Below are 56,084 nucleotides of genomic sequence, written 5' to 3' on the forward strand. Positions count from 1 at the left end.
GTACTGGGGCGTGCGTCGGCCCGAGGATTTTTACCAGGTCAGCCACTGGGATGAGTGGACGGCACTGCCGAACCTGTTCCTGCACAAGGTCGTCAGTGACCTGTGTGGCTGGGAAGGGCGCTGTGGTCTGCTGCACGAGGCAGTTTGCGAAGACATCAAGGACCTGTCGGCGGTTTACGTCTACGCCAGCGGCTCGCCTGCCATGGTTTACGGAACGCTGGACGCTCTTGTCAGTGCCGGAATGGACGCTCACCAGATGCGCGCAGACGTATTCGCCTACGCACCGCGTCCGTAACGCCGGACTGACGGCTGCATAACTGGAGTGTAAATTGCTTCAGCTGCTTATAGCTTACGGCGATGTCAATTCGCCGCCAGACAACTTTTTGTAGAGGCAGGCCTTTGGTCTGTGGCAACAACCGAACCACGACACCCTGATGCCGCTCACCCACGAGCGAGTCAGCGGGGCTCGGTAAAAACTGACAGCCAGACTGTCAGGGGGGCAAATGGAGAATCCAATCAACGAGTTGGCCGCTGCAGTGCATGACGGCCTTGGGCTGACGTACCCGCCCGTTATCGATCTGGGTCCGCAGCTTACCCGCGAGCAACTGCTCGCATCCATGGACGCCACCATGCGTCTTCACAAAGGCGGCCCGGTCTGGCTGTTCGCCTACGGCTCGCTAATCTGGCGTCCCGAGTGCACTGCGGTAGAGAGCCAGCGCGGTCGAGTGCACGGTTATCACCGTGGGCTTTACCTGTGGTCGCACGAACATCGCGGTACGCCTGAGGTGCCAGGCCTGGTATTCGGGCTGGATCGCGGCGGTTCATGCACCGGCTTTGCCTATCGCCTGCCGGATGAATGCCTGGAGAAATCGCTGCTGGCCTTGTGGGAGCGTGAGATGCCGTATCCGTCGTATCGCCCGCACTGGCTCAATTGCCGCCTTGAAGACGGCAGGAAAGTACAGGCGCTGGGCTTCGTGCTGGAACGGCATTTGCCCAGCTACGCTGGCAACCTGCCCGACAGCGTGCTGAGCCAGGTGCTGGCCAGCGCCAGCGGGCGCTATGGAACCACTCGCGAGTACGTGGAACAGACGGCCAAGGCCCTGCGTAGCCACGCCATGCCAGACCTGAATCTGGAGGCGCGGCTCAAGCGCTGCAAGTCAGAGACCGCCTGACCGGCCTTTGGGTCAGTCCTTGGTATCGCGCGAGGTGCTGGCGACCTGTTTGTGCCGCAGCGTCGGCGCAAGGAATGCCATCGCCAGAATGCACGCGCCGATCAGCAGCACAAAGCCGCCGTCCCAGCCGAAGTGGTCGACCGTGTAGCCCATCGCAGCACTCGCCGCGACCGACCCGCCCAGGTAGCCGAACAGCCCGGTAAAGCCGGCTGCCGTACCCGCTGCCTTCTTCGGTGCCAGTTCCAGCGCCTGCAGGCCGATCAGCATGACCGGGCCGTAGATCAGGAAACCGATAGACACCAGCGCGATCATGTCGACGGTCGGGTTGCCTTCAGGGTTCAGCCAATACACCAGCGTGGCAATGGTCACCAGAAACATGAACACCATGCCGGTCAGGCCGCGATTACCCTTGAAGATCCTGTCCGACATCCAGCCGCACAGCAGCGTGCCCGGAATACCTGCCCACTCGTAAAGAAAATAGGCCCATGAGGTCTTGTCGACCGTGAAGTGCTTGGCTTCTTTCAGGTAGGTCGGGGCCCAGTCCAGCACGCCGTAGCGCAGCAGATAAACGAACACGTTGGCCATCGCGATGTACCACAGGAACTTGTTGCGCAGCACGTATTTGACGAAGATTTCCCGGGCGCTGAATTCCTCTTCGTGGCTGGCATCGTAGCCTTCCGGGTAATCGTTCTTGTAGTGCTCGATAGGCGGCAGGCCCACCGATTGCGGGGTGTCGCGCATGGTGGCGAAAGCAAATACCGCCACCAGCAGCGCAACGGCTGCCGGCACATAGAATGCTGCGTGCCAGTCGTTGGTCCAGCCCATGCCAAGCAGGAACAGCGGGCCAATCAGGCCGCCGCCAACGTTGTGCGCCACGTTCCACACCGACACCACGCCGCCGCGCTCTTTCTGCGACCACCAGTGGACCATCGTCCGCCCGCTTGGCGGCCAGCCCATGCCCTGTGCCCAGCCATTGATGAACAGCAGCACGAACATGATCGTGACACTGGACGTCGCCCACGGCGCGAAGCCGAAGATGAACATGATCCCGGCAGATACCAGCAGGCCGAAGGGCAGGAAGTACCGCGGGTTGGAGCGGTCCGAAACGATCCCCATGAGGAATTTCGACAAGCCGTAGGCAATCGCGATGGCCGACATCGCCACGCCCAGCTGGCCACGCGTATAGCCTTCGTCGATCAGATACGGCATCGCCAGCGAGAAATTCTTGCGCAGCAGGTAGTAACCGGCATAACCGATAAAGATGCCTGCGAAGATCTGCCAGCGCAGACGCCGATAAGTGCTATCGACCTTTTCTTCGGGAAGGGGTGCCTGATGCCTGGCGGGGCGGAAAAACCCAAACATGGAGAAGCTCCTGATTATTGTTTTTTTGCGAATGCGAATATTACATTTTCATTACAGAAAAAAGCAGTGCCTTCGGACTGATTTTTGTAGGAGATACAGACGTTTTTCTGTTCTTTTATGAACATTTGGCGAGCGTTTGTATGTGTTTCAAAAGTTTGGGATGGGTCCTACAGGCGTATCGGAAGACGCGTGCTTACTGGCCTTTCGGCAGGCTTTTACCATCGTCGTCATTGCGCCGCAGCGGCGCACCACGACGATGAGCCCTTACAACAATGAGAATTTCCGCCTTCATGATTGCCGTCGCACTGGCCCCGCACGTTGGCGCGACGGAGTCATTTCTGGTGCCGGTGTACACGCCAGCACCGGTGTTTCCTCCTGAACTGGTCAAGACCCGCTACGCAGGCAAGGTCCGGGCACAGCTGTGGATAAAGTCCGACGGTCAGGTCCGCGAAGTCAGGGCCGTAGAGAGCGGCCACCCGCAACTCGCCGAAGCGGTGGAGCAGGCGCTCCGCCAGTGGCGTTACAAACCCTGGGTCGGAACAGTCGGCGCGCCGCCCATGACCACGATCACCGTGCCGGTGATTTTCGGCTCCCATGGCTATAGGCGTTTCAATACCGAAGTCACCGTCGGCTTGGGCAATATCCGTTGCGGTTACCTCAACCACGAAGTGAAATCCGCCCGCCAGGACTATCCCAAAGAGCCGCTGAGTAAAGTCGACGTGTTCTGGTACACCGGGCAGGCGCTGTTCGGCAGTCATGTTGCCCACCAGCGCAGCGAGCCCCAGCGCAAGGCGTTGCTTGAATTGCTCGGAGCGTCGATACCTGCGGTAGTGAGCAACTGCAGAAGCAATCCGGATCATCTATATGGGGATTACCTGCCTGGGCCGGTCAAGGTATTGATGGTCGGGTTGGCCGAGCAAGCGGAGGGCAGCGAATGAGCCGCGTGCTGAGTGTGATCGTGTTGGCGGGGTTACTCTCGGCGGGGACAGCACAGGCGTTGCCGTCGTATCCGGTACCGTTGTATATGCCGGAGCCGGACTATCCGGCGTCGATGCGTTATGCCTTGGTAAAAAACAGTGTCACCGTCAGGATTTTCATTCAGGCCGATGGCGGCGTGCGCTTTCTTGAAGTGCGGGGGGCAACTGATCCGAGGTTCATCAGCCTGACCCGAAGTGCTGTTGAACTATGGACCTTTGAACCCTGGGACCCACCGGCCTCTCATCCCGAGGGCGAAGCAGTCACAGTCACGTTTACCTTCACAGGGCGACCACACAGCAACCCGCCGCTGACAGCCAATGCCGAGCTGAAGCAGGAGTTGTGCTGGCAGTTGAACAGGGAAATGTTCGAGGGTCGCAAATGGCGCAAGGACGTCAAGCCGGATGCGCTAATGCGGACAGAGCTGTACCTGTCGAGCGGTCCGGTCATAGAGCAATTTCTCACCCTGGACGAGCGTCAGGCATTGGTTGTTGAGCTGCTGGAGGCGGCGCCGGGCATTATCGCCCAATGTCAAAAGAATCCGATGCGTAAGTATGTGGATTATTTGCCGGAGAATGTGAGGAAGGTGTTGTAGGAAGGGCGGGGCATCAGCGAAGTGCCAGTATCAAAGCAGTTTCAGAATGCAGCCCTGTGGTTGACGACGACCCTGTGTTTCATCAGAATGCTCGCGAGGGCTCAATAAGAGCAGGGCCTGCTCGATTCAATGACGATACCGGCGAGCAGGTGTGGATTGTGCGAGGCGTCACTCGTGCGGTAGCGGCAACTGGCGACAACGGTTGGCTTTCGACCCCTTTCAGGCCTCGTGTCTGGACGTGCTAAGCAAGCGCTGCGACTACCAGCCCTCTCGTACTCTGAAAAAGGCGCCTATGGCGCTTTTTTTGGTTTCAGAGTCCCTACTTTGATCGCCGGTCGCCTCCTAAGTATTTTGTAGGCGGTGACCACCGAGTAGAAAAATCCTCGTTCAGCTTCTTCTTGTGGCGACAAAATTGCGCACCCTCTGGCATTGCGTATGACCGTAAGTCGATGCCCATCACGCGTCTGATAACCCTCGCAATAAATCTGTGCACCTGCACTTAAAATTCCGGCAACAAATGCAGATACATCCTGAATGGTTTTGCAGCCAGACTTGGCCAGTTCATGACCGTGCCCCTGCCAAATGTGGTTGACTCCAAAACCGCTACTGAAGCCGAAATGCTTACCTACACGCAAATAAATTTCTCCGCCTGGCAAGGTCAGGTTGCGGCTTTCGTACATAGAAATGTAACCGAAGCTCAACTCTCCTGAGGTCGGGTGAGGGATGCAATAATCTTTGTCTAGAGTGGAAAAGTCATAAGCTGTCGGCATATCCGCCGTGGCCAAAACAGTCTGCGTTACCTGGTAAGCCAAGTCAGGCTCGGTCGGCGGCGTTAATGCTGACAAAATCAAGTCGTCCGTAACAAGCAAGGCCCGAGTCGGGAAAGCGGCTATTTTCTCACAGCTTTAATCGTGTTAACGGCGAAGTTGCTATCAGTTATTTCAAGGAGGCGGAGGTCAGGGTCGAGCATGATTTGAGTAGCGATCAGGTCTGTTTTGATGCCTTGTGTCAGTTCCACTTGATGCACAGTGCCGGGACCAAAGCGTCATCGCCTTGGTCCCGGCCTTGTCGCGAAAGATTAGTGAGTGGCGTTCATATGTTGAATTGTTTCAAGCTGGCTCAGTCCGAGCGCGCCGTGAGCGTTGATCGCGTTCGAGAAGTCTGTGATCGCGATTTCGATAGTGCCTCTCAGTACCTTGATTGCATTATCGATTTCTCGCGATGCTTCAGGTCCAAATGTCACCTCGACCGCATGGCGGGATTCGGCCTCTTTAGCGCGAGCTTCCTCGGCGTTGCGTAAGGCCAAAGCGTGCTTGGCTTCTTCGACCTGACGCTGTGCAAGTTGTAACGCGGCCTCTATGGCCCGCTGCTGCGCTGCTTGTTCCTCCGCGAGTCGTCGAGCTGCCGCTTCAGCCTCGGCTCTTGCGCGCGCTGCTTCTTCGGCTTGGCGGTGTGCGGCTTCTTGGGCCATGCGCTCGTTATACTCGCGTTCCTGTTCTATTAGCCGAGCATGCAGCGACTCGAGATTGCCTTTGAGTTCGTTTAGAAAGCGGATGCTCTCCATATGAAAGCGGGCGTCTCCCGTCATATAGTAAAAATCAGTGGGCACTCCGCTTGGCATACCCCGCATCTGTGCGTTTAACTCAAGAGACGATTTATCCCAGGGGGCAGTGCCCCACAAAAAATACGAATTGTCGATGTGGTCCTGTCGCAAGGGCGCACGTTTGCTGGCAACCAGATGATTGATAGCGTGTATGTGTTTATCGGTTATATCGATGTAACGTGTTCCGTTCCAGTCGCCGACGTGAGCCGCAAGCTCGGCTTGCAGAAAGCCAGGTAATTGCTGAAGGTGATGATGTAATTCTTCCATGGATGATTTCCTTTTTATAGTGTTTGAGCTGTTAGTTTATGGAGGGCTTAACTTTTGAATCCAGGCTTGCCATTTTTAGCTCGCCATTCTTTGATTACTTTCAGAACTCCTTCGGGGCTGTCCTCTTGGCCTTCCTCAGGATAAAATATTACGTCCGACTGTGCGGGGTGTTCGGTCACTTTAATGAAATGCTGCAACAATACGTCGACATATGCCCCATATTCTTTCCCTTCAAGCTTGTTGCGCTCGGGAGAGAACTCCCTCAAAAAATCAAGAAACTCTTCTTCAGTGTAATCTTCAATTTTTTCTTTCATAATCATTGTGAACGGTTCCTATGATGCTCTATATGTTGTTTTGGTGTCATGATGACTAGATTGTCTACGTCATACACCGCCCCGCCGTTTGCAATTTCTTCCTTGTGGTGAATCTCGAATTTTGTACGCCGTCCTACCTGATCTTCTAATTTTGGATGCGGTGCGTTACCGGCCTTCATTAATTGCAGGTTCCGCTGACTAAACTGTTGACTGATTTCTGAGTCATTTGCCACAGCTTTCCAGATGGATTCTCTCTGACGGCCGAAATTGCTGAAGCGTACCCCACGCAATTGATCTGCAACTTGAGAAGGAATTGGAGCCCCCTCAGCCCGAGTCCTAGCGTCTAACCAAGTGTTTGTTATGCGCTCACCAAACCCACTCGCAACCCCCGGGATCGACCTCGGGTCCTTGAACAGCAGGTAGCTATTCGGCAGCCCTGAATCAATCGGCGATATGAGAATGTAATCATCAGGATCATCTCGATCAATCGCCGGGTAAGCTTCAAGCTCGGGTACAAAAGGTGTCACCACGTTGCCTGGATCTTTCGGCAACGCGGGTGGCCCTGCGGGTGAGCTTGTCGAACTGTCCGCCGGTTGTGCTATTGGCGTCCATATAAGGGCCGGTGTCGATTCCCCGTCTCGGATAAACTCGTAGGAATTGTTCAGTGCGTTATAGGTGAAAGTTCTTACGCGAACCTTGGTACCTACTTTCACACCATCCGCAGCTACCCAGCGTGCAGCGCCGCTTGCGCCAGCTCCATCGGACGTCAGTCGATGAGGCACATCCAGCGTGCCTTTGACGCTGGCAAGGTACTGCAGATCAATATGCGGTGGCAGGTTGAGCTGCGACAGAGGTGTGGCGATCACAGCAGGCGGCAGCTCTGAGTCGCCCAACGGTTGTGGATACATCGCCAGCAAGGTGACCAGATTGCTGCCAAGCGTTCTGGTCGCGATCCTGATGAGCTGGTCTTTCGCGATGTTGGTCGCAACGGTCCTGATGCCCGGTGCTGCGGTGGTGGTTGACGCGGGGGCAATAACTGACCACAGCTTGTTGATGCCAGCGGCCTGTCGGGATGATGTCCGATCTGCATCCTGACTCGCCGTTTTATCGGCTAGCGACAGTTCAGCATGGCGCATGGAAAGTGCTGCTGATTGTTCATTGAGCAGCGTGACCGACTCGGCAAGAAGCTTTGCTTGGTAGGTTTGAGATAACGCGTTTACCCACGCTTCATGGGCCTGCTGCACACGTAGAGGATCACCCTGGCTGAAGTACACCAAATAGTTGAGGTGGTCCTTTTGTGTGGCATGGTCAAGTTCTTGACCGGTCAGACTAATAGCCTGAGTGCGACGCTCTTCCAGTAAAGGCTGTTTGGTTGCGAGTAAGTAGTTAACGCTGGTTTTTTCTGAAGTATCAGCTCAAGAGCCTGCTTGTCGCCTGGGTAATCAACATTCAGGTCATGACCCGGCGCTATTTCTTTTTGAAGAGTATTCGGCAGCGACGCAGAAGCCAGTAAATAGTTTTGTGCAAATCCAGATTGTAACGACGGGTAGGCATTCGTCAGCGCTTCAAGAGCCAGTCGATGAGCCTGATCCTTTTCGGCCTGTGCACGTACTTGCGCTTCAATACGTTCTCGCTCGGCGGCTTCTGCCATTGCCTGGGCATGTGCCTCAGCGTCTACTCTTGCGAGGTGGGCCGCGTGTTCTTCCGCTTGCCGCTGGGCCGAAGCCTGAGCTTCTGATCTGGCTTGAGCGCGAGCGCGGGCGCGTTTTTTGGCTCTTTTACTACTTGAGCCACCAAAGCCGCCGCTGAGTCCTCCATTGAAGCCACCACCAGTTCCACTGTTGAAGCCGAACGACCAATCGCCACCCTGGCGTGTTCTGGATCCGTGAGTAGCATCAGGGGCGCCGGTATGCTGAGGGCTGACCTTTACTTCAATTCCGCCGCCCGTGTTACTTCCAGGTCCAGTAATACTGGTATTTACGCTTTTGTTACCTCCCATGTTAGGTACTACGTATAGATGCTTTTGTTCTTGTTCATTAGGGTTTTGGTCTGCCATACATTAAGTCCTTGTTTGTGTATGGCGATACAGTATTTCCTCAAGAGTGGTTAGGTGGTGTAGATATATATTTTTCTTAACAGTTTCGACTTGATACTAACGATTTACTTAATAGTACAGGCTCAAGGTATCAATTCACCAAAACCACCACCTTCCCCACAGCCCTGCGCTCACCCAACAAATCAATCGCCTCCCCGGCCTTTTCCAGCGGATAAACCGTTGACACCAGCGGCTTCAATTTCTCTTCTTCAAACCACGCAAACAGCTGCTTGAAGTTCGCCGCATTGTCCTGCGGTTGTCTCTGCGCAAACGAGCCCCAGAACACGCCGACCACCGATGCGCCCTTAAGCAGGGTCAGGTTGACGGGCAGGTCCGGGATGCGGCCGCTGGCGAAGCCGACGACCAGCAGGCGGCCGTTCCAGGCGATGGCGCGGATGGCCTGGTCGAAGAGGTCGCCGCCGACCGGGTCGTAGATGACGTCGGCGCCGTTGCCGTTGGTGAGACGTTTTACTTCGTCCTTGAGGCTGGTTTCGCTGTAATTGATCAGTTCGTCTGCGCCTGCGTTTTTGGCGACTTCAAGTTTTTCCGCGCTACTGGCGGCGGCGATGACGCGGGCGCCGAGGGCTTTACCAATTTCCACGGCGGCCAGGCCCACGCCGCCGGATGCGCCGAGCACCAGCAGGGTTTCGCCGGCTTGCAGGTTGGCGCGTTGTTTGAGCGCGTGCATGGAGGTGCCGTAGGTCATGCTGAACGCCGCAGCGCTGGTGAAGTCCATGCTCGTCGGTATCGGCAGTACGTTGTAACCGGGTACAGCGACCTGCTCGGCAAAACTGCCCCAGCCGGTGAGGGCCATCACGCGGTCGCCGGGTTTGAGATGGGACACCTTTTCACCGACGGCCGCTATCACGCCGGCGGCCTCGCCACCCGGCGAGAAAGGGAAGGGTGGCTTGAACTGGTATTTGCCCTCGATGATCAACGTGTCGGGAAAGTTGACCCCGGCGGCGTGTACGTCGAGGAGGATTTCGTTCTTTTTGATCTCGGGGCCAGGCACGTCTTCAAGCACCAGCGTGCTGGCCGGACCGAAGGCTTTGCATAACAGGGCTTTCATTAGGCTATTCCTTTTTCGGTAATGGCCGATAAAGTGAGTTAAGTGGGTTCTCGGGTCAACAAGCATGGCCCGGCCTGATAAGCACACATAAGCTGTAAGCTACGTGGCAAACCGTATTAAGGAGTGGACTGTGAAAGCGTGGATTCTGGTATTGCTGGCCTTGTCATTGCCTGTCATGGCGCAAGAGGAAGCCAAGGAAGAAGGCGGCCCGCCCAAAGCGGCCTATGTCTCGCTGACGCCACCGTTCGTGGGCAACTACGCGCTGGATGGCGGCCCCAAGCTGCGCGTCTACAAGGCTGACATCGCGTTGCGTGTAACGGGTGCCGATGCCGAGGCGGCGGTGAAGCGCAATGACGCCTTGATCCGTAATCAACTGGTGTCGCTGTTCACTCAGCAGACGGTTGATTCCATGAGCAGTGCTGAAGCGAAGGAAAACATTCGTCAGGAAGCGCTCAAGCAGGTGCAACGCGTCATGAACGATGAAGAAGGCAAGCCGATTGTCGAAGACTTGCTGTTCAATAACTTCATCGTTCAATAACGCGTGTCAGCGCAGTGCCAGGATCGCCGCCCACTGTTCGGCGGTGACGGGCATCACTGAAAGCCGACTGCCTTTTTGCACCAGAGGCAGTTGCTCCAGCTGGCTTTGTTGTTTCAGATAACCGAGCCCCAGCACGCTCTTGAAGACATCCACAAACTCGACGTCTATGGCACTCCACGGGTTTTTATCCGCGGTGGCCTTGGCGTCGTGATAGTGGCTGTCGGGGTCCAGCGCAGTGGGGTCTGGATAAGCGGCTTTGGCGATTTTGCCGATGCCGGCGATTCCCGGCTCCGGGCAACTGGAGTGGTAGAAAAAGAATTCGTCACCCTCTGCCATGGTTCTCAAAAAATTACGCGCCTGATAGTTGCGCACCCCGTCCCAGCGAGCGTTACCCCGGTTTTGCAGGTCGCTGATCGAGAATTCGTCAGGCTCGGACTTCATCAGCCAATAGGCCATTGCTCTCTCTCCAGAGACAAAAGTTCACGGTATTACCGACAGTTTGATCACAAACCGACAGTCGGCTTGCGCCACTATTTGCGTACTGGTTCACGTTACCGCAAAATGCCGCCCTTTAAAGCTCCACGCTGTTGCACGGCCTATACAAAAACCGATGCTGACATCGTATTGATTTGCCTAAGGAGGGCAGTCAATGAAACGCAAGCCTGATTTACTCTGGATTCTGGTTATTCTGTTTGGCTTGGGTGTCGTGACAACCGGTTATGCGCAAAGCTTGTGGACCAGCAAGGATGACGCTCCAGTCGAGATCACTCAACAACAGCAAAAAGTCCCCGGCAGGCATTAAGCCCTGCTTCTGCTCTGATCGTTGATTGCCCTGTTGGCTGAACGATCAGAGTATCTGTGTCAGATACCAGCCTTTATCAGATACCGTGCCTTGTAGCGGTACATCCCAACTGGCCTGCGCCAGTCGATCCACTTTCTGACATTCGTGAGCCAGCCCGAGCAGAACCGGTTTGCGCCAGGCCTTCCTGCGCGCCAGATACGCCAGGCTTCGGTCATAAAACCCTCCGCCCATGCCCAGGCGACCGCCTTCGTTATCGAACCCTACCAATGGCATAAGCACCAGATCGAGTGCCCACACATGGCGTTGTTTCGCGCGGTTGATGAGAGGCTCGGGAATGCGGAAGCGATTGGGGATGAATTTCTCGCCTGGACGCACGCGCTGAAAAACCATGCGCGTGCGCGGCCATGCATTGAGCACTGGCAGGTAAGTGGCCTTGCCGCGTCGTTGTGCTTCACGCAGCAGCAGCCGCGGGTCGATCTCGCCATCCATCGGCAGGTATAGCGAAACATGCCGGGCACGTCGAAACAGCGGGTGCTGCGCCAATTGTCGGTAAACATCGCGGGCGGCTTCGCGTTGCTGGCTGCGAGTCAGCGCCCTGCGTGCCTTGCGTAGCTGGCGGCGCAGTTGCGGACGGGTGAGCGATTGGGCGCTGGTCATGAGCAGAAGGTCATGCAGGCTGATCCGGGAAGGGGGTTGAAACCAGAGCAGAATCGTCGTTGCCAGACAGCAGGGCTGGCAACGAACTGAATGTGGACTCCCCGACGAACCGCTGTCGGTTTAGCCCTTGAACCCGAAAGTTCAAGGTGGAGATTGCAGGAGGTTTTAAGGCTTTCCGTCGAGCGGACATGCACACCAACCCCAACGTGCAACCCCCGTGGTTGTGCGTATCGGCTCAGGGACATGACCGACTGGCAAGCACTCCAGGGAGCAGCGCGAGTATACAGAAATGCCTCGCAATAATCAGCCCCGAGTTGAATCCGGTGTGCCGGGCGTGTCTGTGGCCAGCACCAGATCGACCTTGTCGAGCAGATCGCGGACCTGTTCGCGAGTCGAACCGCTAGTCTGTACGTCAGGCAAATGTTCCTTGTGCAGCAGGTCGTGAGTGATGTTGAGCGCGGCCATCACGGCGATGCGATCGGCGCCGATGACTTTGCCGCTGCTGCGGATTTCACGCATCTTGCCGTCCAGATAACGGGCGGCACTGACCAGGTTGGTGCGCTCTTCCTGAGGGCAGATGATCGAGTATTCCTTGTCGAGGATCTGAACGGTAACGCTGTTGCCATTGCTCATGAGTCTTGCTCCAGGGCTTTGAGGCGCGAAATCATTGACTCGACCTTCTGCCGGGCGATTTCGTTTTTTTCAATGAGTTGGGCGCGTTCCTCGCGCCAGGTCTTTTCCTGAGCTAATAGGATTGCATTTTGGCCTTTAAGTTGCTCGGCATACTTCAGGAGCAGCTCCACACGTTTCATCAGCGCTTGCAGGTCGGTGTCTTCCATTGTTTTCCACTGAATACTTTCTGATGAATGGCAGGGGAGGCGATGCTTGTGCTCAAGCTCGAACCGCCGTCCGGGTGATCTTGTCGCGCGGATAGTCTAGGATACAAGGCCTTCATTCTAGACATTGCGCCGTTTGGCGACTAGCTACCCATGCCCATTCAGAATTCTCCGTACAAAGCGTTCGCCACTCTGCTTAACAGTGGCGGTCACCAGGTATCCCCTGCCGAGCTGCATGGCCTGCTGCTGGGGCGCAGTTGCGCAGGTGCCGGTTTCGATAACGAAGGCTGGTTTGCCGATGCTTCGGTGCTGCTGGAAACCGAGCCGCAAGACAATATCCGCCAGGCGCTTATCGGCTTGCAAGAGATGGTCAAGGGCGAACTCACCGGTGACGACATGACCGTCGTGCTGTTGCTGCCGGGCGACGATGAGCCGCTGACCGAGCGTGCTGCCGCGCTGGGCCAATGGTGTCAGGGGTTTCTGGCAGGCTTCGGTCTGGCCATTGGCGACAAGACGCTCGGCACTGAAGCCAAGGATGTTCTTGAGGATCTGGCGGCCATTGCCCAGGTTCAGGACGCACTGGACGAGTCCGAAGACGGCGAGACCGACTATATGGAAGTCATGGAATACATGCGCGTAGCGCCATTGTTGCTGTTCACCGAATTCAATGAGCCTGCTGCGCCGCAACCCAAGCCTTCTCTGCACTGATTGCCCATCACTGCGACACCGGCCCGCGCTGACGACAGTGCGGCCCGGTAGACTCCATCAGGACTCCTGCTGCCCATGATTCAGATCCCGAAGTCCGAATACGCCCGCCGCCGCAAGGCTCTGATGGCTCAGATGGAGCCTGACAGCATTGCCATCCTGCCTGCTGCGGCGGTTGCCATTCGCAATCGTGATGTCGAGCATGTCTACCGGCAGGACAGTGACTTTCAGTACCTGAGCGGCTTTCCCGAGCCGGAAGCGGTGGTGGTGCTGATTCCCGGACGCGAATATGGCGAGTACGTTTTGTTCTGCCGTGAACGCAACCCCGAGCGCGAATTGTGGGAAGGTCTGCGCGCCGGACAGGAAGGCGCGATCCGCGATTTCGGTGCGGACGATGCATTCCCGATCAACGACATCGACGAAATTCTGCCGGGCCTCATCGAGGGCCGTGACCGGGTCTATTCGGCGATGGGCAGCAACCCTGAATTCGACCGGCATCTGATGGACTGGATCAACGTGATCCGCTCCAAGGCGCACCTCGGTGCTCAGCCGCCCAAGGAATTTGTCGCGCTGGATCATCTGTTGCACGACATGCGCCTGTACAAATCGGCGGCGGAAATCAAAGTCATGCGCAGCGCGGCGGACATCTCTGCGCGTGCCCATGTGCGAGCAATGCAGGCCTGTCGCGCAGGACTGCACGAGTTCAGCCTGGAAGCCGAGCTGGATTACGAATTTCGCAAGGGCGGTTCGAAGATGCCGGCCTACGGCTCAATCGTCGCCTCGGGGCGCAACGGTTGCATCCTGCATTACCAGCAGAACGATGCGGTTCTCAAGGATGGCGATCTGGTGCTGATCGATGCGGGCTGCGAAATCGACTGCTATGCCAGTGACATCACCCGGACGTTTCCGGTGAGCGGCAAGTTTTCTCCCGAGCAAAAAGCGATCTACGAGCTGGTGCTCAAGTCTCAGTATGCGGCTTTCGAGGCCATCAGCCCCGACAAGCACTGGAACCAGGCGCACGAAGCGACGGTCCAGGTTATTACCGCAGGTCTGGTCGAGCTGGGTTTGCTGCGAGGCGACGTCGATCAGTTGATCGAGAGCGAGGCCTACAAGATGTTTTACATGCACCGTGCCGGGCATTGGCTGGGCATGGATGTGCACGACGTCGGCGAATACAAGGTCGGCGGCGAGTGGCGTGTACTGGAGGTCGGCATGACGCTGACTGTTGAACCCGGGATCTACATATCCCCCGACAATCTGGACGTCGCGAAGAAATGGCGAGGTATTGGTGTGCGAATCGAAGACGACGTGGTTGTAACCAGGCAGGGCTGTGAAATTCTGTCCGGTGGCGTGCCCAAGACCGTCGCCGAGATCGAGGCGCTGATGGCGGCTGCAAAGGCACAGGTCGCATGAGCCGCTTTAATATCGCCATCGTCGGCGGCGGATTGGTGGGTGCAAGTCTCGCGCTTTCACTTCAGGCCGGTGCCAGGGCACGTGGCTGGAAGATCGTGCTCATCGAACCCTTTGCGCCGGGTGAAGCCTGGCAGCCCAGCTACGATGCGCGTTCTTCGGCACTGTCGTTCGGCTCGCGACGCATCTATGAGCGGCTTGGCCTCTGGCAGCAGATATCCCGCCGCGCCGAGCCGATTCTGCAAATTCAGGTCTCGGACCGTGGCCGCTTCGGCGCGACCCGTTTGTCTGCGATCGAAGAGGGTGTTCCGGCGCTCGGCTACGTGGTCGAGAACGCCTGGCTCGGTCAAGCACTGTGGGCGGGGCTGGATCGGGATGTCGTCAGTTGGCGTGTGCCGGCCGAGGTCAGGCACATGCAGCCGCTGGCCGATGGTTATCGCCTGAGCCTGAGTGACGAAACCGAGCTGGATTGTGATCTGGCCGTGCTGGCCGATGGCGGTCGCTCCAGCCTGCGCGAGCAGCTGGGTATTGGAGTGCGGCAACGGCCCTACGACCAGCATGCGCTGATTGCCAATATCACGCCGAGCGAAGCTCACTGCGGGCAGGCGTTCGAACGTTTTACCGAGGACGGGCCGATGGCGCTGCTGCCATTGCCGGAAAACCGCTGTGCGCTGGTCTGGACGCGTCCGGGCAACGATACCCAGCGCCTGGCCGAGCTGGACGACCGCAGTTTTCTGGAAGAGCTGCAGGGCGTGTTTGGCTATCGCCTGGGCACGCTGCGTCAGGTCGGTGCGCGGCATGTCTACCCCCTGGCGCTGATCGAGGCCGAAGAGCAGGTGCGTTCGCATCTGGTGATTCTGGGTAATGCGGCGCACAGCCTGCATCCGGTTGCCGGGCAGGGGTTCAATCTGTCCTTGCGTGACGCCGATGCACTGGCCGAGACGCTGCTGGACAGCGCCGCGCCGCCCGGTGAGTTGTCTACTCTGCAGCTCTACCGTGAGCGTCAGCGTCATGATCAGCAATTGACCGTGGGTTTCTCCGACAAGGTGACACGCCTGTTCGGCAGCTCCCGGTCGGCGGTTGCCACCGGGCGTAACGTCGGGTTGCTGGGCCTGGACCTGTTGCCAGCCGCCAAGCGCTGGTTTGCCCGCCAGGCCATGGGCCTGGGGACTCGATCCGATGTGTGAATCACACACTTTAAACACACGGCTGCGGCCGCAAGCGAGAACGGTTTGACCATGGAAACGCGCGCAGATGTGCTGATTGTCGGAGCCGGAATGGTCGGCAGCGCCCTTGCTCTGGCGTTGCAGGGCAGCGGTCTTGATGTTCTGGTGGTCGACGGTGGGCCGCTGAGCGTCAAACCCTTTGACCAACACTCGGCTTTCGAGCCACGGGTCAGTGCCTTGTCGACAGCCAGTCAGCGAATTCTTCAGCGGCTGGGCGTATGGGAAGGCATCGCGGCCCGTCGCATCAGCCCGTACGCGCACATGCAGGTCTGGGATGGCAGCGGCACCGGGCAGATTCACTTCTCTGCCTCCAGCGTGCATGCTGATGTGCTGGGCCATATCGTCGAGAACCGCGTGGTGCAGGATGCGTTGCTCGATCGCCTGCATGACAGTGACATCGGCTTGCTGGCCAATGCGCGGCTGGAGCAGATGCGCCACTCCGGAGATGACTGGCTGCTGACCCTGGCCGACGGTCGCCAGTTGCGCGCACCGCTGGTGGTTGCCGCCGATGGTGCCAATTCTGCGGTGCGCCGCCTGACCGAAACGCCGACCCGTGAGTGGGATTACCTGCATCACGCTATCGTCACCAGTGTGCGCACCGCTGATTCCCACAGGAAAACTGCCTGGCAGCGTTTTACCGACGACGGCCCCTTGGCTTTTCTGCCACTGGAGCGCGAGGGCGAGTACTGGTGCTCTATTGTCTGGTCAGTCACACCGGCTGAAGCCGAGCGCCTGATGGTGCTGGAAGATGACCTGTTCTGTCGTGAACTGGAGCAGGCATTCGAGGGGCGTCTGGGTCAGGTAGTGTCTGCCGATGAGCGCGTTTGTGTGCCACTGCGTCAGCGTCACGCCAAGCGTTACGTTGCCAGGGGGTTGGCGTTGATTGGCGATGCGGCACATACCATTCACCCGCTGGCCGGGCAGGGCGTGAACCTGGGCTTTCTCGACGCAGCCGTGCTGGCGCAAGTCCTGACCCACGCTGCCGGGCGTGGTGAACGCTGGTCTGACCTGCGCGTGCTGGGCCGCTACGAGCGTCGTCGCATGCCGCACAACCTGGCGCTGATGGCCGCAATGGAAGGCTTCGAACGGCTGTTTCAGGCCAACCAATTGCCACTGCGCTGGTTGCGTAATACCGGTTTGAAAATGGTCAACCGGATGCCCGAAGCCAAGGCACTGTTCGTGCGCGAAGCGTTGGGGTTGTCGGGAGATTTGCCTGAGCTGGCGCGGATTGAGCCCGCCACTACCCTATAGGGTCGGATGCGGAGCGTCGCACGATAGTTGAAGATCGTTCCTCATGCTCCAGCGTAGGAATGCCTTGCGTGTGCGCCGCGCCGCTTAATCAAGAGAGGACGCAGAGCGTCCAGAACGGCATGCGACGCGGAGCGTCGCACGATAGTTGATGATCGTTCCTCATACTCAGCGCACCAATCCGTTGCGATACTGCCCTGGTGTCAGTCCGGTCCAGCGTTTAAAGGCGCGGCTCAGGCTGGTGGTGTCGGTAAAGCCCAGCAGGTAGGCGATTTCGCTCAGCGAGCTTTGCGGATCGTTCATGTGCAGCAATGCCAGGTTCTGGCGGCATTGATTGAGCAGCAGGTCGTAACAGCAGCCCTCGTCGGCCAGATGACGTTGCAAACTGCGGGTGCTCAGGTGCAGGGCTTCGGCGATGGTTCTGACGGTGGGTTCGCCATCCGGCAGAAGGGTTTCGATGGCCGAGCGAACGCGCTGCTCCCAGATCAGCGAAGGTAACGGATCGCCCCTGGATTCCTGCCCGTTTACCTGTACCGGGCCGTCATCCAGGTGGCTGTCGAACTGATCACCGCCAAATTCCAGCAAGTTCTCTTGCGCCGCGAACATCACCGGCGAGCGGAACAGATCCTGCCAGGGCTGCGGATTATCAGGTGCGGGACGTTGCAGATGCACCGCCAGCGGCGCGTAGCCCCTGCCTAACCGGTTGCGGCAGGTGCGCACATAAATGGCGGCGAATGCATCCAGCAACTCATGAGCGGGTAGCTGACACGATTTCGGCGTGCCGAAGCGGAATTCATAGCGCTCGCCCACCGTTCTGAAGTCCAGCTCCAGAGAGTCCTCAGCCATTGAGCGGTAACGTACGATGCGTTCGAAAACCTCACGCAGTGAACCGCTGGCCACCAGCGTATAGCCCAGCGCGTGGAACGACGTGGGGCTGACAAAGCGCGAGACACGCAAACCCAGGGTTGGATCAAGGCAGGCCTGTACCGCTCGCTGCCAGAGGTCGGCGGTGATGTCTGAGGGAAACTGTGCGCCGGGATCACCCAGCATATTCGGGTCTATGCCAGCGCTCTGGCACAACGCGTTGCTATCCACGCCCAAGGCATCGAGCTGCTTGCGCAATGCAGGGGTCCAGCTGGCGAGACTGCTTGGCTCAGGCATGTGGACGCCTCTCCCTGACATGAGGTGATTCAGCGTCGGGCTGTGCCGACATGGTTTCGCGGGGCATTTCCGTTGCCTGACGCCGTGACCAAGAATGAAAGCTTTTGTGACAGTTGTACAAGTCTTTAGACACGTTTCTTGCCATCGGGCGGCAATCGTCACGTGTCAGGGGCGTCGGGCAGCGCTGAATAGGTCAAAGCGGCCTATGAATACGCTTCGACCAAGCAGTTGTCGTATAACAAAAAAACCGAGCCTTTTCAGTAAACCTCCGCGGGCCCTTTTCCTGAGGAAGCCGAGCGTTGATGTCATTTGACACTGGCATGGCAAATGACTATAAATGCGCCATGTTGTACGACAACCTAAGACTTGCAGAAAATTACAACCACAAAAATAATTCAAAGAGTAACAAGTCCATGACCAGTCTGATTTCTCAGGCAATAAAAAAGTTTATATCCCCCGTTTTTTCGACTTTTTCGCACGATTGTCGGCGAATTACCTCGATAACCTTGCCTGAAACGCCCGTAATCTGAAGTTACATAAAACCAGCCGCCTCACGGTCATGGCCGCGGGACGCTCATCGCCAATCTAAAAATAAACAGGGTGAAGAGATGAAAATAAAAGGCATTCGGTGGTGGATGGTGGGGCTGGTAACAGCTGGCCTGGTCGTCAACTACCTTGCACGCAACACGCTGTCCGTCGCAGCGCCGACGCTCATGAGCGAACTGAGTATTTCCACCGAGCAGTACGCGCACATCGTCGTCGCCTGGCAGCTGTGCTACGCCATCATGCAGCCGGTGGCGGGCTACATTATCGACGCCATCGGCACCAAAATGGGTTTTGCGATTTTTGCCATTGCCTGGTCGGCTGCCTGCGCTGCCGCAGCGTTCGCAACCGGCTGGCAGAGCCTGGCCATCTTCCGTGGCATGCTCGGGCTGACCGAAGCGGCGGGCCTGCCGGCAGGCGTCAAGGCCACGACCGAATGGTTTCCGGCCAAGGAGCGTTCGGTTGCCATCGGCTGGTTCAACATTGGCTCGTCGTTCGGCGCATTGCTTGCGCCCCCGCTGGTGGTCTGGGCCATCCTGCAAAGTGGCTGGGAGCTGGCGTTTCTGATTGTCGGTGGTCTGGGTATCGTGTGGAGCGGGCTATGGCTGCTGTTGTATAAGCACCCGCGTGACCAGAAGCGTCTGGGCGATGCCGAGCGTGACTATATTCTCAGCGGCCAGGAATCGCGTCTCAAGGATGCACCTGCCCAGAAAGGCAGTTGGAAACGCCTGTTCAAGAACCGCAATTTCTACGCTATCGCTTCGGCGCGCATCCTGTCCGAGCCGGCCTGGCAAACCTTCAACGCATGGATCCCACTGTACCTGATGACCGAGCGGCACATGAACATCAAGGAAGTCGCGATGTTCGCCTGGCTGCCGTTTCTGGCGGCTGACATCGGCTGTGTACTGGGTGGCTATCTGAGCCCGCTGTTTCACAAATACTGCAAGGTTTCGCTGTTCACATCCCGCAAGATGGTCATGCTGTTCGGCTGCTCATGCATGATCGGCCCGGCCTGTATCGGGCTGGTCGAAAGCCCTTACACCGCTATCGCATTGCTGTGCATCGGTGGTTTCGCGCACCAGACACTGTCGGGCGCACTGTACTCGATCACCTCGGATTCGTTCGGCAAAAACGAGGTGGCCACGGCGACTGGCATGGGCGGGATGTTCGGTTTTCTGGGCGCTGCAGCGTTCACCATGGTGTTCGGTGTGCTGGTCACCAAAATCGGCTACAGCCCACTGTTTGTGGTACTGGCGATTTTCGATATCGTCGCCGCCATTGTGGTGTGGACCGTCGCCCGCGAAGTGCCGCAGAACGACGAGGCCGTGGCGCTGAGCGTTGATAAATCGGGTTCTCGAACTGTTCCCGCAACGTGAGGCCGTCGTAATCCTGTAACGAACTGCGGATATTCTCTGCTCTGAAAGTGATTTTTTATTAGAGGCCGTTCCTCGAAGGCAGGGGACGGCTTCTTTTTTTGCCTGATAGCTGATATTCGTTTTAGGAATTAATAAATAGCTTCTTATTCCTTAGCGAATATAACTTCCATCCCTATACTCGTCTCATGAACGCATACATGCAGGAGGCGAATCCATGCATAACGAGTCGATCCGGTATCTGATCGCGCCAGGCTGGCAAGGGTCTCCTGATGATCATTGGCAGACCCACTGGCAAAACAGCCTGCCCAACAGTACGCGCGTGGAACAGGCCGACTGGCTCAAACCACGCCGTGAGGATTGGGTGGGCGAGTTGCAACGCACGATTGCAGCGCACAGCACGCCGGTGATCCTGATCGCTCACAGCCTGGGTTGCGTGACAGTCGCGCATTGGGCACAACTCGCACCGCTGGAGACCCTGCGTCAGGTGCAAGGTGCGTTGCTGGTAGCACCTGCCGACGTCGAGCGTCCGAATTGCCCGCCTGCATTGCGTAATTTTGCGCCGATCCCTAATGATCTACTGCCGTTTCCGACACAGATTGTCAGCTCTGACAACGACCCTGCGGTCAGCTCTCAGCGCGCTATGGAAATGGCCCGTCACTGGGGGGCGGAAGTCGGATTTCTGAGTCAGGCCGGGCATATCAACGTCAAGTCCGGTCATCAGCGCTGGGAGCAGGGGTTTGCCTACCTGTACCGGCTGCAAAACCGTCTGGAGCAGCATGCGCGTCGTCGCGCATGAGCGGCAGCTTGTTTATCGACCCAACGGGTCCTGTCTTTTAAACGCTTGAGCCGTCGCAAGGGCTCAGGCGGGAGTGTGTCATGAGCCTTCACGAAAATTTCGGTCAGCCGCTGCTGACTTTCCCCGATGCAGAAAAAAGCCCGCTGAGCATTCGTGCCAAGGCGCTGGTATTCATCGACCCGCGCTCGCGCCGTTTACGAGAAGAAATGGAACAGCTGGCGCCTCGTTCGCTGCCGGTCTTGATCCGTGGCGAGTCCGGGACCGGCAAGGAATTACTGGCGCGGCATATTCATCGCGGCAGTGATCGCTCGGGCTTGTTCGTTTCAGTCAACTGCGGTGCCATCAGCCCGACTTACGCCGATGCGGAGTTGTTCGGTTATGCCGCCGGAGCGCACAGCGGTTCGGTCAGCAGTCGGGCCGGCTGGTTTGGCTCGGCCAACGGCGGCACTTTGTATCTGGATGAGATCGGCGACTTGCCGCTGCCCATTCAGGTCAAGCTGCTCGCCGCTCTGGAAAACCACGAAGTCACACGAGTGGGCGCGCACCAGCCGAGCCCGGTCGATGTGCGTCTGGTAGCCGCCACCAGTATCGATCTGGCACAGGCGGTGGCTGCCGGAAAATTTCACGAGCGGCTTTATCACTACCTGAGCGAGGGCCGTCTTGACCTGCCGGCGTTGCGCGAGCAACCGGGCAATATCCTGCCGCTGGCCGAATATTTTGTCGGTATCTACAGCCAGCGCCTCAGCCTGCCTGTGCAACTGATCAGCGAAGACGCGCAGCGCACGCTTGAAGCCCACAGCTGGCCCGGCAACACCCGTGAGCTGGAGAACGTCATTCACTTTGCCTTGCTGGTCAGCAGTGGCGACGAAATTCGGGCTGAAGATATCAATCTGCCGGATATTGCCGCGCCGCTGACGCTGATCGAGCGTCAGGCCAGGTTGTTGGTCAGCAGCGGGGATCGCGAGCAGCTTTGCGCGCTGCGGCGATTGCTCGAAACGGTGACATCGCAGCTTGAGCAGAACCCTGCGTGAAGGCTTGAGACAAAAAGATATAAGTACTCGATTAAAAAGTCTTTTATCGGAATATAAAATCTCGGTAATGTCAGCATGATGTCGCAGGGTTTGGATCGCGCGACGGCAAACCATTGAGTAATAAAGCGTCATTTTCTGATGACGCTCCCGGATTTCGCTAAGGACATTGCATGAAAAAGACGTTTCTGATGACCGCTCTGGCGGCTGTGTTCTCGATTGGCCTGGCTCACGCAGGCGAAAAACTGGTGGTCGGTGCAACGCCCGTGCCGCATGCGGAAATCCTGAAGCTGATCCAGCCGACCCTGGCCAAAGAAGGCGTGGACCTGGAAATCAAGGTCTTCACTGACTACGTGCAGCCAAACGTTCAATTGAGCGAAAAGCGTCTGGATGCCAACTATTTTCAAACCAAGCCTTATCTGGATGGCTTCAACAAGGGCAAAGGCACCAATCTGGTGACTGGCGTGGGCGTACACGTTGAACCGTTCGGCGGCTACTCCAGCAAGTACAAGAAACTGGCTGATCTGCCTGAAGGTGCAACCATCGCCATTCCAAATGAAGGCAGCAATGCAGGCCGCGCACTGCTGCTGTTGCAAAAAGGTGGCCTGATCACCCTGAAGGATCCGACCAACGCCCTGTCCACGCCGAAAGACATCGCGAGCAACCCGAAGAAATTCAAATTCCGCGAACTCGAATCGGCTGTACTGCCACGTGCGTTGAGCCAGGTTGACCTTGCGCTGATCAACACCAACTACGCGCTGGAAGCCAAGCTCAATCCGAAGAAAGACGCGCTGATCATCGAAGGTGCCGATTCGCCGTACGTGAACTTCCTCGTCACCCGCGAAGACAACGCTCACACCGACGCCATCGAAAAACTGTCGAAAGCGTTGACCAGCCAGGAAGTCAAAGACTTCATCAACAAGAAGTACGACGGCGCGGTACTGCCTGCGTTCTGACCCACTGAGTGTCTTGCGTAATCCAACTATCGTGCGACGCTCCGCGTCGCATGCCGTTCTGGAAGCTCCGCGTCCGGTCTTGAACAGGCGGCGCGGCGCAGACCTGTGACGCAGAGCGTCACGCAAGGCATTCCTGCGCTGGAGCGTGAGGAACGATAACATCACTATCGTGCGACGCTACGCGTCGCATGCCGTTCTGGACGCTTTGCGTCCTCTTTTGAGCATATGGCGCGGCGCAGACCTGTGACGCGGAGCGTCACGCAAGGCATTCCTGCGCTGGAGCGTGAGGAACGATCATCTCACTGTCGTGCGACGCTCTGCGTCGCCCCACAATTCCCCGCCATAAACTCCCCCGAAAACGCTTTCTCGACAAAACGTGTCGAGTCCGGCAGCGAGCCATTCACCGCTCCCGAGTGATCCAGCTGCGGGTAGTAATGCCACTCGATGCGGTCGCCGGCCTTACACGCGTCTTTCACCAGCGCGATCTGGCTGCGAACAGGTGAAATGACATCCTTGCCCCCCGTGCCGATAAAAACCGGAATGTCAGACTTCAACGTCGGGTAGTCCGATTGGCGATTGACCTGATCAAGCGCCTTATCGGGTGAGCGTTTGAAACTGTTGTTGAATGTCAGTCCATCCGCGACCACCTTGCGCTCGATGGCTTGCAGGCATTCACGCTGACTGGTTTCGAACGCGGGCTTCGCGCGGTCGCTCAGGTAGTCGGCAGGATGCAGCGACGGGTCGATCAGTGCGGCAGTGCTCAGTCGCAACAGGTTATAGGCCAGCGACGGCGTGACCTGATCGCGGAAGGTGTCCGGTCCGGCATGTTTCTCACGCGATTGAGCCATCGGATACGGCGTCCCGGTCGCGACTACACCGACAATGTTCAATTCGGGCGCATAAGTCTTCTGGTAGACGGCCGTTGCGAAAGCGGCACGGCCACCTTGCGACTGGCCAAACACAACGACCCGCGAAGACAGATTGAAGTCCGCTTTCTGAACCGCCCGAATGCTGTCGAGAACGCCATACGCCAGCGGACTGCTCAGCCCGAACGGGTGCAGCCCCGGCGTGCCCAAACCCTGGTAATCAGTAGCCACAATCGCATAGCCACGCCCGAGCCATTCATTCAGATAGCGCGTGTCGCGATCACTGCGCCCGGCAAAGGAAGGCGCACAGATGTCCGCGCTACCAACCGTGCCATGTGCCCACGCCATCAGCGGCCATCCGCCCTTTGGCGGCGTGCCCTTGGGCATGAACAAGGCTCCTGACACTGCGACTGGCTGGTTGTTGAGCCCGTCTGTTGAGGTGTACAGGATGCGAACATTCTGTCCGGCATTCTCAAGGCTTTGCGTAGCCGTCAGCGGTTCCGAGCGCAGCAGTTGGCCCGGTGTCGACGGCACTTTATCCGGCCATATGTAAAATGCGGGAACACCGCCTTCGCCCGGGTCTGACTGGGCAGCGGCGACAGTTTTCATGGAAGTGCCTGGCACTGCGCTGCAAGCTGCGAGCAGGACCATCAACAGGGTGGCCAGAACGGCCGAATACCTTGGCGATGAGTTCATCGGTATTTCTCCACAAGCTGACAGGAGAGCGCGCATCAGCATCGATGTATCAAGCCGATTATGACCTGAGCGATGATAACTGACGCACGCGCTGCCAGTGCTGAACGGAGTTCTTCATGCGCAAGGATTACCTCGCTTTCTTCATCTCGCTTTTCCTGTCCAGGCTGGCGGATCAGATCCTGTTGTTCATAGTGCCGCTGGTGGTGTTCCAGACCACTAACAGCGCTTCATGGGCCGGGCTGGCGTTTTTCGTCGAATCGTTACCGAGGTTTCTCGCGTTTCCGTTATGCGGCGCGCTGTGCGACAAGTATTCGCCTATCAGAATTCTGCATATCAGCCAGGTGTACCGGGCATTGCTCTGCGTGCTGGCGATGGTGCTCTACGCTATCTTTGGTGGCATTGGATGGCTCGTGGTGCTCTCGGCATTATGCGGGGTGCTGACCACGCAAGGCATCATGGCGCGCGAAGTGCTCATGCCGCGTATCTTTCAGCACTACAGCTACACCAAAACGTTGTCCTATTCCCAGATCGCCGACCAGTCAGGGCTGGTCCTCGGGCCGCTGGTGGCGGCACTGATGCTTGAAGTGTGGGCCTGGCACTGGGTAGTGCTCTGGATCGCCGGACTATTCCTCCTGGCAGACCTCTGCATGTTGGCGTGGCAACGTCTTGGCCGTTTTAAGCTGGAAGTGTTCAAGCAGCATCAAGACATCTGGCTGCAGCCCTTGCGGATTGCGTTCGGGCATATCCGTGGCCTCACCGAATTGAAAAAGATCATCACGCTGGCAGTAGGGGTCAACCTTATCGTCGGCGTCACGCTGGCGACCTCGGCAGCCATGGTCATCGGCGAGTACAGCGCAGGCAAGGATAACTACGCAGGGCTGCAGGCGGCGGGGGCAGTGACCACTATCGTGATCCTGTTCTTCCTGGCCCGTGTGGTGCTGCCTTTGCGGGTGCTGGGCGGTGTCGGGTATTCAATGATCGCGATCGGGGCATTTATCAGCGCCCTGAGCCCGAACCTGATGGGCTATGTATTGGGTTTTTTGTTGATCGTCGGCTTCGACAAGATGTTCAACGTCTACATGCGCACCCTCCGGCAGCGGGTGATACCGCCCCAGGACTTCGGCAAGACGGTGGGCGTGATCACGTTGCTCAACAACCTGTCGCAGCCTCTGGCAGGTTTGCTGGTGGCCCTGCTCGCAGCGCCTTTGGGCATTCGCCAGGTCATCCTGAGTTTGGCCGTGCTGACGAGCGTTATCGGAGCGGGTGCCCTGTGGTGGTTTGCAAAGGCACGCAGCCCATTCCCGACCTCGATTGTTGAGGCTGATCGAGAGGCCGGGAAATGAAAACGAGAGGGTTGGAGCTGGATGGAATTGAAGGTCAACGCAAGAGCGCTCAGACCCCCTGATAACTTCGGCAGGCTGCTCTCCGTCCCTACAGAGAGCAGCCGCCACTTCAGCCTTAAAACGCCAACGTCACCCGAGCATTCAGTGACTGATCCGAAGCATCGTTGCTCACCTGACCGTCGTAACTCAGGCCCACGCTCAGCGTATCGCTCAACCCCAGGTCGACACCTGCGCCGAGCACTGCGGCGCTGCGGGCGATCGGTGCGCCGGAGAGTTCGAAGGTGCTGCCGCCGCTGAAGGCCGATCGGCTTTCCGGGGTGACGTCGCCGTAGGCGCGACGCCAGCCCAGTGCGGCGTTGGGTTTGATCGTCACGCTGCCGGCGTTCAAGCGAGTGGCAGCGCGCAGGCCCAGGGTGCTGAAGGTGATGTGGTTGTCCTGGGATTTGTTCTGCAGGCTGATGGCGTTGCTGTTCTCGTCGAAGGCGTCGGTGTCGAGGCGTACGTGTGCGAGGTTGGCGAAGGGTTCGAGCAGCGCATTGCCCATTTCGATGGAGTAGCCCAGTTCGCCGAAGACCTGATTGGTCGCTGCTTTGTAGTCTTCCTTGAAGTGTTCGGACGAGCCCGGCAGGTCCAGCGTGCGCTTGGCGGTCAGTTCATGCCAGGTGCGTACCGCGCCGAGGCGCAGGCCCAGTTGGCCCCATTTCGCGCCGCCATAAACGCCCAGGTGGTAGTTGTCGCTGTCGGTGGAACCGGACGCATGGCGCAGGTCGAAGCTGCTGTTGCTGAAGCCTGCCAGCGCGCCTATGCGCCAAGTGTTGTCGAGCGGTACGTCGGCGCCGAACAGCAGGCCGCTGGTGCGGGTTTCGAGGCCCGAGGCATCACGGCTGCTGTCGGTCTGGCCGGTTGCGCCGATGGCTTGAGTCCACACCACGCCACGCGAGGCATCGCCGGCGAGGGTTTGTGTGGTGCTGCCGAATGACTGTGCGGATTGCGCTTGTTGCATGCGATCGTTCATGGCGTTGCGCACCAGACGGCTGTCTTCGATCAGCGCAGATTGAGTCGATGCGTGCAGCTCGTTGGACAACGCCTTGAAGGTCGCCTGTGCGGTTGCTGCGTCGTCCTGCACCACCTGTCGCCACAGTGCATTGCCTGCCCCCGCGCTGTCGAGCCCCTGAGCGACGGCGCTGGCATTGCGCGTGGTCGCCAGGCTGGCGAAGGTTTGTGCATTGCGATCCAGCGTTAGACCGACGTCTGTCGCGGTGTAGTTCAGCGTCGGGGTAAGGAACGCGAAGTTTGTTTGCACGGCGGCAAATGCACCGCTGACGCCACCGGCTGCCGAGATAATCGAGTAACGGCTTGCCGCTACCCAGTTGCCGCCTTCAACCAATGACAGTGTGCTGTTATTGAGGGTCGCACGGCCGCTGGCGACGATGCGGTCGGCATTGCCATTGGCGTCCGACTCCACTTGGTAAACCGAGCCCTGAGCCAGATTGACGTCACCGTTGACGTTCAACTGGCCCACCGAATTACCCGGTGCAACCACACCGCCCTGAGCGACGTTGATGCCGCCGACGGTGCCGTTGCCACCCAGCGTCGCGCCTTGCTGCACGCTGACGATGGAGTTGCCGAGGTTGCCATTCACTGCCAGGCGACCAGCCTGCACGGTGGTCGCGCCGGACAGGCTGCTGTTGCCGGTCAGGTTCAGTGAACCGACGCCGCGTTTGATCAACGCGCCGTTGCCGGCCAGGGTGTTGGCGAGGGTGTCGTTGGTGGACTGATCGAGCACCAGCGTTGCGTTGTCGGTGATCGTTCCGCTGCCGAAGGCCTGAGCATGGCCAGTCAGGGTGCCGCCGTTGATCACGGTGCCGCCCGAGTAGGTGTTGTTGCCTGTCAGTATCAGGTTGCCGGTGCCGTTTTTGATCAGTGCGCCACTGCCGCTGATGTCGTTGCGCCAGGCGTCGATGGCGTTATAGCCGCCGAGGCTGGCGTTCATGTTGACGGTGACGTTGGAATTGAACGCGCCGTAGCCATCGCCTGCGGCATACAGGTTCAAGCGACCGTAGCCACCCGACTGGTCGATTACCGCGTAGCCCGAAGATATTTCAGTGGTCCCCAGAACCTCGCGGCGTTGGCTGGCGTCCAGGTACGGAAAGCGGGTTTCCAGCAGCACTTCAGCGTTGGTCGGCACGACCGGCGCGAGATTGGTCGGGCCGACCGGGTCGAAGCCGTAGGTCATGCGCGAGGTATACAGCGCTTTGTCCTGGGCATGCTGGGAAGTGCGGTCAGTGGCCGGGTCAATGCTCGCTATGCAGTTGTTGATGTTGCCACCGCATTGCGCCGTGAAGTAAGTCAGTGCCTGGGCGCGGGCGTCGGCGCGCAACTGTGCGTTGGCTGAATTGGACAGGTTGTCGATGGCGAAATAGGTCGCGGTGATTCGCCCGCCCATCACGTCGAAGGGCGAGTGCATGCCCGCTTCGATGCGGTTGTCGCCGATCTCCGAGGCACGCAGCATCAACTCGCTGAACCGCTCTGGGATTGCGTAGGCCAAGGCGTAGGCAGACAGGTAGGCGGCGTTGGTATGGCCGCTGGGGAACCCCGAGTCACTGGCCGGCGTGGTGCTTTCGGCCGGGCGCAAAGACGGCGCGACGACGAATGCCAGGTTTTGTCCGTCGAGGCTCTGCCGCCATGGCCGTGGATACAGATAGTGGGACTTGGCCGGGGTCGTGGAGGCGTCATTGCGCACGGCGCCGACCAGATCGACCACTTTGCCCAGCGCTGAAGACGAACTGCCTGCGCCATTGCCCTTGTCGTCGTACTTGACGGTTTTGTTGCTGTCGTCAAATTGCGTGATGGTAGTGAAGGCCCCCGCGCCTGCTTTATAGGCATCACTCAATGAGCCCAGACCGCTGATGGCGCTGTAGCTCTGATCGCGACGGTCATCGAAGTAAGCGGCGGTTTCCTGGGCAAGCGTGCGCGAGTTGGCACGGTCAACGACAATTTGCAGGTTGCGTCGGAGCAGGCTCTGCCCCAGCGCAGTCGGTGTGCCAGTATCCCAGGTCGCGCCGGTCGTCCACAGCGTGTTGAACCCGGAAAGCAGATCGACCCCGTTGATCCGGTTGTCATTTGCACGGCTCGCTGCCTGTACCGATACCGCAAGCAGTGAAAGTATCAACGACGACATCATTACGTGGGCAACCGGTTTATTACATCGCATGGCGAGCGCCTGTACTCAATCTGGATAAGGCGCCGACCCTAGCAAGGCGTTCTTACACTTGGATGTATCTGCCGTGACACATTTATGTGGGCGAGTGCGCTCAAAAAATCCTCAGGAAGCATTCAGAACTATCGATATTCCTCAACGGTATTTAAATTCTCTTTCTTATATCTATACAGTTCCGCCTTTCAGTCACACTGTTCTGGAGTCGGAGTTCTCATGCCAGCAGCCTCCCTCGCTTCATCGTCCGCTCAATCTGCTTCGCAATCGTTCGACGTGCGTCCATTCACCGGAAAGGTGGGCGCGGAAATCGTCGGGCTGGATCTGTCCAGGCCGTTGAATGACGCGGATTTCGCGCGAGTGCATCAGGCGCATCTGGATCACCACGTCGTGGTGTTCCGCGATCAGCAGATCACGCCACAGCAGCAAGTCGATTTCAGCCGTCGTTTTGGTGTGTTGCAGATCCATGTGCTCAAGCAGTTTCTGCTGGCCAACCATCCGGAAATCCTGATCGTCTCCAACATTGTCGAGAACGAGAAGCCTGTGGGGCTGGGCGATGCCGGTAAATACTGGCATTCGGACCTGTCTTACAAAGAGCTGCCAAGCCTGGGTTCGATGCTTTACGCACAAGAGTTGCCGAGCGAAGGTGGCGACACGCTGTTCGCCGACATGCATCAGGCGTGGGACACCTTGCCGCAACACCTGCGTGATGCCGTCGAAGGGCGCTCGGCGGTTCACAGCTACACTGCGCGCTACGCCGAGGGCCATAACGCCGCCAACTGGCGTCCGACCCTGACCGCCGAGCAACTGGCCCAAGTGGTCGAAGTCAGCCACCCGATTGTTCGCACGCATCCTGAAACAGGCCGCAAGGCGTTGTTTGTCAGCGAGGGTTTCACCACCCGGATTCTTGACCTGCCGGAAGACGAGAGCCGCCAGATTCTCAACGAGATTTACGCCCACAGCGTGAAGCCCGAGCATATTTACCGGCACCAATGGCAAGCCAACGACATGGTGTTCTGGGACAACCGTTCCCTGATTCACCTGGCTGCCGGCTGCCCGGCCCATCTGCGACGCAAACTGTATCGCACGACCATTCAAGGCACCGCGCCATTTTGATTCAGGAGAGCCGTTCATGAATGCTGTCGCGCAAGGCCACACGGCCAGCACGAGCGCCCAACCGCAACCGACTGTTCAGCACACCACTGAAGCCTTGTTGCAAGTTCGCGGTGTAAGCCTTGAATACCGCACGCCAGAGCGCGTGGTCCGGGCGACGCATCAGGTCAGTTTCGAGGTCGACCCGGCCGATCGTTTTGTGCTGCTCGGCCCATCCGGTTGCGGCAAGTCCACATTGCTCAAAGCCGTAGCCGGGTTCATCCGGCCCAGCGAGGGCGAGATTCGTCTGGCAGGTCATCAGGTCACCGAACCTGGCCCGGACCGCATCGTGGTGTTTCAGGAATTCGACCAGTTACCGCCGTGGAAAACCGTGATCGAGAACGTCATGTTTCCGCTGCTGGCGTCACGCACCCTGAAGCGTCCCGAGGCGCTGGAGCGCGCTCGTTATTACCTGGAAAAAGTCGGCCTCAGCGCGTTTGCCGAAGCCTATCCGCATACCTTGTCCGGAGGCATGAAAGCCCGCGTGGCGATTGCCCGCGCCCTGGCCATGCAGCCGAAAATTCTCCTGATGGACGAGCCGTTCGCCGCGCTCGATGCACTGACCCGGCGCAAGATGCAGGAAGAACTGCTGGAGCTGTGGGACGAGGTGCGTTTCACGCTGCTGTTCGTTACCCATTCTATTGAAGAAGCGCTGGTGGTGGGCAACCGCATCCTGCTGTTGTCACCGCATCCGGGCCGTGTGCGAGCGGAAATCAACAGCCATCAATACGACCTGAAAAGCCTCGGCGGCGTTGGTTTCCAGCAAACCGCGCAGCGTATTCATCGTTTGTTGTTCGATGAGGGCGAGGCCGGGCCAGTGGAGCAGGATCTGAATTTTCAGGACATCCGGATTGCTTACTAGACGACTGCCTTGATCGTTCCCACGCTCTGCGTGGTAATGCCTTTCAGGACGCTCCGCGTCCTATCTACACGATTACCGGGAAACCCGAACCATGAGCCTCGCACCTCCCGCTCGCGAAGAATATGAAGTCACGCTGGAGCCTTTCACTCAGGAAGACCTGGCCCGCGATCTACCGCTGGCACAGCGCATCTGGCAACTGGGCTGGGTGCGCAAATGCGTCATCATGATCGCTCTGGCGGTGATCTGGGAACTGGCTGCACGTTTGCAGAACAACGACCTGCTGTTGCCGAGCTTTCTGCAAACGGCGGCCGCCTTTTATGACGGGCTGATCTCCGGCGAGCTTCCAGGCAAGGTGTGGATTTCCCTGACCGTACTGATTCAGGGCTACCTGATCGGCATCGTGCTGGCGTTCGCCCTGACCACCCTGGCAGTGTCCACCCAACTGGGCCGCGACCTGCTTGGCACGTTGACTGCGATGTTCAATCCGCTGCCGGCCATTGCCCTGTTGCCGCTGGCGCTGCTGTGGTTCGGGCTGGGCCAGAACAGCCTGATCTTCGTGCTGGTGCATTCGGTACTGTGGGCGCTGGCGCTCAATACCTACGCAGGTTTTCTCGGCGTTTCGGAAACCCAGCGTATGGCCGGGCGCAACTATGGCCTTAAGGGCTTGCGCTTTGTCTGGCACATCCTGATTCCCGCTGCGCTGCCGTCGATCCTTGCCGGCTTGAAAATCGGCTGGGCTTTCGCCTGGCGCACGCTGATCGCCGCCGAGCTGGTGTTTGGTGCGTCGTCCGGCAAGGGCGGGTTGGGCTGGTACATCTTCCAGAATCGTAACGAGCTGTATACCGACAAGGTTTTTGCAGGTCTGGCGGCAGTCATTCTCATCGGCCTGCTGGTCGAGAACCTGCTGTTCGCCAATATCGAGCGCCTGACCGTCAAGCGCTGGGGCATGCAGCGTTGAAGCACCGTCTTTTTTTGAATAATCAGGGTGGGAACCACATGACAACAACATTTCATCGTCCGGCGCTGACTGTATTGGCGGGGACACTTGGCCTGTTCGGTGCCCTGCTCAGCAGCGGCGTGCAGGCGGAAGGCAAGATCAGCATTGCTCAGCAATTCGGTATCGGCTACCTGATCCTCGACGTGGTGCGCGATCAGAAACTGATCGAGAAACATGGCAAGGAACAGGGGCTGGACATCAAGGTCGACTGGAACAGCATCTCCGGTGCCACGGCGATGAACGAAGCGCTGCTGGCCGGTGCGCTGGACGTGGTGTCGGCAGGTGTGCCACCGATGCTGACCGTCTGGGATCGCACCAAGGGCAAGCAGAACGTCAAGGCCATTGCTTCGCTGGGTTCCATGCCCAACTACCTGCTGACCAACAATCCCAACGTGAAAACCATCAAGGACTTCACCGACAAGGACCGCATCGCTGTACCGGCTGCCGGTGTGGGCTTTCAGTCGCGTACTTTGCAGATCGAGACCGCCAAGGTATTCGGTAACGACAACTACAAGAAATTCGACAACATCTCGGTGAGCCTGGCGCACCCGGATGCCACCGCAGCGCTGCTGGCGGGCGGCTCGGAAATCAACTCGCACTTCTCCAGCCCGCCGTTCCAGTACCAGGCGCTGGAAAACCCCAACGTCCACAAAGTGCTCAGTTCCTATGACGTGCTGGGCGGTCAGGCGACGTTCAACGTGCTCTACACCACCGAAAAATTCCACGACGAGAACCCCAAGACCTACAAGGCGTTCTACGACGCGCTGGCCGAAGCCGAGAAGATCATCAAGGCCGACAAGCCCGCTGCCGCGCAGACCTACATCCGTGTCGAGCAATCGAAACTGCCGTTGCCGCTGGTAGAGAAAATCGTCGCTGACCCGGAAATCGACTTCACCGTCACCCCGCAGCGCACCTTCATCTACGCCGAAAAACTGCATGAACTGGGCGTACTTAAAAACAAGGCGGCGAGCTGGAAGGACTACTTCTTCGAAGAGGCGCACGGCACCGAGGGCAGTTGATCGACGCGTTTTGAAGATGACGCGGAGCGTCATGAACGGCATTCCCACGCGGAGCGTGAGGAACGATAGAAGATCTCCCGGGCGCCTATCGTTCCTCACGCTCCAGCGTGGGAATGCCGTTCTGGACGCTCTGCGTCCTCTTCTGAACAAATCAGGTTACTTCCGCTCACGAAAAACCTGTCCTGCGGGACATTTCTTTCAGTCTTTTCTCTTTCCTGCGTATGACCTTTCCTAGAAAATCCCGGGCCCTTGTGCCTGCCAACTCTGCGCACTAGGCTGCGTCGGTCGCTGATTTTTCAGCGATCGGGTTTAGCAGCCTGTCCAGAGACACGCAGCGCAATTACCGTTTTATGGCGGCTTTGCGTGGGGCACTTTCGAGTGCGCCGGGTCTGTGTTCTCTACCGGTCTGCTAACCCGCGTCAAAGTCGCCACCTTGTTTGTTTAGCAGCGAACATCTGATGGCCCTACTTGCAGAGGCACGCATGATGATCAACTCAACCCCGTCTCCACCGCTCCCCAACTCTCTTGAAGATTCCCTGATACAGGTCAGCGAAATACTGCGCTGTGCCTCTGCCACCGCTTCTGAAACCGGTGACAACCTCGAGGGCCTGAAACGTGATCTTGCGTTCTCGGTGGTGCATCTGATCAACATGGCCAAGGCCGAGCTGGAGCGCTCGCTGGAATGTGTTCAGAGCCACTGACAGCCCCTGACGCAACCTAGCAGTTCTACGAGTAGCCGCTGCGGTCCCCGCAATGCATTGTGTGCCTGAAGAGGCCTGCCTCGCCGATCAAGACCACTCCGGTTACTCACCATGCGCCAGCAAACTACCCTGTGCCGTTACCGCTACGACGCGCTTGACCGGCTTGCGGCTCGCACGCCTGTGGCAGGGACCATTGCCCGTTCGTTCTATCAGTCCGACACCCTGGTCAGCGAGATTCAGGGGGCAGAACACGTTCGGTTCCTGCATCGCGACCGTCAGTTGCTGGCCACGCAGTCAGCGCTCGCTACGCTGTTGATCGGCTCGGACCAACAGCACAGCGTGCTCCACACCGTATCGGCCGGCTTGTCTGACCCTATCGCCTACACCCCCTACGGGCATCGGCAAGCGTTGAGCCAGCTGCCAGGCTTCAACGATGAGCGACCCGACCCATTGACCGGTCATTATCTGTTGGGCAATGGTTATCGCGCCTACAACCCCGTTCTGATGCGCTTCAACAGCCCGGACAGCCTGAGCCCGTTTGGCAAGGGCGGTATGAATGCCTATGCGTACTGCGCGGGTGATCCGGTTAATCGGTCTGATCCGACCGGGCATAAGATAGATGAGAGTCAGATACTTTCATTTGTGTGGATAGGGCTCGGTTTGTTCGGTGCTTACCTGGGTGTAAAAGCGGCTGTTCCTGCGATAAAGGCTGTCGCCAAGGGCAATGCTCCGCTATCAACGAAACTGACAGCTTCCTCGGCACTCGGCCAGATCGCAGCGAGCACCGTGTTTACCGTAAGCCGTGTAATCAACGCGGTCGACCCTGACGGCCCTGCCAAGGATGTTTTGCTCGCGACTGCAATAGGCATGGTGATTCCAGTGCTGGCCGTTCGGACATTCAACCCGCGCATCAAGCGTTGGGAGGATGCAGGGGCAGATATAAAACTGCTCAATGATAGGCGTTCAAGTTTAAAAAGTGAGTTCGCTGATACCGCTAGCGCCATTCGAGAAACACGCCCTTGGGGCGATCCGGCAGACGAATTGAGTCGCATGATGTACTGATACGTTTATCTGTACATGATTTCTCCAGCCTGATTCACCTGAACGCTTACTCCATCATCAAGGATCGATTATGGCTCTCCTCTGCACGTACACCTACGACCCGCTGGACCGTGTCTCCACATTGAACCCGCTGGCTCAGGTCCTCTCCAGTCGGTTCTATAACGGCAAGCAACTGATGACCGAGTTACTGGGCGACAGGCAACGAACCTGTATCCGCGCAGGCGGCCAGTTACTGGCGCAGCAGAGTCGCGAGGGCGAAGAGGTCGTGACGACGATGGTCGCCAGTGACCTGCACAACAGCGTTCTGCACGCGAGCGAAGACGGGAGGCAGGTTGATATCGCGTATACGCCGTTCGGGCATCGTCAAGCCGAGCAGACAGTCGCAGCACTACCCGGTTTCAACGGCGAGCAGCCTGACCTGGTAACCGGCCATTACCTGCTCGGCAATGGCTATCGCGCCTACAACCCGGTGCTGATGCGCTTTAACAGCCCGGACAGTTTTAGCCCGTTTGGTGACGGTGGGTTGAATGCGTATGCGTATGGGCTAAACAATCCGATCAAATACATAGACCCGACCGGGCATTTTTCGTCTTTCTTAAGTGGGGTTTTGGCGGCTGGGTTATTGCTCACTGGAGGTGGGTCAATTTATGTGTCTACGCACGTAAAAGAATCGAATCCAACGCTCAGTGGGGTGCTTATGGGCGTGGGCAGTGTGTTAGCTGTTGCGGGCGTTGGTTTTGCTCTGAGTTCAATTGTAAAGAAGGCTGCTGGAGTGGGGCGTTCAACCTCCAGGCTGGAGAGTTTCGGGCTTGCTAGAAAGAACCAGCGTCCGGCAGGCAGAAATTCGCTAATATTTCCAAATCAACGCCCTCCGCAATCCAGTGCTGATTTACCGGCCGCATCCTTTGCATTACCACGACCACGGCTATTACCATCAAGCGTCGCGCCGGCACGGTCGGCTACTATTCGCAGAACGGGCTATCCTAAATACCGAAATATAAGAAGGCCTGTTTTTCAAAAGTATTTTTATGAAGTAGATAGAATGCCAACTATACCTGAACAACCCTCGCATTCAATCCGTGGGGGGGCATGAATCGGTGGTTTGATATATACACTATGTTCAAGTTCGGCAGAGACATTCAAGACAGTGTCTCTGCAGGAGTTTGAACTGACCACATTCAAAAGAAAGCTGCTGCGGGCCTCTCCCGCGCAACCTCTGCCCAGTTAATGAACCCTCCCTCTCGCGCACAGTCGCATAGTCACGCTATTCTCTCGCCCTATCGCGCCCACATCCGGCAGCCGCACAAGGAGTCTGCATGCCCGTTCTTCCTTCTAGACTGGTTACATTCGGTCTCGCTGCTGCCTTGGCGATGTTAACGGGGTGTGGCGAGGAAAAACCGGCGGCGCCCGAACTGCCCAGGGTTTATGTGCAAACGGTAAAAAGTGCCGACTTCGCCGCCAGTGTCGCCCTGACCGGTGATGTTCAGGCGCGGGTGCAGACCCGGCTTTCATTCCGGGTCAATGGCAAGATCATTCAGCGTAATGTCGATGTGGGCGACCGGGTCACTGCCCGGCAGGTGCTGGCCCGGCTTGATCCGAAGGATTTGCAGATCAATGTCGATTCGGCCGCAGCCTCTGTGGCCGCCGAGCAGGCCCGCGTGAATCAGGCCCGCGCCGCTTTTGTCCGGCAACAAAAGCTGTTGCCCAAAGGCTATACCAGCCGTAGTGAATATGACTCGGCCCAGGCCGCCTTGCGCGGCAGCGAAAGCTCGTTGAAGGCTGCGCAAGCGCAACTGGCCAATGCCCGTGAGCAATTGGGGTATACCGCACTGGTCGCGGATGCGCCGGGTGTGATCACCGCGCGTCAGGCTGAAGTCGGGCAGGTGGTGCAGGCCACGATGCCGATTTTCGATCTGGCACGCGACGGTGATCGGGATGCGGTGTTCAATGTCTACGAGTCCCTGTTCGTTCAGCCGCCGACCAATCAGCCTGTGCAGGTCACGCTGCTCGACAACCCGGACATCAAGGTCAGCGGCAAAGTACGCGAAGTGACCCCGGCAGTCTCGGCGCAAACCGGCACTTTACAGGTCAAGATCGCGCTCGATCCGCTGCCTGAAGGCATGGACCTGGGCTCGGTAGTCAGCGTGGCGCTGAGCGCACCGGCCAATGCCAGTGTCGAGCTGCCTTGGGCGGCGCTGACCAAGGACCTTGGCGAGCAGTTGGGCAAGCCTGCCGTGTGGGTGGTGGACGAGCAGGGCAAAGTCAATTTGCGCAGGGTCACCGTTACTCGTTATCTGACTGCCAAAGTCATCATCGGCGACGGGCTTAAAAGTGGAGAGAAAGTCGTGGTGGCAGGCGGACAGTTGTTACACCCGGACATGCAGGTCGAGATTGCCGAACAGCCCAAACAGCAGAACGCGCAGGTGCAGCCATGAAGCGTTTGTCGTCATGCCTGTTGCTGGGTAGCCTTCTGTCCAGTGGCTTTCTGTTGAGTGGCTGCGGCAAGGACGAGGCCCCTCCGGAGCCGGTGCGTCCTGTCGTGTTCGTCGAAGCCAGGCCTGAGTCAAATCAGGATTTCGGGCGTTTTGCCGGCAATATTCAGGCGCGTTATCAGAGCGTGTTGGGTTTTCGTGTGGCGGGACGTATTGCCCGGCGCAACGTCGACGTAGGCGCTGAAGTGAAGAAAGGCGATTTGCTCGCCACCCTTGATCCGACCGATCAGCAGAATACAGTGCGTGCCCGGCAGGGCGACCTGGCCAATGTGCAGGCGCAGTTGATCAACGCTCAGGCCAATGCTCGCCGCCAGCAGGAACTGTTTGATCGCGGTGTGGGTGCCCAGGCGCAACTGGACATCGCCCTGACCGATCTGAAGACCGCCAGCTCGTCGCAGGAACAGGCCAAAGCCGCTGCACAACAGGCCCGCGATCAATTGAGCTACAGCGAGCTGCGCAGTGATCACGATGCTGTGGTCACCGAATGGAAAGTTGAAGCCGGTCAGGTTGTTACGGCCGGGCAGGAAGTCGTGACCCTGGCGCGGCCGGACATCAAGGAAGCGGTGATCGACCTCCCTGACACACTGGCCGACCAGCTGCCGTCCGACGTGGTATTCACCGTCGCCAGTCAGTTGAATCCGGAAGTGAACACCACCGCCACCATTCGTGAAATCGAACCTCAGGCCGACCGTACCACACGTACCCGCCGTGCACGTCTGACGCTGGCGCATACGCCAGCGGCCTTCCGGCTGGGCACGGCCATCAGCGTGACGCTCAGCTCGACCATCACGCCGCGCATGCGTTTGCCGATCAATGCCTTGCAGCAGGCCGATGGCAAAAGCCAGATATGGATCGTCGACCCGCAAAACCAGACGGTCAACCCGAGGGCTGTGAACATTATCAGCCGTGACAGCAACAGTTTCGTGCTGGCCGACGGCGTCAAGGCAGGTGAAAAAGTGGTAAGCGCGGGCGTCAACAGCCTCAAGCCGGGCCAGAAAGTCAAAGTCGATGAGGAAAGCCCGCGATGAAAGGGAATTTCAATTTATCCGAGTGGGCCATCAAGCATCAGTCGTTCGTCTGGTACCTGATGTTTGTCGCGCTGCTGATGGGCGTGTTTTCCTACATGAAGCTTGGGCGCGAGGAAGATCCGTCCTTCACCATCAAGACCATGATTATCCAGACCCGCTGGCCGGGCGCGACGGTGGATGAGACCCTCAAGCAGGTCACCGACCGCATCGAGAAGAAGCTCGAAGAACTGGACTCGCTGGACTACGTGAAGAGCTATACCCGACCGGGCGAATCCACGGTCTTCGTGTACCTGCGTGACACCACCAGCGCCAAGGCGATACCGGAAATCTGGTATCAGGTGCGCAAGAAGGTCGATGACATCCGTGGCCAGTTCCCGCAGGGCCTGCAAGGCCCGTCGTTCAACGACGAGTTCGGCGATGTATACGGCTCGATCTATGCGTTTACCGCAGACGGTTTCTCGATGCGTCAGTTGCGTGACTACGTCGAGAAGGTCCGCGCCGACATCCGCGACGTGCCCGGGCTGGGCAAGGTCGAGATGATCGGTCAGCAGGACGAAGTGGTGTACCTGAACTTCTCGACACGCAAGCTCGCAGCATTGGGCATCGACCAGAGCCAGGTGGTGCAAAGCCTACAATCGCAGAACGCGGTGACGCCTGCCGGGGTGATAGAAGCCGGGCCGGAGCGGATCTCGGTGCGTACATCCGGCCAGTTCGCGTCCGAGAAGGATCTGGCTGCAGTCAATCTGCGCATCAATGACCGTTTTTATCGTCTGAGCGACATTGCTGACATAACCCGAGGCTACACCGATCCGCCCAAGCCGCTGTTCCGCTTCGATGGCAAACCGGCGATCGGCCTGGCCATCGCGATGCAGAAGGGCGGCAACATCCAGTCCTTCGGCAAGGCGCTGCACGAACGTATGGACGCTACCACAGCGGAGCTGCCAGTCGGCATTGGCGTGCACAAGGTGTCGGATCAGGCCGAGGTGGTGAACAAGGCTGTGGGCGGCTTCACCAGCGCGTTGTTCGAGGCAGTGATTATCGTGCTGTTGGTCAGCTTCGTCAGCCTCGGGTTTCGCGCAGGGTTGGTGGTCGCGTGTTCGATTCCGCTGGTGTTGGCGATGGTGTTCGTGTTCATGGAATACAGCGGCATCACCATGCAACGGATTTCCCTCGGCGCGCTGATCATCGCCCTCGGCCTGCTGGTGGACGACGCCATGATTACCGTAGAAATGATGGTCACACGGCTGGAAATGGGGGAATCGAAGGAGCAGGCCGCGACTTACGCCTATACCTCGACAGCGTTCCCGATGCTCACCGGTACGCTGGTGACCGTGGCCGGCTTTGTGCCGATCGGCCTGAACAACAGCTCTGCGGGGGAATACACATTCACGCTGTTTGCCGTGATTGCCGTGGCGATGCTGGTGTCGTGGCTGGTCGCCGTTCTGTTCGCACCGGTGATCGGCGTGCACATTCTGAGCGCCAACATCAAACCGAAATCCGAAGAGCCGGGCCGCATCGGCCGGGCATTCAACGGCAGCATGCTCTGGGCCATGCGCCATCGCTGGCTGGCGATTGCCATCACGGTAGGGTTGTTCGCCGCGTCGCTGTTCTCCATGCAGTTCGTGCAGAACCAGTTCTTCCCGTCTTCGGACCGCCCGGAAATTCTGGTCGACCTGAACCTGCCGCAGAACGCCTCAATCAACGAAACGCGCAAGGTGGTGGATCGTTTTGAAGCGAGCCTCAAGGACGATCCGGACATCGAGCGCTGGAGCACCTACATCGGCCAGGGCGCGTTGCGTTTTTACCTGCCACTCGATCAGCAACTGGAAAACCCGTTCTACGCCCAGCTGGTGATTGTCAGCAAAGGCCTGGAGGAGCGGAGCGCGTTGACTGCCCGTCTGCAAAAACGCTTGCGTGATGACTTCGTCGGCATCGGTTCTTATGTGCAGGCGCTGGAGATGGGCCCTCCGGTGGGTCGTCCGTTACAGTATCGCGTCAGCGGCGAGAACATCGACAAGGTGCGCCAGCACGCCATCGAGCTGGCCAAACTGCTCGATCACAACTCGCATGTGGGCGAAGTGATCTACGACTGGAACGAGCCGGGCAAGGTGCTGCGCATCGATATCAATCAGGACAAGGCCCGGCAGTTGGGCCTGTCGTCGGAAGACGTCGCCAAGCTGATGAACAGCGTGGTCAGCGGTTCAACCGTGACCCAGGTGCGTGATGATATCTATCTGATCAATGTGATCGGACGTGCTGAAGACGCAGAACGCGGCACGCCGGAAACCCTGCAGAACCTGCAAATCGTGACCCAGACTGGAACATCCATTCCGCTGCTGGCGTTCGCCACCGTTGGTTACGAGCTGGAGCAGCCGTTGGTCTGGCGCCGCGATCGCATGCCGACCATCACCGTCAAGGGCGCGGTACGGGACGCGATTCAGCCAACCGATCTGGTCAAACAGCTGCAACCTGAAATCGACAAGTTCGCCGCTGGCCTGCCGGTCGGCTACAAGGTTGCAACGGGCGGCACGGTCGAAGAAAGCAGCAAGGCGCAGGGGCCGATTGCCAGCGTTGCTCCCCTGATGCTGTTCCTCATGGCGACGTTCCTGATGATTCAGTTGCACAGCATTCAGAAGATGTTTCTGGTGGCCAGTGTCGCGCCTCTGGGGCTAATCGGTGTGGTGCTGGCGCTGATCCCGACGGGGACGCCACTGGGGTTCGTGGCGATTCTCGGGGTGCTGGCGCTGATCGGCATCATCATCCGCAACTCGGTGATTCTGGTGACCCAGATCGATGCCTATGAGCGCAGTGGGTATCTGCCTTGGGACGCTGTGGTCGAAGCCACCGAGCATCGCCGTCGTCCGATTTTGCTGACCGCGGCCGCGGCGAGCCTGGGCATGATCCCCATTGCGCGGGAAGTGTTCTGGGGCCCGATGGCCTACGCCATGATCGGTGGCATCATCATCGCCACGTTGCTGACCCTGCTATTCCTGCCTGCGTTGTACGTGGCCTGGTACCGCATCAAGGAACCAACCGACGAACAGCGTCGCGAAGCGGCGGACAAGGATGACGATGAGCAGGTACGGCTTGCGCATTGAGTAATATGTGTTCTGCCACCTTTGAAAGGTGGCAGAGTCGCTGGTGCGGTAATTAGTCGGACAAAGTCAGGCTAAGGTTGGCGAACCGCACTGGGCCGAACGGCGAGGCCTTTGTCAGGCCTGAAGGCGAAAAGCTGGAGGTCTCCGCCGGGGCAGATATATTCAAGAAGCATTTCTTGAGCTGCACCTGGAAATCGAAGTCGCCAGAATAATGCACCCATTCCTGAGTTGCGAAGTTTACGACCTGCGTCAGATTAATCTCATCCTTAATGTTGTAGCCACCCACGACCACGACGAAGAACACCTCGTCTACATCCTCTGCGTTAAGAACATCGAACTCGAGATGCAGACGCTGGGCGGGCAGTTCAATAATAGACTGGCTTACGGTCACGCCCGTATTCAGCTTGATGCTTTGACCTTCGCCTTTTGGCTTGAAGTCTGGCTCAAAGCCCACTGGGGCTGTCCAGTGAGTAAGATTGTCGCTGAAATCGCCATTTTCCAGATATTCGTTCGCCATGATCAGTTCCTTTGATCGATTCGGATGGATGCAAGCCGCCTGTTTAAGTGGCTGAATCTATCCTAAGACGCACAGGTTGCTGAGCGATACTGTCAGAAGTACCAGCACGCGAACTGCACAGCGCCGCACATCACTGCCGCCGCCAGACACTCGCCAACCAAGGCTGCTGCTCTCTCGGCAACCCGGCGGGGCGGTAGTAGTGTTCCAGCTCGCTAAACCCGGCTTCGGTCAGCAGTTCGCGCCATGTTTCGAGGTCGTGGTACGCGCCGTAACGCTCGCCGTTCCAGCCTTCCTGATTCTCACCACGCGGGTTGGAGCTGAACAGCACGCCGCCCGGTTTGAGTGTGGCATACAGTTCGCGCAGCACGCGTGGCAGTTCCTGTCTAGGGATGTGGAACAGCACTGCGTTGGCGAAGAGGCCATCGAAGCGGCCTTGCGGCAGGTCGAGTTCGAGGAAGTTCTGCTGTAGCACTTCGCAACCGGTCTCGGCGCGTGCCATTTCGGCGAAACGTTCTGAGCCGTCTAGCCCGACCGCCACATGGCCCATCGCTGTGAACGTCTTCAAATCACGCCCCGGCCCGCAGCCGAAGTCGAGAATCTGCCACGGTGCCGGGCCTTCGATATGCCGCAACAGGGCATCGATATTCTGGCTGACGTCGTGGTCGCGTGTGCCTTCGCGAAATTCGTCGGCCACGCTGTTGTAATGGCTGACGGTGGTCGAGGTAATCTGCGCAAGCGTCTGAGGGTCGAGTTTCATCAGGGGCGGTCCGGTAAAGGAAGACCGCCAATATACCCTCGCTGCGTTGCGGCTGCTCAGCGCCTGTCGAAGCTGCGCGCCAGCCGGTCACCGCCCAGTTGCACCAGCGCTACGACCGCCACCAGCAAGACGATCACGGTCAGCATCACCTGCGTATCGAAGCGCTGATAGCCGTAGCGATAGGCAATGTCGCCCAGCCCGCCTGCGCCGATGGCACCGGCCATGGCTGATGAGTTGATCATCGTCACCAGCGTGATGGTAAAGCCGCCGACGATGCCGGGGCGCGCTTCTGGCAGCAATACGTGCCAGATGATGTGCCAGCGCCGACAGCCCATCGCTTGCGCCGCTTCGACCAGGCCGTGATCGACCTCGCGCAGGCTCACTTCGGCGATCCGTGCAAAGAACGGCGTGGCAGCAATGGTCAGCGGCACAACGGCTGCCCAGACACCATACGTGGTGCCGACGATCATCCGCGTGAACGGGATCAGCGCGACCATCAGAATCAGGAAGGGAATAGAGCGAAACAGGTTCACGAAGGCACCCAGCACGCGGTTGATCCCCGGTGCCTCATAGATGCCGCCTTTGGAACTGGTGACCAGAATCACCGCCAGCGGGATGCCCAGCAGCAGTGCGATCAATGACGACACACCGACCATCAGAAACGTGTCGAGGGTGCCTTGCAGCAAACGATCAACCCACATAACCCAATACCTCCGCGCGTGGCGCCAGTTGACGGGCGCGTGCCAGCAACTCGTCGCGTGTATGCACTGAGCCGGCGACCGACAGAATCAAGTGGCCGATGGCCCGCTCCTGAATGCGCTCGACCCCGCCCTGCAGCAATTGCACCTTGCCGCCCAGCGCGGCAAACAGCGCGGCCAGATCAGGCCCCTGGTCACTGGCACCGGTAAAATGCACATCCAGTAACAGGGCTGCATCAGGCCGTTGCGGCTGATCGCTCAGACGCTCGGCCCACTCCTTCGGCAGCCCGGTTTGCAGCGGTGCCAGCAGGGTTTTGCTGACGTCGTGCTGCGGGTCGCCAAACACTTGCCAGACCGGCCCTTGCTCGACTATCCGGCCTTGCTCCAGCACCACAACGCGGTGGCAGATATCACGAATAACCGCCATTTCATGAGTGATCAGCACGATGGTCAGGCCCAGGCGCTGATTGATTTCGCGCAACAGGCCCAAGATCGACTGAGTGGTTTCCGGGTCCAGTGCTGAAGTGGCTTCGTCGCACAACAGGATTGCGGGATCATGCACCAGTGCGCGGGCAATGCCGACGCGCTGTTTCTGCCCGCCGGACAGTTGCGCGGGGTATGCGTTGTGTTTGTCCTGCAAACCCACCAGTTCCAGCAACTGCGCGACCTTGCGCGCGCGTTGCTCCCTGGGCACGCCTGCGACCTTGAGCGGCAGCTCGACGTTCTGCCAGACGGTCTTGGCCGACATCAGGTTGAAGTGCTGGAAGATCATGCCGATGCGTCGGCGCAGCTCCACCAGTTTGTCTTCGTCGAACTCGCCGATGTCCACCTGATCGATCAGCACCCGGCCGCTGCTGGGTTGTTCGAGGCGATTGATGGTGCGGATCAGCGAGGACTTGCCTGCGCCGCTGCGTCCGATGATGCCGAAGATCTCGCCGCGCTGGACAGCCAGGTCGATATTGCCCAGCGCTTCAACGGGGCCTTGCTTGCCGTGATAGGTCTTGCCCAGGTTGATGAACCGTACATGGGCGCGATTCAGCTCCGGGTGCAGCTCGGCCTGTTGCGCCAGTATGCTTGCGCTCGGGGTGTCGAGTGGCAGTTGGCGTTGCGCGGTTGCGGTCATTCTTTCCATCCCGCCTGGTAAAGCTTGCCGTTGACCTTGTCGAGCGAAGCGCGGACGACGGGCGAGTGCTGGTAGATATCGACGAATTTCGCCAGACGCGGGTCGTCCTTGTGGTCAGGTTTGATCACGAACTGAATGACGTATTCCGGGTGGTCCAGGCCATCGAACAGGATGGCCGAGTCGGCGGGAAAGGTTTTGGCCAGACGGATATAGGCAGGGTAGCCCTGCACCAGATCGGCGTCATCGTAGGCGCGCACCAGCTGCACGGCTTCAACCTGAATGATCTTGAGCTTTTTCGGGTTGGCGGTGATGTCTTCCTCGGTCGCCTTGTAGCCGACGCCTTGCTTGAGCGTGATCAGCCCGGCCTTGGCCAGCAGTTGCAGGCCGCGTCCACTGTTGATCGGGTCATTGGCGATGGCCACGGTTGCACCAGTCGGCAGCTCATCGAAGCTTTTGTACTTTTTCGAGTACAGACCCACGTTGTTGATGATTCCTGGCGCGTAGGGCACCAGGCCGAAACCGGCGGCTTCATTGGCGTTGGTCAGGAAAGGGATGTGCTGGAAGTAGTTCACGTCGATATCGCCTGCGGCGAGGGTGACGTTGGGGGCGATCCAGTCGGTGAATTCGACCAGCTCGACTTTCAGGCCCTGCTTGCCAGCTTCTTCGACAGCGGCTTCAAGCGGTATGGCGAAGGCTGCCGTGGTGCCGACTTTCAAGGGCTTGTCGTCAGCGTAAGCGGTCAGGGTCAACAGCCCGAGGGCCAGTGCAGCGAGGGTTTTGCTCATGGTGCGGTCCTTTAATAAAGTCTTGTTCCTACGCCGAGCATGGGTACGAGAGTTACAAGACTCTCGTTCCTCACGCTCCAGCGTGGGAATGCATGTCGTGACGCTCTGCGTCACAAGGGACGCGGAGCGTCCTGAACGGCGTGCCAACGCGGAGCATTGGTACGATAATCAAGCTCTGAAGCCCGCTCCCGCGTGCCGTTCCGGCAATCGATCCGTACCTTCCGGAAACAGTTTTTTGCGCAGGCTGCCGTCTTCGTAAGCGGTCTTGTAGGACCCGCGGCGTTGCAACTCCGGGATCACCAGATCGATGAAGTCCTCGTAACTCTCTGGCGTGACGATGCGGGTCAGGTTGAAACCGTCCAGGCCGGTTTCTGCAATCCACGATTCCAGCTCATCAGCGACCTGTTCAGGCGAGCCGACCAGGGTGATATAACGGCCGCCCAGCGCGTGCTGATCGAGCAGTTTCTGGCGGGTCCAGTCGTTGTTTTTCAGGTTTCTGGTCGCGGACTGAATGGCGTTGCTCTTCACGTACTGAATGGGTTCGTCCAGTTCGTACTCTGCAAAGTCGATACCGGTCGACGCCGCAAAGTGCGCCACGCCTGCTTCGGCGCTGGCATGGTGGCGGTACTCGGCGTGTTTCTCCCGAGCCAGCGCCTCGGTCGCGGCGACAATGACGTTAAGGCCCATGAACACCTTGATGTCCTCCGGGTTGCGCCCGGTCTTCACTGCGCTGGCGCGCACCTTGTCTACCTGTTCGCGGGTCGCGGTCTTGTTCTGGCCGCTGATGAACACGCATTCTGCGTTTTGCCCGGCAAATTGCAGGCCGCGCTCCGAACTGCCGGCCTGAAACAGCACTGGCGTGCGTTGCGGTGACGGCTCGCACAGGTGGTAGCCCTCGACCTGATAGAACTCGCCCTGGTGCCGTACCTTGTGCACCTTGCCCGGCTGGGCATAGACGCGCTGCTCGCGGTCATTGATGACGGCATCGTCTTCCCAGCTGCCTTCCCAGAGCTTGTAGAGCACCTCCAGGTATTCATCGGCCTGATCGTAACGGCGGTCGTGCTCGTTCTGCTCGGTGAGACCCATCGCCCGCGCCGCGCTGTCGAGGTAGCCGGTCACGATGTTCCAGCCCACCCGGCCACGGCTCAGATGATCGAGCGTCGACATGCGCCTGGCGAACAGATAGGGCGCGTCGTAGGTCAGGTTGGCCGTCAGGCCAAAGCCCAGGTGTCTGGTCACGCCAGCCATTGCCGAAACCAGCAGCAGCGGGTCGTTGACCGGTAACTGGATGGCTTCCTTGAGGGTGACGTCCACCGAGTTTTGATAGACGTCGTACACGCCCACGATGTCGGCGATGAACAAACCGTCAAACAGACCACGTTCCAGCAGTTTCGCCAGCTCGGTCCAGTATTCCAAGCTGTTGAATTGCGTTGAGGTATCACGCGGATGCGTCCACAGACCATGATTGATATGGCCGATGCAGTTCATGTTGAACGCGTTGAGGAGGATCTTTTTACGCGCCATCAGATCGTCCCCCGCAACGGAGGGTTGGTGTCGTTGAGGTAGTAATTGCCGATGGCGTGAAACTTCCAGCGCACCGGATCGTGCAGCGTATGAACGCGCGCATTGCGCCAGTGGCGATCCAGGCCGTGTTCAGCCAGTGTCGATTGACTGCCAGCCAGTTCGAACAACGTGCAGCCGGCCGCCAGGGAAATCTCTGTGCTGATGGCGCGGGCTTCGGCAACGGCTATCGAGGCGGCGGCCACGGTTTCGGCATTGCTGTCTGCCTGGGCAACGTCGAGAAACTCCCCGGCGCGCTCGAGCAGTGCTTCGGCGGCGTGCAGGCGAATACCGAGTTTGCCGAAGCTGTGCAGCGTCAGTGGGTCGTCCACGGCCTTTTCGATACCCGAGTCGATCCACGGCCGGGTGCGCGTCTGCACGAAGGTCAGGGCGTCCTCAAAGGCTGCGCGGGCGATGCCGGTGTCGATCGCGGCATGAAGAATCTGCGCAAGCGGCCCGACCGTAGTGGGGCGCTGGAAAGCGCTCTGGAACGGCACGACGTCGTTGGCGCGGACGTACACGTTGTCGAACAGCACCGAGCCGCTGCCCGTGGTGCGCTGCCCGAAACCGCTCCAGTCGTCGATGACGGTCAGGCCCTCGCTGTCATGCGCTACGAAAACCAGTTGCTGCACACCCTCGTCGTCGATCACCGAGGTGGGAATACGTTTCGCGTACAGCGCGCCGGTCGCGTAGAACTTGCGGCCATTGATGCGATAACCGTCGCCGTCACGGGTCAGGCGAGTGGTGCGGTCATGTGCCGTTTTGGTCCCCAGTTCGGCCAGCGCGTTGCCGAACCGCACGCCAGCCAGCGCCTCGGCATACAGTTGCGCCTGTTGCTGCGGGTTGCCGTTCACGCGCAGCACTTCGAGGGCATAGAAATGGTTTTGCGGAATCTGGCCCAGCGAGCCATCGGCTTCGGAAATCAGCTGTATCACCTTGGCCAGCGTAACGTTTGAAACACCCGCGCCGCCAAAGGCCTTCGGGACACTGATGCCCCACAGACCGGACTGACTGAACAGGTCGAGTTCTGCATGAGGCAGACGACGCTCGCGGTCGCGTTGTGCGCTGTCGGTCTTGAAGTGCAGGGCCAGTTCGCGGGCTGTTTGCAGAGCCTGAGCGTCACTGGTAATCAGCGCTGCGTTGTCGCGCGCCTGAAGGTTGGAACTCATCAAAGGTGTTCTCCAGTGGTCTGGTTCAGATCCAGGAATGGCGAGCAGGCAGGGTGCCGTTCAAATGCCAGGTGCCGACTGCGTGGTATTTCCAGCGCACCGGGTCGTGGAGGGTATGGACGCGTGCGTTACGCCAGTGGCGGTCGAGATTGAACTCGGCCAGGGTCGCGCGGCTGCCCGCCAGTTCGAACAGCTTTTCGCTGGCCAACAAGGAGATTTCGGTGGTCAGCACCTTGGCACGCGCCACGGCAATGGAAGCGCGCGCTGCCGAGTGCTCGTCTATGGGCGCAGCGTTGATTTCGTCGAGTTCCTGACCCGCCTTGCGCAGTAACGCTTCGGCGGCGTGCAGCTCAAGTTTCAGCTTGCCGATGTCGGCAATCACGTAGAGATCGTCGCTGGCACGCTCGACGTTGGCGTCGATCCACGGACGGGATTTCTCGCGAACGAACGCAATCGCATCATCAATTGCACCGCGAGCAATGCCCGCGTCTATCGCAGCCTGGATCAACTGCGATACCGCACCCTGAATATTGGGCGTCAGGGCCAGACGCCAGTTGTCGACCACCTGCCCGGCGTCGACCGCAACATTGTCGAGCAGCACGGTACCGCTTGCGGTGGTGCGCTGGCCAAAGCCCGACCAGTCATCGACGATGCGCAGCCCCGGTGTACCACGTTTGACGAAGGCCATGATCTGCCGGCCCTGATCATCCAGCGCCTTGACCGCGACCCAATGCGCAAACAACGCGCCGGTGGAATAGAATTTTTGTCCGGTGATGGTCAGGCGGTCGCCATTGGCGGTGATCCGTGCCTTGAGTTCCAGCGTGTTTTTGGTGCCACGCTCCGGCCCGGCGTTGCCGATGCGCCAGCCGTCCAGCACGCTCTGAAACAGTGTTTTTTTCTGCTGCTCGGTGGCGCTGCCCTGCAGCAGGTGCAGGATGCCAAACTGATTTTGCGGAATTTGTCCCAATGCAGGGTCGGCCGCAGAAATAATCCTGAACACCTCGGCCACCGTGACGAACGATACTTGCGGCCCGCCGTACGCGCGCGGGATGGATATGCTGCCCAGTCCGCTACGGGTGAATTGTTCGATTTCAGCCCACGGCAAAGCGCGTTGCCGGTCGCGGTTTGCAGCGTTGATCCTGGCTGCCGCTGCCAGTTCATGAGCGGCTGCAATGGCCTCGGCGTCGTTTTGCAACACCTTGGCCGCAAGCAGTCGGGGAGCTACGTCAGGCTCTTGTGAAGCCTCGACGTGGTGGGCTGCTACCGCCGTCGGATCAGACTCGCGTCGCTCACCGTCAGTAGGTACAGCCCTGGGTTTATCCACAGGGGTAGTTGTGAAAGGGACCATCGGAACCTCGTAGCAGTAGACCGCATCAAGTGCGGCTGGAAAACATCACGATGTCCGGTGGTCCGGTATATATACCCTAAGCGTGTATAAAATTTTTTAAAACGTGCTTTTTGGAATAAGCATAGACAGTAATTGTCAGTCGTCTGCGTCCGTTCAGCGCCTCAACCGACGTCACCCCACGTGCCAGACCGAGGTGCAGAATCAAATGCGAAATGAACACCGCTGACGCCTGCGCGATTTCGCCGTTTATTGCATGCGCGGCATAGGTTTAAAAAGTAGCGGACATAAGTTACCAATGTTTATTTTATTGATGACTGCTATTACCGCGCCGGCTATTTTGCAGGTGATTTTTTCAGGAGCCTCGATTATTCGATTCGTCGTATTCAATCAGTGTAATGGCCCAGTGGCTGAACCCGTATTACCCGTGGCGGAGCCCAGAGCGAGTTGTTACCCACTCGGTCTATAACACAGTAAGTCACTTCCAGTTGTTGTTCCTCTCCGCCTTCCAGTATCAGCGCGGGCGGCACGACCAGATCGACAGGCTCACCGACGTCTTCGGCAACAAGCGGCGGCAGGTCCATACGCAAATCGCCCCAGCGCACAGTGATCTCGTCGTGGACAGCCATGTTCAGGTACGGCTCGACGGTCATCGGTAAACCGCCTTCCAGGTGCCTGCGCGACAGTCCTCGACGTATTACCGATGGCACAACATACAGGGGTGCCAGCCCCTGGTTTTCTTCCGTGTTGGTGCTGACCAATTGCCCGCCTGGTGCGTTCAGCTTCACCCATAGCTTGCGGCAGGGCGAGGTTATGGGCAAACCGCCTATTTTCATGACCCGGTAGTAAGTTCTTGCTTTGCCGTTCTGTAGAAAGCTTTCCGGCACGCGTAGGACAACGGGTTTGCCGACGTCAGATGCCTTCAATATTTTTGACGCGACGTAACAGCCGTCCCAGAACAGTTCGATCAGGTCTCCCTCGTCCATGCTGTCATAGGGGGCCACATGAACAAGCAGTTGAGAGGCACCTCTCACGCCTATGCCATGTCGGCTGGCCAGCGGTATGGAAGGGGCTGACAGGCCCAGAGGGGTCGGTTTGCAAATGATTTGGCTCATGTACGGGTGCTCCTGATAATCAATAGTTTAAGTAACGATTCGTCATAAATTGTCATGTTTAAGTAATAAGAGGTGCGCTTAAGGCGGTGGGATAAGTACCTTAAATATCCAACTTATGGCAAACATTACAAATGGTATGAAAAGAGGGCTTGAAACTTTAGTGTCTCACTAACTGAGTGGTGTGTATGAGCTAATGGGCTTTGCAGGCACTTGTCAATATGTGGGTGGCGTTTGCTAGTGTTTTACTTGAAAACCGGAGACTTCCTACACGGTTTATTTGGAACTGTTTACTTCGCGATAAACAACCGTCCTACCACAAAGTACCAATAGCAACAGGCAGTAACCGACGGAGGAGGGCTCAGAAGAGGGTGTTCGGCAAGGGGCGTGTGTCTCAGGCCAGCCGACTACGAATCAGGTATGAGAGCTGACGTAGGCCGATTTTATTATTTCGATGATTTTTCGGAAAATTACGCGGGAATTGAGCAAGGATCTTGAACGATTAACGCCTTCTGAAATGTAAGAAAAAAGCAGCGCCGTTGATGGACGCTGCTTTTTTGGGGACCTACCGGCATGATCAGTGACGAGTGCGCTCAAGAAACTGCCGTGTGCGCTCTTCCTTAGGGTCGGCGAACAGTGCTTTGGCTTCGCCTTGCTCCACGATCACCCCCTTGTCGATGAAGATCACCCGGTTGGCGACCTCCCGTGCAAAGCTCATCTCGTGGGTGACGATCACCATCGTGCGCTTTTCTTCGGCCAGGGCGCGAATAGTGGTCAGCACCTCGCCAACCAGTTCCGGGTCCAGTGCCGAGGTTGGCTCGTCGAACAGAATCACTTGCGGCTCCATCGCCAGCGCCCGTGCAATCGCCACGCGCTGCTGCTGCCCGCCCGAGAGACGACGCGGGTAGGCGTCTTCCTTGCCGGTCAGACCGACCTTGGCGAGCAGTTTCCTGCCCAGCGCCTCGGCGGCTTCCCGCGCGACCTTCTTGACCACTACCGGGCCTTCAATGACGTTTTCCAGCGCTGTGCGATGCGGAAACAGATTGAAGTTCTGAAACACGAACCCTACCTGCTGGCGCAACTGGCGAATCAACCCCTGTTGCTGGTTCATGGAACGTGTTCCATCGATCTCGATGTCGCCCACCTTGATCCTGCCGCTATCTGGTGTCTCCAGCAGGTTCAGGCAGCGCAGCAGGGTGGTCTTGCCCGAGCCACTGGGACCGATGATGGCGACGACTTCCCCGGCTTCGATACGCAGATCGATGCCCTTGAGCACCTGATTGCCCTTGAATTTCTTGGTGAGTTTTTCAACGACTATCATGCGTCAGGTCTCCAGATCATGCCGGTTGACCCTGGCTTCCAGCTTGTTTTGCAGGTGCGAGAGCGCCGTGGCAAGGATCCAGTAGATCAGTGCGGCGGCCAGGTACATGGTGAAAATTTCAAAGGTGCGTGCGGTGATCAACTGCGCCTGGCGGAACAGCTCCGGCACCTGAATGGTGGCGGCCAGCGCGGTGTCCTTGACCAGCGAAATGAAGCTGTTGCCCAGCGGCGGCAAGGCCGTGCGTGCTGCTTGCGGCAGTATGGCCCGGCGCATGGTCTGCCAGCGGGTCATGCCGATGCTTGCGGCAGCCTCCCACTGACCGCGTTCCACAGAGCTGATGGCCGCACGCAGAATTTCACAAGCATAAGCGGCCATGTTCAACGAAAAGCCGATCAGTGCCGCGCTCAGGGGTTCAAGCTGGATACCCAGTTCCGGCAGGCCGTAATAAATCACGAACAGCTGAACCAGCAAGGGCGTACCGCGAAAGAACGACACGTAGATGCGTGCAATCCAGTTCACCAGTTTGAGGCGCGACAGGCGCATCAATGCCAGGCCGAAGCCCAGCAGCAACCCGAAAAACATCCCGCCCAGGCTGAGGAAGACGGTGTAATACGCGCCCTTGAGCAGAAAGGGCGCGGAGTCCAGCGCGAGCTGAAGGCTCTCTTCGATCATTTGGTGACGTCAGCGTTGAAGTATTTCTTCGACAGTTTTTCCAGAGTGCCGTCGGCGCGCAGTTTGTCGATCGCCTTGTCGATAGCTGCCTGCAACTCGGGTTCGCCTTTGCGCAGGGCAATGCCGGACTCCTGACGGGAAAACGCGTCACCTGCGGGCACCAGTTTGTTTTTGGTCTTGGTGGCCATTTCCAGAGCTGCCAGACGGTCAACGAGAATCGCGTCGATACGGCCTACACTCAGGTCCTGAATTTTGCTCGGGTCATCGTCATAGGTTTTGACGATTGCGCCCGGGACGTTTTCCTTCAACCATTGTTCGTAGTTGGTGCCCAGCCCCACGCCAACCTTCTTGCCGGTCAGGTCCTTGGCTGTCTTGATGGTGTCTGCGTTCTTCTTCAGAACCAGCGCCTGAATGCCGGATACGGTGTAGGGCTCAGAGAAATCGTACTTCTTCTTGCGCTCCTCGGAGATGGTCACCTGATTGATCACCACATCCAGACGCTTGGAATCCAGAGCGGCCAGAATGCCGTCCCATTTCGATGGCTGGATCTTGGCTTTCACGCCCAGTTCCTTGGCCAGCGCTTCGGAAAACTCGACTTCGAAGCCGGTGAGCTTGCCGTTTTCATCGACGAAGCTGAACGGCGGGTAAGTGCCTTCCAGGCCTACATTGAGCGTACCGCTATCCTTGATTTTCTGCAGTTGCTCGCCAGCCATGGCTTGCCCGGCGATACCGGTACCGAGCATCAAGCCCAGTGCCGAGAAAAGAAACGTGCGACGAATAGCGGAAATGTTCATGCGAGCCCCTTGTTGGTATGGAAGTGTCTGGCCTTTTTCTGACCCGACTCAAGCAACTTCGTGCTGATTATTCAGCTTTTTTCAGGCAGTTACGTCAGGTGTTCCGTCAGTGTTGTTGTCTGCCGGGCGCGACTATATAGCCATCTGCTTATGAGGAAAAATAACAAAAAAAGTTATTTTTCCTATCAAAAGGCATAAAAGCTGCGCCGGCTGAAAAGTTACTGATCAAACGCATCCGGGTAGGCAAACAGCGCCGGAGCACCGCCAGTGTGTAGAAAGATCAGCGGGCCGTCGTTGAAGCGTTGACGGCCAATGCCATCCAGCAAGCCGGACATGGCCTTGCCGGTATAAACCGGGTCCAGCAACAGCCCTTCATGGCTGGCCACCAGCTTGATCGCTGCCAGCGTACCGGCGTTCGGCTCTCCATAACGCGGAGCGAAATATTCGTCCCACAGTTCAACCTTGAAGTGCTCTGGCAGGGCGATATCCAGTAATTCTGCCGTACGCTCGGCCAAGCCCTGCACTTTGGGCAGTTGTGCTTCTTCACTGCGCGAAACAGTCACGCCGATAACCGGCAATTGCGGCAACTCGTGAGCCAGCGCCAACGCCAGGCCGCTGTGGGTGCCCGCGCTGCCGGAGGCCAGAACAACCGCCGCAAAGTCGATGCCGGTCTGCTTGATCTGCTCAGCCAGTTCCAGCCCGGCGCGAACATAACCCAGCGCACCGACCGGGCTTGAGCCACCGATGGGTACCAGATAAGGCTTCTTGCCGCTGGAGCGCAGACGCGCAGCCAGCGCGTGCAGTTGTTCGTCGGCGTTGTCGAGGTTTTCGACCAGCTCGACCTTGGCATCGAACAGCTCCAGCAGCAGGCGATTGCCGTTTTTCAGGTAACTCGGGTCTTCAGTGCCGATGGGGTTTTCCAGCAGCGCCACGCAGCCAAGGCCCAGACGCGCCGCCAGGGCAGCGGTCTGGCGAACATGGTTGGACTGGATAGCGCCCGCAGTGATCAGCGTGTCGGCACCTTGGGCCAGCGCGTCTGCGGCGAGGTATTCAAGTTTGCGAACCTTGTTGCCGCCCAGCGCCAGGGTGGTGGTGTCATCACGCTTGATGTAGATATCGCGATCTGCCCAGATCGACAGGCGCTCAAGCTTTTCCAGAGCCGTCGGCGCGCTGATCAAGTCCAGGCGATTGAAACGGGCAAGCTGATTTTTGATCATGGTGGTCGGTAAGCCGTGTAGAGAGTCACCGGACTATAGGCAGACGTTTCCCGCACGGCAACTTATCTGTGCTCACTGCTCTGTTGGCGTATTCCTACAGAAATTGTTGTTTTTTTCGTCTGAATGTTTGCCGTAGAGTGGCAACAGCAGCGGCCAGCACTGTCGGTCGCCACCCTTCACATCAAGGAGAGTCAAGCGTGAGCGATATTCCAGAAGCATCCGCCGACGGCAGTTCCAGCCACTGGCAGTTGCAGCGGATCGTCAGCCAGTTGCGCGGCGCGCGTGAAGACTGGCGGGCGCGCAACCGTCGGGTAAGCGGCGAGCACGGCGGGCGCGAACTGCCTTCGCGTGCAGCCATGGGCGAAATTCTTGAAGCGCTGAGCGGGGCGTTGTTCCCGATGCGGCTTGGCCCGGTGGACCTGCGTGAAGAAAGCGAAGATTTTTACGTGGGGCATACGCTGGATGTGGCACTCAATGCGCTGCTGGCCCAGGCCCGCCTGGAGCTGCGCTACGTCGCCCATCAGCAGGGCGGTGACCTGAAGAGCATCGATGCGCGAGCGCTCGAGCTGATTCAGGGTTTCGCCATTGCCCTGCCGGGTATTCGTCTGTTACTGGACACTGACGTGCTGGCCGCCTACCACGGCGACCCGGCCGCACGCAGCGTCGATGAAGTGCTGCTGTGCTACCCCGGCATTCTGGCGGTGATCCACCATCGTCTGGCGCACCATTTGTATCGCGCCGGTTTGCCATTGCTGGCGCGCATCAGCTCGGAGATCGCCCATTCGGCGACCGGTATCGATATTCATCCGGGCGCGCAGATCGGCCCGAGCTTCTTTATCGACCATGGAACAGGCGTGGTAATTGGCGAAACCGCGATCATCGGCGAGCGGGTGCGGATCTATCAGGCCGTGACCCTGGGCGCCAAGCGCTTCCCGTCGGACGAGGACGGCCAGTTGCAGAAAGGCCATGCACGGCATCCAATCGTTGAAGACGACGTGGTGATCTACGCGGGTGCGACTATTCTGGGGCGCATCACCATTGGCAAGGGTTCGACCATCGGCGGCAATGTCTGGCTGACGCGCAGCGTACCGGCGGGCTGCAACCTGACCCAGGCCAATTTGCTGCAACAGGATGATTGCAGCAAGAAGTGAGATCGCTCCGTTATCAGATCACCTTCACCGCCCGGCCGATGAACTGGATCGGCCCGGTAGGCTTGCCTATTGGCGAACCGGTGGATTTCTCCAGGGTCAGTTCGAACAGCTGATTGGGTTGCAGTGGCGGCAGTTTGTCCAGCGGAACATGCAGGCTCTGACCCGGCTTGACCAGCCCGAGTGAGACCGGGCCTTGCCAGTCGTCACCCTTGGTCCAGAACTCCAGCGCCTTGTCGTTCGGAACCTCGAACACGCCAAGCGGAATAAGCTGGATTTCCTGCGAGTTGCTGGCTTGCACAACCCAGCCGGGAGCCTTGTCCTGCGGCCCGACCAGTACCACGAGGTAGGACGGTTGCGCCGGCGCGCGGGTCAGCAACGTCATGCCCAGCACCAGCGACGCCGCTAATCCGGCACCCGCCAGCCCGCGCCAGACCGACAGGTTGTCCCACCAGCGCACTCGCTGTCTGTGCAGCGCTTTGGCGGGTGCTGCCAGCTCCAGCAAGTTACGTTCGATGCGATCCCACAGGCCGGGCGATGGCGTAACCGGTTCGGCCAACTCTGTCAGGGGCAGCAGGCGCTGTTCCCAGGCATCGATGGCC

At 58.5% G+C, this 56,084-nt stretch carries 52 protein-coding genes, 1 other RNA gene and 1 pseudogene (2 of these 54 running past the window's edge); 26 read left to right on the top strand and 28 right to left on the bottom strand.

Translation table 11 applies throughout. The annotated features are described in order from the left end of the window. Positions 1-295, top strand: the 3' portion of a protein-coding gene (locus RYA97_RS16895; RefSeq protein WP_005744793.1) for a CDP-6-deoxy-delta-3,4-glucoseen reductase. It extends 674 nt beyond the left edge of the window; 295 of the gene's 969 nt are visible here — the last part of the coding sequence; the start codon falls outside the window, past its left edge; it ends in the stop codon at positions 293-295. A 208-nt stretch (positions 296-503) separates the two neighbouring features. Next, positions 504-1,172, top strand: coding sequence for a gamma-glutamylcyclotransferase (locus tag RYA97_RS16900; protein WP_002551563.1), 669 nt, complete (start codon positions 504-506; stop codon positions 1,170-1,172). Between the two features lie 12 nt (positions 1,173-1,184). Here RYA97_RS16900 and glpT read toward each other — a convergent pair whose 3' ends face one another. After that, positions 1,185-2,534 (bottom strand): glycerol-3-phosphate transporter, encoded by a 1,350-nt coding sequence (glpT, locus tag RYA97_RS16905; RefSeq protein WP_002551564.1) that lies wholly within the window; start codon positions 2,532-2,534, stop codon positions 1,185-1,187. A gap of 272 nt (positions 2,535-2,806) precedes the next feature. Between glpT and RYA97_RS16910 the strand changes: the two genes are divergently transcribed. Continuing rightward, positions 2,807-3,472 carry an energy transducer TonB gene (locus RYA97_RS16910; protein ID WP_011167426.1) on the top strand — a complete coding sequence of 222 codons (666 nt, stop codon included), beginning with the start codon at positions 2,807-2,809 and terminating at the stop codon, positions 3,470-3,472. Beyond that, positions 3,469-4,104 (top strand): hypothetical protein, encoded by a 636-nt coding sequence (locus RYA97_RS16915; protein WP_005778557.1) that lies wholly within the window; start codon positions 3,469-3,471, stop codon positions 4,102-4,104. Before RYA97_RS16910 ends, RYA97_RS16915 begins: the two co-directional genes overlap by 4 nt. Before the next feature lie 290 nt (positions 4,105-4,394). Here RYA97_RS16915 and RYA97_RS16920 read toward each other — a convergent pair whose 3' ends face one another. The 5 genes and pseudogenes from RYA97_RS16920 to RYA97_RS16940 all read right to left on the bottom strand — a co-directional run bounded on the left by RYA97_RS16920 (position 4,395) and on the right by RYA97_RS16940 (position 9,452). Further along, entirely contained in the window at positions 4,395-4,973 is a 579-nt protein-coding gene (locus RYA97_RS16920; RefSeq protein ID WP_223886826.1) for a hypothetical protein, read from the bottom strand. A 209-nt stretch (positions 4,974-5,182) separates the two neighbouring features. Next, positions 5,183-5,974 (bottom strand): hypothetical protein, encoded by a 792-nt coding sequence (locus RYA97_RS16925; protein ID WP_005778559.1) that lies wholly within the window; start codon positions 5,972-5,974, stop codon positions 5,183-5,185. A gap of 47 nt (positions 5,975-6,021) precedes the next feature. Next, the gene (locus RYA97_RS16930; protein ID WP_016982320.1) at positions 6,022-6,294 is read right to left on the bottom strand and encodes a bacteriocin immunity protein; all 273 of its coding nucleotides are present in this window, start codon (positions 6,292-6,294) and stop codon (positions 6,022-6,024) included. Then, a pseudogene (locus RYA97_RS16935) lies at positions 6,291-7,939 on the bottom strand (S-type pyocin domain-containing protein). Before RYA97_RS16935 ends, RYA97_RS16930 begins: the two are co-directional and overlap by 4 nt. A 535-nt stretch (positions 7,940-8,474) precedes the next feature. After that, complete coding sequence (locus RYA97_RS16940) at positions 8,475-9,452, bottom strand: NADPH:quinone oxidoreductase family protein (protein WP_010192459.1); 978 nt, start codon at positions 9,450-9,452, stop codon at positions 8,475-8,477. Positions 9,453-9,582: 130 nt separating this feature from the next. Here RYA97_RS16940 and RYA97_RS16945 point away from each other — a divergent pair, with 130 nt between their 5' ends. Further along, a complete protein-coding gene (locus tag RYA97_RS16945; RefSeq protein WP_002551568.1) occupies positions 9,583-9,990 on the top strand; it encodes a flagellar basal body-associated protein FliL in 408 nt (135 codons plus the stop codon). Positions 9,991-9,996: 6 nt separating this feature from the next. Here the strand turns inward: RYA97_RS16945 and RYA97_RS16950 are convergent, their stop codons facing one another. Beyond that, a complete protein-coding gene (locus RYA97_RS16950; RefSeq protein WP_010192464.1) occupies positions 9,997-10,446 on the bottom strand; it encodes an EVE domain-containing protein in 450 nt (149 codons plus the stop codon). Positions 10,447-10,639: 193 nt separating this feature from the next. Here RYA97_RS16950 and RYA97_RS16955 point away from each other — a divergent pair, with 193 nt between their 5' ends. Further along, positions 10,640-10,792, top strand: coding sequence for a hypothetical protein (locus RYA97_RS16955; RefSeq protein WP_004655149.1), 153 nt, complete (start codon positions 10,640-10,642; stop codon positions 10,790-10,792). A gap of 45 nt (positions 10,793-10,837) precedes the next feature. On the opposite strand, the gene RYA97_RS16960 is transcribed toward RYA97_RS16955, so the two are convergent. The 4 genes from RYA97_RS16960 to RYA97_RS16975 form a co-directional block, all read right to left on the bottom strand. Further along, a complete protein-coding gene (locus tag RYA97_RS16960) occupies positions 10,838-11,449 on the bottom strand; it encodes a 5-formyltetrahydrofolate cyclo-ligase (RefSeq protein WP_005778569.1) in 612 nt (203 codons plus the stop codon). 94 nt (positions 11,450-11,543) lie between these two features. Continuing rightward, positions 11,544-11,722: non-coding RNA, 6S RNA (gene ssrS, locus RYA97_RS16965), on the bottom strand. A gap of 30 nt (positions 11,723-11,752) precedes the next feature. Further along, positions 11,753-12,082, bottom strand: coding sequence for a cell division protein ZapA (locus RYA97_RS16970; protein WP_003317331.1), 330 nt, complete (start codon positions 12,080-12,082; stop codon positions 11,753-11,755). Further along, positions 12,079-12,288 (bottom strand): TIGR02449 family protein, encoded by a 210-nt coding sequence (locus RYA97_RS16975; RefSeq protein ID WP_004655143.1) that lies wholly within the window; start codon positions 12,286-12,288, stop codon positions 12,079-12,081. Before RYA97_RS16975 ends, RYA97_RS16970 begins: the two co-directional genes overlap by 4 nt. Before the next feature lie 150 nt (positions 12,289-12,438). Between RYA97_RS16975 and RYA97_RS16980 the strand changes: the two genes are divergently transcribed. From RYA97_RS16980 to RYA97_RS16995, 4 genes are all read left to right on the top strand, one after another. Further along, positions 12,439-12,993 (top strand): YecA family protein, encoded by a 555-nt coding sequence (locus RYA97_RS16980; protein ID WP_004655142.1) that lies wholly within the window; start codon positions 12,439-12,441, stop codon positions 12,991-12,993. A 75-nt stretch (positions 12,994-13,068) separates the two neighbouring features. Beyond that, positions 13,069-14,403: a Xaa-Pro aminopeptidase gene (pepP, locus tag RYA97_RS16985; protein WP_117140203.1), complete on the top strand. Its 1,335-nt coding sequence runs from the start codon at positions 13,069-13,071 to the stop codon at positions 14,401-14,403. After that, complete coding sequence (gene ubiH, locus RYA97_RS16990) at positions 14,400-15,587, top strand: 2-octaprenyl-6-methoxyphenyl hydroxylase (protein ID WP_117140204.1); 1,188 nt, start codon at positions 14,400-14,402, stop codon at positions 15,585-15,587. The genes pepP and ubiH overlap by 4 nt, the downstream gene beginning before the upstream one ends. A gap of 51 nt (positions 15,588-15,638) precedes the next feature. Beyond that, on the top strand, positions 15,639-16,877 hold the full coding sequence (locus tag RYA97_RS16995; RefSeq protein ID WP_316892738.1) for a 2-octaprenyl-3-methyl-6-methoxy-1,4-benzoquinol hydroxylase: 1,239 nt from the start codon (positions 15,639-15,641) through the stop codon (positions 16,875-16,877). Between the two features lie 165 nt (positions 16,878-17,042). Here RYA97_RS16995 and RYA97_RS17000 read toward each other — a convergent pair whose 3' ends face one another. Further along, positions 17,043-18,035, bottom strand: coding sequence for an AraC family transcriptional regulator (locus tag RYA97_RS17000; RefSeq protein ID WP_117140206.1), 993 nt, complete (start codon positions 18,033-18,035; stop codon positions 17,043-17,045). Positions 18,036-18,670: 635 nt separating this feature from the next. On the opposite strand from RYA97_RS17000, the gene RYA97_RS17005 reads away from it, so the two are divergent. The 4 genes from RYA97_RS17005 (at position 18,671) to RYA97_RS17020 (ending at position 22,734) form a co-directional block, all read left to right on the top strand. Then, complete coding sequence (locus RYA97_RS17005; RefSeq protein ID WP_162882944.1) at positions 18,671-19,954, top strand: MFS transporter; 1,284 nt, start codon at positions 18,671-18,673, stop codon at positions 19,952-19,954. A 214-nt stretch (positions 19,955-20,168) separates the two neighbouring features. Beyond that, a complete protein-coding gene (locus RYA97_RS17010) occupies positions 20,169-20,750 on the top strand; it encodes an alpha/beta hydrolase (RefSeq protein WP_316892740.1) in 582 nt (193 codons plus the stop codon). 80 nt (positions 20,751-20,830) lie between these two features. After that, positions 20,831-21,781: a sigma 54-interacting transcriptional regulator gene (locus RYA97_RS17015; protein ID WP_005744770.1), complete on the top strand. Its 951-nt coding sequence runs from the start codon at positions 20,831-20,833 to the stop codon at positions 21,779-21,781. 170 nt (positions 21,782-21,951) lie between these two features. Further along, complete coding sequence (locus tag RYA97_RS17020) at positions 21,952-22,734, top strand: MetQ/NlpA family ABC transporter substrate-binding protein (RefSeq protein ID WP_016982740.1); 783 nt, start codon at positions 21,952-21,954, stop codon at positions 22,732-22,734. A gap of 299 nt (positions 22,735-23,033) precedes the next feature. On the opposite strand, the gene RYA97_RS17025 is transcribed toward RYA97_RS17020, so the two are convergent. Further along, positions 23,034-24,296 (bottom strand): lipase family protein, encoded by a 1,263-nt coding sequence (locus RYA97_RS17025; RefSeq protein WP_044295684.1) that lies wholly within the window; start codon positions 24,294-24,296, stop codon positions 23,034-23,036. A 116-nt stretch (positions 24,297-24,412) separates the two neighbouring features. On the opposite strand from RYA97_RS17025, the gene RYA97_RS17030 reads away from it, so the two are divergent. Next, a complete protein-coding gene (locus RYA97_RS17030) occupies positions 24,413-25,639 on the top strand; it encodes an MFS transporter (RefSeq protein ID WP_016982741.1) in 1,227 nt (408 codons plus the stop codon). Positions 25,640-25,754: 115 nt separating this feature from the next. Here the strand turns inward: RYA97_RS17030 and RYA97_RS17035 are convergent, their stop codons facing one another. Beyond that, positions 25,755-28,853, bottom strand: coding sequence for an autotransporter domain-containing protein (locus RYA97_RS17035; RefSeq protein ID WP_032638765.1), 3,099 nt, complete (start codon positions 28,851-28,853; stop codon positions 25,755-25,757). A 219-nt stretch (positions 28,854-29,072) separates the two neighbouring features. Between RYA97_RS17035 and RYA97_RS17040 the strand changes: the two genes are divergently transcribed. The 10 genes from RYA97_RS17040 (at position 29,073) to RYA97_RS17085 (ending at position 41,264) form a co-directional block, all read left to right on the top strand. Further along, positions 29,073-29,969 carry a TauD/TfdA dioxygenase family protein gene (locus tag RYA97_RS17040; protein WP_016982743.1) on the top strand — a complete coding sequence of 299 codons (897 nt, stop codon included), beginning with the start codon at positions 29,073-29,075 and terminating at the stop codon, positions 29,967-29,969. Between the two features lie 16 nt (positions 29,970-29,985). Beyond that, positions 29,986-30,867 (top strand): ABC transporter ATP-binding protein, encoded by an 882-nt coding sequence (locus tag RYA97_RS17045; protein ID WP_016982744.1) that lies wholly within the window; start codon positions 29,986-29,988, stop codon positions 30,865-30,867. 91 nt (positions 30,868-30,958) lie between these two features. Continuing rightward, a complete protein-coding gene (locus RYA97_RS17050) occupies positions 30,959-31,825 on the top strand; it encodes an ABC transporter permease (protein WP_005778592.1) in 867 nt (288 codons plus the stop codon). Between the two features lie 38 nt (positions 31,826-31,863). Continuing rightward, on the top strand, positions 31,864-32,883 hold the full coding sequence (locus RYA97_RS17055) for an ABC transporter substrate-binding protein (RefSeq protein WP_005778594.1): 1,020 nt from the start codon (positions 31,864-31,866) through the stop codon (positions 32,881-32,883). 485 nt (positions 32,884-33,368) lie between these two features. Further along, on the top strand, positions 33,369-33,584 hold the full coding sequence (locus RYA97_RS17060) for a DUF6124 family protein (RefSeq protein ID WP_005747748.1): 216 nt from the start codon (positions 33,369-33,371) through the stop codon (positions 33,582-33,584). Positions 33,585-33,695: 111 nt separating this feature from the next. After that, positions 33,696-34,646, top strand: a complete 951-nt coding sequence (locus RYA97_RS17065) for an RHS repeat-associated core domain-containing protein (RefSeq protein WP_005744781.1) — start codon at positions 33,696-33,698, stop codon at positions 34,644-34,646. 70 nt (positions 34,647-34,716) lie between these two features. Next, positions 34,717-35,739 carry an RHS repeat-associated core domain-containing protein gene (locus RYA97_RS17070; protein WP_016982746.1) on the top strand — a complete coding sequence of 341 codons (1,023 nt, stop codon included), beginning with the start codon at positions 34,717-34,719 and terminating at the stop codon, positions 35,737-35,739. A 223-nt stretch (positions 35,740-35,962) separates the two neighbouring features. Beyond that, a complete protein-coding gene (locus RYA97_RS17075; RefSeq protein ID WP_005743159.1) occupies positions 35,963-37,081 on the top strand; it encodes an efflux RND transporter periplasmic adaptor subunit in 1,119 nt (372 codons plus the stop codon). Then, positions 37,078-38,166: an efflux RND transporter periplasmic adaptor subunit gene (locus RYA97_RS17080; RefSeq protein ID WP_005778598.1), complete on the top strand. Its 1,089-nt coding sequence runs from the start codon at positions 37,078-37,080 to the stop codon at positions 38,164-38,166. Before RYA97_RS17075 ends, RYA97_RS17080 begins: the two co-directional genes overlap by 4 nt. Beyond that, positions 38,163-41,264, top strand: a complete 3,102-nt coding sequence (locus tag RYA97_RS17085) for an efflux RND transporter permease subunit (protein ID WP_010192502.1) — start codon at positions 38,163-38,165, stop codon at positions 41,262-41,264. Before RYA97_RS17080 ends, RYA97_RS17085 begins: the two co-directional genes overlap by 4 nt. A 52-nt stretch (positions 41,265-41,316) precedes the next feature. Here the strand turns inward: RYA97_RS17085 and RYA97_RS17090 are convergent, their stop codons facing one another. The 13 genes from RYA97_RS17090 to RYA97_RS17150 form a co-directional block, all read right to left on the bottom strand. Beyond that, positions 41,317-41,781: a hypothetical protein gene (locus tag RYA97_RS17090; RefSeq protein WP_005778604.1), complete on the bottom strand. Its 465-nt coding sequence runs from the start codon at positions 41,779-41,781 to the stop codon at positions 41,317-41,319. Between the two features lie 130 nt (positions 41,782-41,911). Further along, complete coding sequence (locus RYA97_RS17095) at positions 41,912-42,538, bottom strand: class I SAM-dependent methyltransferase (RefSeq protein WP_005743155.1); 627 nt, start codon at positions 42,536-42,538, stop codon at positions 41,912-41,914. A gap of 56 nt (positions 42,539-42,594) precedes the next feature. After that, positions 42,595-43,239 carry a methionine ABC transporter permease gene (locus RYA97_RS17100; RefSeq protein WP_002551596.1) on the bottom strand — a complete coding sequence of 215 codons (645 nt, stop codon included), beginning with the start codon at positions 43,237-43,239 and terminating at the stop codon, positions 42,595-42,597. Further along, positions 43,229-44,359, bottom strand: coding sequence for a methionine ABC transporter ATP-binding protein (locus RYA97_RS17105; protein WP_057404581.1), 1,131 nt, complete (start codon positions 44,357-44,359; stop codon positions 43,229-43,231). Before RYA97_RS17105 ends, RYA97_RS17100 begins: the two co-directional genes overlap by 11 nt. Next, a complete protein-coding gene (locus tag RYA97_RS17110; protein ID WP_004654148.1) occupies positions 44,356-45,144 on the bottom strand; it encodes a MetQ/NlpA family ABC transporter substrate-binding protein in 789 nt (262 codons plus the stop codon). Before RYA97_RS17110 ends, RYA97_RS17105 begins: the two co-directional genes overlap by 4 nt. Positions 45,145-45,312: 168 nt before the next feature. Beyond that, on the bottom strand, positions 45,313-46,668 hold the full coding sequence (locus tag RYA97_RS17115; protein ID WP_117140211.1) for an LLM class flavin-dependent oxidoreductase: 1,356 nt from the start codon (positions 46,666-46,668) through the stop codon (positions 45,313-45,315). Continuing rightward, positions 46,668-47,873 (bottom strand): SfnB family sulfur acquisition oxidoreductase, encoded by a 1,206-nt coding sequence (locus RYA97_RS17120; RefSeq protein WP_005778609.1) that lies wholly within the window; start codon positions 47,871-47,873, stop codon positions 46,668-46,670. The genes RYA97_RS17115 and RYA97_RS17120 overlap by 1 nt, the downstream gene beginning before the upstream one ends. Positions 47,874-47,898: 25 nt before the next feature. Beyond that, a complete protein-coding gene (locus RYA97_RS17125) occupies positions 47,899-49,071 on the bottom strand; it encodes an SfnB family sulfur acquisition oxidoreductase (RefSeq protein ID WP_004654156.1) in 1,173 nt (390 codons plus the stop codon). Between the two features lie 533 nt (positions 49,072-49,604). Next, a complete protein-coding gene (locus RYA97_RS17130) occupies positions 49,605-50,333 on the bottom strand; it encodes a hypothetical protein (protein WP_005778612.1) in 729 nt (242 codons plus the stop codon). 574 nt (positions 50,334-50,907) lie between these two features. Further along, a complete protein-coding gene (tcyN, locus tag RYA97_RS17135; protein ID WP_005743147.1) occupies positions 50,908-51,651 on the bottom strand; it encodes an L-cystine ABC transporter ATP-binding protein TcyN in 744 nt (247 codons plus the stop codon). Positions 51,652-51,654: 3 nt separating this feature from the next. Beyond that, positions 51,655-52,323, bottom strand: coding sequence for a cystine ABC transporter permease (tcyL, locus tag RYA97_RS17140; RefSeq protein WP_002551604.1), 669 nt, complete (start codon positions 52,321-52,323; stop codon positions 51,655-51,657). Beyond that, a complete protein-coding gene (tcyJ, locus tag RYA97_RS17145) occupies positions 52,320-53,117 on the bottom strand; it encodes a cystine ABC transporter substrate-binding protein (RefSeq protein ID WP_005778615.1) in 798 nt (265 codons plus the stop codon). Before tcyJ ends, tcyL begins: the two co-directional genes overlap by 4 nt. A gap of 218 nt (positions 53,118-53,335) precedes the next feature. Continuing rightward, the gene (locus tag RYA97_RS17150; protein WP_002551606.1) at positions 53,336-54,334 is read right to left on the bottom strand and encodes a D-cysteine desulfhydrase; all 999 of its coding nucleotides are present in this window, start codon (positions 54,332-54,334) and stop codon (positions 53,336-53,338) included. Between the two features lie 197 nt (positions 54,335-54,531). Between RYA97_RS17150 and epsC the strand changes: the two genes are divergently transcribed. Next, a complete protein-coding gene (gene epsC / locus RYA97_RS17155; RefSeq protein ID WP_005752448.1) occupies positions 54,532-55,485 on the top strand; it encodes a serine O-acetyltransferase EpsC in 954 nt (317 codons plus the stop codon). A gap of 13 nt (positions 55,486-55,498) precedes the next feature. Here epsC and RYA97_RS17160 read toward each other — a convergent pair whose 3' ends face one another. Further along, positions 55,499-56,084, bottom strand: the 3' portion of a protein-coding gene (locus RYA97_RS17160) for an anti-sigma factor domain-containing protein (RefSeq protein ID WP_005778623.1). The gene runs 122 nt beyond the window's last position; only the last 586 of its 708 coding nucleotides appear in the window; the start codon falls outside the window, past its right edge; the stop codon is at positions 55,499-55,501.

The sequence above is a fragment of the Pseudomonas syringae group sp. 26L6 genome, assembly GCF_032587815.1.
Classification (GTDB): domain Bacteria; phylum Pseudomonadota; class Gammaproteobacteria; order Pseudomonadales; family Pseudomonadaceae; genus Aquipseudomonas; species Aquipseudomonas amygdali.

What these genes read in the sequence shown, in the direction of transcription:
- RYA97_RS16900 (WP_002551563.1), top strand. Translation starts at nt 504, where the DNA reads ATGGAGAATCCAATCAACGAGTTGGCCGCTGCAGTGCATGACGGCCTT.
- glpT (WP_002551564.1), bottom strand. Translation starts at nt 2,534, where the DNA reads ATGTTTGGGTTTTTCCGCCCCGCCAGGCATCAGGCACCCCTTCCCGAA.
- RYA97_RS16910 (WP_011167426.1), top strand. Translation starts at nt 2,807, where the DNA reads ATGAGAATTTCCGCCTTCATGATTGCCGTCGCACTGGCCCCGCACGTT.
- RYA97_RS16915 (WP_005778557.1), top strand. Translation starts at nt 3,469, where the DNA reads ATGAGCCGCGTGCTGAGTGTGATCGTGTTGGCGGGGTTACTCTCGGCG.
- RYA97_RS16925 (WP_005778559.1), bottom strand. Translation starts at nt 5,974, where the DNA reads ATGGAAGAATTACATCATCACCTTCAGCAATTACCTGGCTTTCTGCAA.
- RYA97_RS16930 (WP_016982320.1), bottom strand. Translation starts at nt 6,294, where the DNA reads ATGATTATGAAAGAAAAAATTGAAGATTACACTGAAGAAGAGTTTCTT.
- RYA97_RS16940 (WP_010192459.1), bottom strand. Translation starts at nt 9,452, where the DNA reads ATGAAAGCCCTGTTATGCAAAGCCTTCGGTCCGGCCAGCACGCTGGTG.
- RYA97_RS16950 (WP_010192464.1), bottom strand. Translation starts at nt 10,446, where the DNA reads ATGGCCTATTGGCTGATGAAGTCCGAGCCTGACGAATTCTCGATCAGC.
- RYA97_RS16955 (WP_004655149.1), top strand. Translation starts at nt 10,640, where the DNA reads ATGAAACGCAAGCCTGATTTACTCTGGATTCTGGTTATTCTGTTTGGC.
- RYA97_RS16960 (WP_005778569.1), bottom strand. Translation starts at nt 11,449, where the DNA reads ATGACCAGCGCCCAATCGCTCACCCGTCCGCAACTGCGCCGCCAGCTA.
- RYA97_RS16970 (WP_003317331.1), bottom strand. Translation starts at nt 12,082, where the DNA reads ATGAGCAATGGCAACAGCGTTACCGTTCAGATCCTCGACAAGGAATAC.
- RYA97_RS16975 (WP_004655143.1), bottom strand. Translation starts at nt 12,288, where the DNA reads ATGGAAGACACCGACCTGCAAGCGCTGATGAAACGTGTGGAGCTGCTC.
- RYA97_RS16980 (WP_004655142.1), top strand. Translation starts at nt 12,439, where the DNA reads ATGCCCATTCAGAATTCTCCGTACAAAGCGTTCGCCACTCTGCTTAAC.
- pepP (WP_117140203.1), top strand. Translation starts at nt 13,069, where the DNA reads ATGATTCAGATCCCGAAGTCCGAATACGCCCGCCGCCGCAAGGCTCTG.
- ubiH (WP_117140204.1), top strand. Translation starts at nt 14,400, where the DNA reads ATGAGCCGCTTTAATATCGCCATCGTCGGCGGCGGATTGGTGGGTGCA.
- RYA97_RS16995 (WP_316892738.1), top strand. Translation starts at nt 15,639, where the DNA reads ATGGAAACGCGCGCAGATGTGCTGATTGTCGGAGCCGGAATGGTCGGC.
- RYA97_RS17000 (WP_117140206.1), bottom strand. Translation starts at nt 18,035, where the DNA reads ATGCCTGAGCCAAGCAGTCTCGCCAGCTGGACCCCTGCATTGCGCAAG.
- RYA97_RS17005 (WP_162882944.1), top strand. Translation starts at nt 18,671, where the DNA reads ATGGTGGGGCTGGTAACAGCTGGCCTGGTCGTCAACTACCTTGCACGC.
- RYA97_RS17010 (WP_316892740.1), top strand. Translation starts at nt 20,169, where the DNA reads ATGCATAACGAGTCGATCCGGTATCTGATCGCGCCAGGCTGGCAAGGG.
- RYA97_RS17015 (WP_005744770.1), top strand. Translation starts at nt 20,831, where the DNA reads ATGAGCCTTCACGAAAATTTCGGTCAGCCGCTGCTGACTTTCCCCGAT.
- RYA97_RS17020 (WP_016982740.1), top strand. Translation starts at nt 21,952, where the DNA reads ATGAAAAAGACGTTTCTGATGACCGCTCTGGCGGCTGTGTTCTCGATT.
- RYA97_RS17025 (WP_044295684.1), bottom strand. Translation starts at nt 24,296, where the DNA reads ATGAACTCATCGCCAAGGTATTCGGCCGTTCTGGCCACCCTGTTGATG.
- RYA97_RS17030 (WP_016982741.1), top strand. Translation starts at nt 24,413, where the DNA reads ATGCGCAAGGATTACCTCGCTTTCTTCATCTCGCTTTTCCTGTCCAGG.
- RYA97_RS17035 (WP_032638765.1), bottom strand. Translation starts at nt 28,853, where the DNA reads ATGCGATGTAATAAACCGGTTGCCCACGTAATGATGTCGTCGTTGATA.
- RYA97_RS17040 (WP_016982743.1), top strand. Translation starts at nt 29,073, where the DNA reads ATGCCAGCAGCCTCCCTCGCTTCATCGTCCGCTCAATCTGCTTCGCAA.
- RYA97_RS17045 (WP_016982744.1), top strand. Translation starts at nt 29,986, where the DNA reads ATGAATGCTGTCGCGCAAGGCCACACGGCCAGCACGAGCGCCCAACCG.
- RYA97_RS17050 (WP_005778592.1), top strand. Translation starts at nt 30,959, where the DNA reads ATGAGCCTCGCACCTCCCGCTCGCGAAGAATATGAAGTCACGCTGGAG.
- RYA97_RS17055 (WP_005778594.1), top strand. Translation starts at nt 31,864, where the DNA reads ATGACAACAACATTTCATCGTCCGGCGCTGACTGTATTGGCGGGGACA.
- RYA97_RS17060 (WP_005747748.1), top strand. Translation starts at nt 33,369, where the DNA reads ATGATCAACTCAACCCCGTCTCCACCGCTCCCCAACTCTCTTGAAGAT.
- RYA97_RS17065 (WP_005744781.1), top strand. Translation starts at nt 33,696, where the DNA reads ATGCGCCAGCAAACTACCCTGTGCCGTTACCGCTACGACGCGCTTGAC.
- RYA97_RS17070 (WP_016982746.1), top strand. Translation starts at nt 34,717, where the DNA reads ATGGCTCTCCTCTGCACGTACACCTACGACCCGCTGGACCGTGTCTCC.
- RYA97_RS17075 (WP_005743159.1), top strand. Translation starts at nt 35,963, where the DNA reads ATGCCCGTTCTTCCTTCTAGACTGGTTACATTCGGTCTCGCTGCTGCC.
- RYA97_RS17080 (WP_005778598.1), top strand. Translation starts at nt 37,078, where the DNA reads ATGAAGCGTTTGTCGTCATGCCTGTTGCTGGGTAGCCTTCTGTCCAGT.
- RYA97_RS17085 (WP_010192502.1), top strand. Translation starts at nt 38,163, where the DNA reads ATGAAAGGGAATTTCAATTTATCCGAGTGGGCCATCAAGCATCAGTCG.
- RYA97_RS17090 (WP_005778604.1), bottom strand. Translation starts at nt 41,781, where the DNA reads ATGGCGAACGAATATCTGGAAAATGGCGATTTCAGCGACAATCTTACT.
- RYA97_RS17095 (WP_005743155.1), bottom strand. Translation starts at nt 42,538, where the DNA reads ATGAAACTCGACCCTCAGACGCTTGCGCAGATTACCTCGACCACCGTC.
- RYA97_RS17100 (WP_002551596.1), bottom strand. Translation starts at nt 43,239, where the DNA reads ATGTGGGTTGATCGTTTGCTGCAAGGCACCCTCGACACGTTTCTGATG.
- RYA97_RS17105 (WP_057404581.1), bottom strand. Translation starts at nt 44,359, where the DNA reads ATGACCGCAACCGCGCAACGCCAACTGCCACTCGACACCCCGAGCGCA.
- RYA97_RS17110 (WP_004654148.1), bottom strand. Translation starts at nt 45,144, where the DNA reads ATGAGCAAAACCCTCGCTGCACTGGCCCTCGGGCTGTTGACCCTGACC.
- RYA97_RS17115 (WP_117140211.1), bottom strand. Translation starts at nt 46,668, where the DNA reads ATGGCGCGTAAAAAGATCCTCCTCAACGCGTTCAACATGAACTGCATC.
- RYA97_RS17120 (WP_005778609.1), bottom strand. Translation starts at nt 47,873, where the DNA reads ATGAGTTCCAACCTTCAGGCGCGCGACAACGCAGCGCTGATTACCAGT.
- RYA97_RS17130 (WP_005778612.1), bottom strand. Translation starts at nt 50,333, where the DNA reads ATGAGCCAAATCATTTGCAAACCGACCCCTCTGGGCCTGTCAGCCCCT.
- tcyN (WP_005743147.1), bottom strand. Translation starts at nt 51,651, where the DNA reads ATGATAGTCGTTGAAAAACTCACCAAGAAATTCAAGGGCAATCAGGTG.
- tcyL (WP_002551604.1), bottom strand. Translation starts at nt 52,323, where the DNA reads ATGATCGAAGAGAGCCTTCAGCTCGCGCTGGACTCCGCGCCCTTTCTG.
- tcyJ (WP_005778615.1), bottom strand. Translation starts at nt 53,117, where the DNA reads ATGAACATTTCCGCTATTCGTCGCACGTTTCTTTTCTCGGCACTGGGC.
- RYA97_RS17150 (WP_002551606.1), bottom strand. Translation starts at nt 54,334, where the DNA reads ATGATCAAAAATCAGCTTGCCCGTTTCAATCGCCTGGACTTGATCAGC.